Raw genomic sequence first — 56834 nt, forward strand, 5'->3', positions numbered from 1 at the left:
CCCACGCCGAGTACACCCCGGAAGCGATCGCCACCGCCGTCGAGGCGCTGCTGCCGACCGGCGCCGAGGTCGAGGTCGCGGGTCTCGGGGACAACGTGAACCGGCCGACCCCGTTCGACGCCACAGGATTCCAGGTCACGTTCCGGGGATCGATGGCGGGGACGAACACCACCGCGCTCGGCCTCGACGCGACCGGGGCGTCCGGATTCGTCGGCGAGACCGTCGAAGGGGGTCCGCAGAACAACCGCGGACACCGCGTCGAACGCACCCGCAACCACCCTCCGGTCGTGACCGCGCCCGCGCGCCGCACGATCCCCGCACGCACCCCGTTCGCGTTGACCGGCAGCGCTACCGATCCCGACGGCGACCCGGTGACCCACCTGTGGGAGCAGAACGACCGCGGTGGCGAGAGCGGCACGTCGCTGGTGGAGAACACCAAGACCGACGGCCCGCTGTTCCGCCTGTTCGGCACCGCTGCCGTCGTCAGCGACGAGGACGCGCTGACGTACCGCTCCCCCGGTCAGAACACCGTGACCACCGATCCGACGCGGGTCTTCCCGGACCTGGCGCAGATCGCGGCGAACGACACCAACGCCGTGACCGGCAGGTGCCCGGCCGCCCCGCCGCCTCCGGCGCCGGAGACCGGCGGCGGCACGAACGTGCCCGCCGACGTCGTCGACTGCTTCTCGGAGTTCCTGCCCACCGCCGACTGGGTCGGCGTGGACGGCGACCGCACCCTCCACTTCCGGCTCACGGTCCGCGACGGCAGGCAGGGCGGCGGTGGGATCGGCAGCGCCGACACCGAGCTCGAGGTCGCGCCGACGGCCGGCCCCTTCCTGGTGACCTCGCACGCTCTCCGCTCGTCCCACCGCGGCGGCTCCCGCCAGGTCGTCACCTGGAACGTGGCCGGAACGCGGGCGGCTCCGATCGGCACCACCTCGGTCCGGATCACCTTCTCCACCGACGGCGGGCTGACCTTCCCGCACGTGCTCGCCTCCCGGACCCGCAACGACGGCACCGAGTCCGTGACGCTGCCGACGGTCCGGACCACCGAGGGCCGCATCAGGATCGAGGCCCTCGGCAACGTGTTCTTCGACCTGAACGACGCCGACCTCACCGTCACCAGCTGAGGCCGAGCAGTTCCCGCAGGACGCGGGCCCGGTCGAGGATGTCGTGGCCCGGACCCGACCCGGTTGCACCTGCCCGTCTGCCGCGACACGCGTGCGCTCCTCCTCGCCCGACGACCTCTGCTGGTTCGCCCCCGACGCGGCACGCGCCCCCCACCGGCGCTGCGGCCTCGGCACCGGCGCGGGGTCGTTCGAGCACGCCGACGAGGCACCGTCACGGCGGTGACAGACCGCGGTGACGGGCCGCGCGGCTCGCACCGTCGCGCGACGGGTGGCCGAGCACGCCGGCCGCTTCTGAGGTGCCGACGCGACCGGGCGCCGACGGGCGACCGGTTCGCGATGTCACCTGGTCGGCTGATTCCGCTGGCACGAAGGGGCTGCACGGGTGGTGAGCGGCCGTGCACCGGCCCACGATGCCTGGGATGGAGCACACGACGGTGACCCACGACTGGCCGGTGGACGACCTCGACGGCATCCGCTTCGATCCGCTGCTGGCCAGGCTGCTGGCCGAGGAGCCGATCAGCAGGATCCGGCTGCGCTTCGGCGAGGGCGACGCCTGGCTGGTGACCCGCTACGAGGACGTGCGGGCGATCACGACGGACCCCCGGTTCAGCCGGGCGGCCACCGTGGACAACCCCATCACGAGCATGACGCCGCACGTGATCGGCCTGCCCGGCGGGATCGCGCGAACCGATCCGCCCGAGCACACCAGGCTGCGCGGCCTGGTGACGAGCCACCTCAGCTCGCGGCGGGTGCGGCGGTTGCGGCCCAGGGCCCAGGTGATCGCCGACGACCTGCTGACCCGCGTGCAGCAGCAAGGTCCTCCCGCCGACCTGGCGGAGTGCCTGACCACGCCGTTCACCATGCGCGTGATCAGCGAGCTCCTCGGCATCCCCGAGGCTCACTGGGACCGGGCCGCCCAGTGGCAGGCGGTGGTGCTGTCGAGCAGCCACTCCCGGACCGAGGCCGACGAGGTGAAGGCCGAGATCGGTCGCTACTTCGCGCAGCTGGCGCGTCGTCGTGCGGAGGAACCGGGAGAGGACCTGCTCAGCGCGCTGGTCTCGGGCAACGCGGACGGTGCGCTCAGCACCCGCGAACTCGTGTCCCTCGCGGCCATCCTCCTGCTCAACGGCATGGACATGGTGCGCAACGTGAGCACGTCCATGGTCTTCGTCCTGCTCAGCCGGCCAGAACTGATGGAACGGCTGCGCGCCGAACCGGAGGTGCTGCCGCAGGTGGTCGAGGAACTGTTCCGCTACCTCCCGCAGCGCAACGGGGTGGGCCTGCCCCGGGTCGCGATGGCGGACGTGGAGATCGGCGGCGTGACCATCAGGGCGGGTGAGGCGGTCTACGTCTCCTACCTCACCGCCAACCGGGATCCCGAGGTCTTCGACCAACCGGACCGGCTGGACGTGGACCGGGAGGACAACCCGCACATGGCGTTCGGGCACGGTCCGCACCACTGCATCGGCGCGGCTCTCACCCGGATGCAGCTCGACGTGCTCATCCCCAGCCTGCTGACCCGGCTGCCGGGACTGCGCCTGACCTGCGCGCCGGAGGAGGTGTCGTGGCGACGCGGCACGCTCAACCGCGGACCGGTGACGCTGCCCGCGACCTGGGACGTGCACCGGTGAAGGACGGACTGGTCGTGCCAGCGGGGCGGGGACGCCGGATGGTGACCGGCGCCCAGGAGGTCACGGTCAAGGTCAGCGGCGAGCACTCCCGGACCGCGTCGAGCTTCGAGGTGGTGGTGCCGCCGGGGTTCGACGTCGGCGCGCACGTGCACGCGCACGGGGAGGAGCTCTTCTACGTGCTGGAGGGTGAGCTGGAACTGCTGGCCTTCGAGCCGTGCGAGCGGACCTCGGCCAACTGGCGCGAGTGGGAGAGCCACACCGGGCAGCGGGCCTTCCGCGCCGGTCCCGGCAGCCTGATGTTCGTGCCGCCCGGCTGCCCGCACGCCTTCGCCAACCCCGGCGTCAGCCCGGCACGAGTGTTCTTCCAGTCCTCCCCGCCGTCCCGGCACGAGCGGTACTTCGAGGAGCTGCTCGACGTCCTGGCCGCGCCGGGTGCGGTGGACGCGCGGGCGGTCGAGCGGTTGCGACAGCGCTACGACATCGAGCAGCTCACACCGCTGACGTTCACCCCTCCCCCGCGGCCTACCACGTGACCGGCAGTTCGACCGGTCCGCGGATGAGGCACCCGGTCGGCCACGGCACCTGCTCCACGGGCACCGCGAGCCGCAGTTCCGGCAGTCGTCGTACGAGCGCGGTCAGCAGGACCTCGGACTCCATCCGGGCCAGCGCGGGCGCCATGCAGTAGTGCGGGCCGTACCCGAAGGCCAGGTGCGGCACGTCCGGCCGGTCGATGTCGATGCGCTCGGGATCGGGGAAGACCCGCTCGTCGCGGTTGGCGGTGAGGTACGAGACGTACACGGCTTCGCCCGCTCTGACGAGCACCCCGCCGACCTCGACGTCCTCGGTGGCTATCCGCGGCTGACCGAGACCGCTCTTGTGCGGGATGAAGCGGAGCAACTCCTCCACGACGCGCGGCGCCGCGGCCGGCTCGGCGCGGAGCCTGTCCCACAGGCGCGGGTGCGTCAACAGGGTGTAGACCATCATCGAGCTGTTGTTGCGGACCGCGTGCCACCCGTTGGACTGCAGGAGCACCGTCAGGGCGAGCATCTCCGCCTCGTTGATGATTCCCTCGTCCTGCGCGGAGACGAGCGTGGTGAGCAGGTCGTCACGCGGTTCCGCCCGGCGCTGTGCGGCCAGGTCGCGGAAGTACGCGCCCACCGCGGCCTTCGCCGCCACCGCGCGGTCGGCGGCCTGCTGGTCGCGCGCCACCGACAGCACGGTCTGCGCCCAGTCGACCGTCAGCGGCCAGTCCTCGGGCGGGACGCCCAGGACCGTGCCGATCATCGCGACCGGGAACGGGGAGGTCACCCGGCGCACCAGCTCGCCGGGTGCGCCGTCGCGGACCATCGCGTCGATCAGGTCGTGCACGCGCTGTTCCGCCTCCGGTCGCAGACCGTCCACGGTGGACTTGGCGAACGCCTTGCCGACCACGCCGCGGATCCGGGCGTGCTCGGGCGGGTCGGCGAAGCTGACGGCCTGGTCGAGCGGCACGGCGTGCCGGGTCATCTTGGAGAACGACGCGCCCGGCACGGCAGCGCGGCTGAACCGCGGATCGGAGGTGACGAACTTGACGTCGTGGTAGCGGGTGACCACCCAGGTGTCGCCGTCGCCGTGGGGCAGCCGCACCCTGGCCACGGGCTCGTCGTTCAGCAGGTCGGCCAGGAAGGGGTCGAACCGCAGACCTGTCAGGTCCTGGACCTCGTAGTGCCTGACCGGACAGGGGACGGTCACGACGACGCGCTCCGCGAGTCGGCGAGGGCCGCCCAGGTGCCCACCACCATCTCCGCGGTGATGCCGGGACCGAACCCGGCGATCATCCCCCGCGCGGAGTGCTGCTGCGAGTCCTCCTCGAACAACCGGTCCAGCGCGTCCAGCACGACCGCGCTGGCGATGTTGCCGTACTCGGTGAGGGTGGTGCGGCTGTGCCGGAACATCTCCGGCGGCACGTCGAGGTACTTGGACAGGTCGTCCAGGATGCGCGGGCCACCGGCGTGCACGATGTAGAAGTCGAGCGCGGAGGCGTCCCAGCGGTGGTCGTCCACCAGGTCCCGCACCGCCGGGGCGAGCATCTCCATGGTGCCGGGAACCCTCTTGTCCAACCGGAAGTGGAACCCCGTGGCCTTCACCGCGTAGGAGATCCAGTCCTCCGTGTCGGGCACCAGGTAGGAGGCGTTGCGCTCCAACCGCATTCCCGCGCACCCCTCGGCCCCGGCGTCGTCGCCACGCACGACCGCCGCCGCGACCGCGTCGCCGAACAACCCGTTGGACAGCAGCGAACCGATGCCGGTGTCCTCCGGCTGGTAGCACAGCGAGCAGAACTCGCAGGCGACGACGAGCGCGTTGGAGTCCGGGTACGCGGTGCAGAAGTCGTGCGCCCGGTTGATCGCCGCGCCACCGGCCGCGCACCCGAGCTGGGCGATGGGCAGCTGGCGGGTGTCCGGCCGGAAGCCCATGGTGTTGATCAGCCAGGCGGTCATCGACGGCATCGTGAACCCGGTGCACGAGACGTACACGATCAGACTCACGTCCTCGGCGGTCAGCCCGGAGTTGTCCAGTGCCCGGCCGACCACGTCGGGCAGGCGTCGCTTCGCCTGCTCCGCGTAGACGCGCGTGCGGGCCTCGAACCCGTCGTGCTCCAGCGTCTCGGCGACGGGTCGGATGAAGTGCCTCTTGCGCACTCCGGTGTTGCGGATCAGCCTGAGCACCAGCGGCAGTTCGGTGTGACGGGAGTGCATCCGGTTCGCGAGTTCGAGGGTCTCCTCCATCGTGAGCACGTGTTCCGGAACCGCGACAGCCGGTCGGCACAGCACGGGCATCATCCGCTCCTTCCGCTGGTCCGAACCCGCCCCCCTCGGGGGCGAGCAAGGACGGGCGACCACCCGCACCGAGCAGTCGGTCACTCCTCCGACTAGTGGGAGTATCACCGCCGACACGGCCTCCGTCGACGCCTTGACCAGGTACTACGCACGATCGCGTGAAAGCTGTTCAAAACGGCTCGATGCCCCGGAAGAGGGGCCAGAACGCGGCCGAGCGGGACGATCGACCACCTCGGCGGCATCGGCACCACCGCCCCGCAGGACCGTCCCCGCGAGGTCCGCCGACGAACGCGCCGATCGTCCACAGCGGACACCCCGACGTGACGGGCGGAGCGCGCGAGCAGCACACCGGCCGCGGAGCGGACGGGGGCGGCCGCCGCTCTCCGGACCGTCGGCACGTGGCGCTCCCGTGACCACCGCCGGGATCGCCGCGGTCCCGGTCGCAGCACCGGGACCGCGGCGTGTCGCGGACGTGTCCGAAATCGGATACGCCACCGCAACGTCCCCGCGTCTCTGATGGGGGGCGTGAACCACGACTCCTCGTCCGCACCACCTCACCGCACGCTCCGGATCGTGTTCGCCGGCCTGGCGGTCCTCGGCCTGGCGAGCGCGCTGTTCGCCGTGCGGCGACCGCTGCTGATGGCCGCTCCGGCGTGCGTGTCCGGGCGGTGGCGCGGCTGCTTCGGCACGGAGAACGGCGTGCTGCTCGTGATGCTCGCCGGTCTGCCGCTGGCCGCCGCGGTGGTGTGGGCTCTGGCACGCCGTCGACGTGCCGCCGGCGTCGCACCGGCGTGGCGGACGTCGCTGGCCGAGGTGGGCGTGGTCCACGCGACGGTGCCGATGGTGTGGCTGGCCCTGATGCCCGGCTCCGGAGCCGGCGTCGTCCCCGGCCGGGTGAGTCTGCTCCCGCTGCGCGACCTGGTCACGATGGGGCCGATCGGGATCGTCGGCAACCTGCTGCTCTTCGCGGCGCTGGGTTTCTTCGCGCCGATGCGGTTCGCGGCGCTGACCTCCGTGCCGCGGCTGCTGCTCCTCGGGGCGGGCTGCTCGGCCCTGGTGGAGACCGCGCAGTACGTCTTCCAGCTGGACCGGGTGTCCTCGGTGGACGACGTGCTGCTCAACACCACCGGAACCCTGCTGGCCGCGCTGGCCTCACGCCGCTGGTGGCGCACCCCGGCGGGCTGAGCCGCACCGGGAGCGCCCGCACGACCGTCCCGGTGACCTCCCCGAGGAACTGCTCACCACGCGGGGCGTCGGTGTGCGACGACCCGCGCTGGCTGCTCCGACCCCGCGCGCTATCCGACGGCGCCGAGGATGCCGTAGAGGGTTCCGGTGAGGATGCCGATGACTGAGTCGACGAGGCCCATGACAGGTGCTCCTTCGCACTGGTGTCGCGTCGGTGTGCCGCTCGCGGTGCCGACGCGACAACGATTCCGCGAGCGGGAACGGAAGAACCTCACACTAGAACGCCGACCGGGACCACGCCCGCTCGACGCCAGCGGTGACCGGACGTTTCACCGGTTCGAGGGTTCTCCCGCTCCGGGTGGGGCGGACCGGGCAACGCGCCCGCGTCTCCTCGGTCGAGCCAGAACTCGTCGCCCTCGACGTCCTGCATCACCGGGCACGACTCGTCGACGCCGTCGGCACGCAGCAGTCGCACCCGCACCGCGCCGAGCGCGATCAGTCGTGCGCACTCGGCCTCGAGCGCGGCGAGGCGCTCCTCGCCCACGAGCCCGGTGCCGACCCGCACGTCGAGGTGCAGCCGGTTCTTGACGACCTCGCCCTCGGGAACGCGCTGGAAGAACGGTCGCGGGTCCACACCCGACGGGTCGACGCAGGCGAACGCCGAACCCCGCCGCTCCGGCCGCATCGAGCGGCGGAACTCGTCCCACGCGGCGAATCCCTGCGGGGTGGAGGCACGACGTACCCCAGGACCTCGCACCAGAGACGAGCGACGCGCTCGGGTTCCGCGCAGTCGGAGGTGACCTGGAACTGCTTGACCGACGTCATCGCTCCACCGCAGTGACGGGCCGAGAGCCCGACGGACCGCGCGAGCCCCGTCAGGGAGCAGGCCTGTTCGGGTCGATCTCCAGCTCATCGCCGAGCGGATCGCGTCCCTCCGCTTCGCCGGGTCGGCGCAGGAACCAGCTCCGCAGCACCAGGCTCACGACGGCCGCGACCAGGAACAGGGCCGACGCGACGTGCAGCACGGTCGCCCGAGGGCTCTGCCCGAAGTTCTCGGTCACCGCGGGCGAGCGCGGGGTGCTGAGGACCACGTGGACGTACAGGAAGAGCGCGGGCACGTAGAGCAGCCACCACACGCGCTCGTCCCACTGCTTGAGGTCGTACCCGTCCAGCGGCCGAACCGGTACCAGGCCGAAGACGACCGCCTGAACGCCCAGCACGAGCACCACGCACACGGCCTGCCCGAGGGTGAAGGGCCCCGCTGCGGTGGCGTGACGAGCCTCCCGGATCACCGGTTCGGCGACGACCCACGTCCCCAGGCACACCACCAGGACGCTGACGGCGCCGCCCAGCGTCGCGCGTCCCCGGTGCGCTCCCCGGGGTTCGGCGACGAGCGCGATGTACACGATCACCAGGCCGTACACGTACGGCACGGGCAGCTCCAGCAGGCGTGAGGCCGTGGCCGTCGACGCGGCGACGGCGAAGCCGAGTCCGATCGCCCGTACTCTGGCCGGTCCGCGCACGCTCCTGAGCAGCAGGTCCTTGGGCGTCTCGTAGGCGAGCACCACCAGCAGCAGCGCCGCCGTGGCTGCGCCGACCTTGAGCAGCGTGCCGCCGTCGGCGAGGCTCTTGTTCTGCGGATCGGCCCACGCCAGCAGCACGCCTCCGGCCAGGGCGTACCCCGGGACGCGCAGCCAGCCGGGCAGGCGGGGCGCGACCGGTTCCCGGCGCCGCGCGGCCGGGGTCCGCACCAGCTCGACGATCTTGTTGACCAGGTCTGCGGGGAAGGCCGCCTCCAGCAGCAGCACCAGGACGAGGAACCACACGGTCAGCGCGGCACTGGTGGCCAGTTCCCCGATGTCGGTGGACACCTCGCGCCACGTGGGCACGCCCAGGACGGGTGAGGGTGAGAGCGTCCACGCGCCAGGGCCCTCGGTCGGCGGAGGTGGTGGAGCGTCCGGTGCGAGGACGCCCTCGGCGGGCACGTCCGCGGCCGGTTCGTCCGCGGTGGCCGACGGACTCTCCGGCTGCCGGGTCAGCTCGAACACGGTCAGCGGCTCCGTCGTCGGCAGGGCCGTCGTACCCGCGACGGAGGTCTCGCCGCCGCACCGGAACGCGACCTGGTGCACCCCGGCGGGCAACTCGGCCGAGATGATCGCGTGCAGGTCGATGAAGTCCCAGGGCCGGGAGGGGGCCCCACCGGCTCGCGACTCGTCCAGCCAGGTGTCCAACTCCGATCCGCCCACGACGATGACGCCCTCCAGGCACGTCGCCGGGTAGCCGTGCAGGTGGACGGTGATCTCCGGAGCGCCGGTCGACGGCCGGTCGCCGCCGGACAGCGGATCGGACGTGGACGTGGGCGTGGGCGTGAGACGTGCGCGCACCGTGAGGTGCACCGTCGCCTCGGCCGCAGCGCCGTCCGCGTCGACGGCCCGGTAGGGGAACGAGTCGTCGCCGGTGAACCCCAGCGGGGGCGAGTACTCGAACGCCCCGTCGGCGGCGAGGGAGTAGCGTCCTCCCCGAGCGGTGACCCCGTTCGGGGAGGACGCCTCGGCGACCATCGAAGCCCGGTTCGGGTGCGCGTCGTTGCCCAGCACACCCGGCGCGGGCACGCTCAGCAGGACCCCGTCGGTGGCCTCGTGCGCGTCGTCCCGCGGTTCCGGCCCCAGCCGCACCCCGACCTCCACCGCCGCCGTGTTGCTGTGGCCACCGGCCGCGTCGGTGATGCGATAGGTCCACCGGGCGGTGATCCCACCACCGGACCGCCAGCGGAAACCCGGTGGCGACGTGGTCGGCTCGACGACGCCGTCGGTCGGCCCCGACACCAGCTCCACGGAGACCCCTGCCGGGGCGGTGTCGTTGGCGAGCACGTCGACGGTGTACCAGCCGTCGACGGCCTGGTTGCTCGACCAGACGACGTGGTCGTCCACAGCGGACGCCTGGCGACCGGCCGCGAGCAGCACGGCCGCCGCCGACAGCAGGACCACCACGACGACGATCTCCCGCCACGGCCCGCGGACCCGCACGCGTCCGATCACCACCTCCCCCCTGCGCCGTTCGCCAGCGGCTGCCACCGCCACAGCGCCCCGGCGAGCTGCCGGTGGCACCCCCCGGGGTGCGTCGCCCCCGCGTCGAGCGGACGGAGCCGCTGCGGAGGACTCACGTCGATCGCGCCCGTCAGCCGGTGCAGATCCACCGGTCGGCGCACAGGAACGTCCACCACCCGCACCTCCGTTCGCAGCAGCCGGTTCTAGTCGGTACCACGAGGCCGCGCGGAGAGGAACGCCATCGTGCGGTCCGCGGCGAATCCGAGCGGCGGGCGCGGTTCCCGCTCGCGCTCGACGCCCGGCACCCGGCCCGCGTCAGAGGGCGTGCGGTCCGAACCGGCCCCAGGCCACCACCGCGGCCAGGAGCAGCAGCACCGCGTTCGGCGCCAGCCACGCGAATTCCGCGCGCCGCGTGTGCACCACCACCGCACCGGCCATCACGGCCACCAGACCGGTCGCGGCGAGCGGCACCAGGACCGGGGCGATGCCGGTCACCGCCGGGAGGACCAGCCCGATCGCGGCCAGCAGCTCGAGGACACCGACCGTCTTGATCGCCACCGGAGGCCAGTTCTCGTACCAGCCCATGCCGGAGGCGACCAGCTTCTCCCGCGACCGCAGCGCCTTCGTCGCCCCGGCGTGCAGGAACACGGCCGCGAGCAGCCCGGCAACGCCCCACAGAACGACGTTCATGATCCACCCTTGACACAGATTGAGTTAAACATTGAAGTGAACCGTAGATCCCCACGACGTCAGCGCGCAAGCGTTGATCACTTGCGCGTTGAAGTTATGCTCACCGGCGTGACCGACGAACCCCGCTGGTTGGACCCCGCCGAGGAGCAGACCTGGATCACCCTGGTCGCCGTGCTGTTCCGGCTGCCCGCCGCCCTCGACGCGCAGTTGCAGCGCGACGCCGGGATCAGCCACTTCGAGTACCTGATCCTCGTCGGCCTGTCCGAGGCCCCGGAGCGCACGCTGCGGATGAGCGCGCTGGCCCTGCTCTGCGAGGGCTCGCTCCCCCGCCTCTCGCAGGCCGTCGGCCGCCTGGAGAAGCGCGGCTGGGTGCGCCGCACGCCGGACCCGACCGACGGCCGCTACACGCTCGCGATCCTCACCGACGAGGGCCGGGACAAGATCGTCGCCACCGCGCCCGGCCACGTCGCCGAGGTCCGCCGCCTGGTCTTCGACCCGATGACCAGGGCGCAGCCCGGACAACTGCGCGAGATCGGCGCCCGCGTGCTGCGCGCCGTCGACCCGGACGGCCCGCGGCCCGGCACCCGCCCCTTCTGACCGGTCCTCCCGCGCCTCCGTCGTGCCCGGCGCTCACCACGAAACGGGTGCGGAAAGTTCCGCGGGCCGTGCAACCCGCCGTCCGCGGCGACTGTATCGGGGGTGACGGTGGGGAGGCTTGCTGGTGGATCGTCACGACTTCACGCGGGTGGTGCGTGAGCGAGCGGTGCCGTGGCGTCGCGTCGCGTTCCTGATCTGCGGGGACTGGACGCGTGCGGACGACCTGGTGCAGGTGGCGCTGATCCGCCTGTACCGGCACTGGCACCGCATCGAGCCCGACGGCTTGGAGGCCTACGCGCGCAGGGTGATCTCGCGCTTGGCCGTGGACGAGGCCGCACGCGCCGCCCGTCGCGGTGAGGTGTTCGGGGAGGTTCCCGACCGTCCGGGGAACGCGACCGCGGTGGACGAGGCGGTCGGCGGGACGCTGGACGTGCGCGCGGCGCTGCGGACGGTGCCGCCGCGGCAGCGCGCGGTGCTGGTGCTGCGCTTCTACGCCGGGCTGGACGTGGCCGAGACCGCGGCGGCGCTGCGCATCAGCCGGGGCACGGTCAAGTCGCAGTGCGCCCGCGGTCTGGCCACCCTGCGCACCGCACTGGGACCACACGCCGATCTCGGCGTCACCGCGACCGGTGACTCGACGGCCGCGGCCGTGCCGACGGGACCCGGCCGCGATCGCCGGACGCGGGCCGGCGACACCGGTCAGCCACACGCGCAGCGACTGAGGGGGTAGAGGGTGCACGAGCGGGACGACAGGGACCGCACCGTGTTCGACCGCGCGGTGGGTGCGGACGAGCCGCCGCTGCGGGTGGACTTCGACGCCGTCGAGCAGGCGGGGGCGCGATCGTTGCGCCGTCGCCGCGCCGCGGTGCCGCTGCTGACCGCGGCCGCCGTCGTCGCGGCCGTCAGCGGCGCGGTGGCCCTCACCGGCCCCCCCGGCGGTGGCACGTCGGCGCAGCTCGCCGCGCCCGGCGCCAGCACCTCCCCGGCGGGTGCGAGGCCGATCGGCACGGCGGTGCCCAGCACGCGCACCGCCGCGTACTGCTACCGCACCGCCGACATCACCAGCGACGAGCCGGATCAGCACGTGATGGTGGGCTTCGCCGGGGACGACCCCGACGGCCGGGGCGACGTCGCCTCGCGCCTGCTGAGAATCTGCGGCAGCGCGTGGACCGAGAACCACTACGGCTGGCGGGGCCCGATCGGCGACGGCAAGACCTACTCGGCACCCGACCTGGTGGCCTGCGTGCTCGACGACGCCGCCGCGGACGCGACCGACGTGGTGGAGGGCGCCGCCGCGGTGTTCCCCGGCACCGAGCAGACCTGCGCCGACCTGGGGTTGCCGGTGGCCGCGCTGAACGGGTGAACCCCGATCGTCGCAGTCGTCCCGATCGGCGCGGGCGGGCGATCGGAATTCACTCCAGGCCGAGAACCGTCACGAGCAGGCCGGGGAAGCGCTGCTCGAACTCCGGGCGCAGCGAGTGCCAGCAGCGGGTGCCCTCCGGCCTGATGAACACCACCCCGGCCTTGCGGAGCGTGGTGAAGTGGTGGCTCAAGGTCGACTGCGAGACCTCCACCTGCATCTCCGAGACCTGGTGCTCCCCGCCGTCGCTGAGCGTGCGCACGATCGCGAGGCGGACGGGGTCGCCCAGTGCTGACAGGGCTCTGGCCAGGGCGACTTCGTCGAGGTCCGGGTGGTCGAAGTGGCGCACGCCGAACAGAGTACCTTCATCGATGTTCGACGTTGATAGATGAAGGCGGTTGTCGATGATCTTGCTCACGGGTGCGACCGGGACGATCGGTGGCCTGCTGGCGCACCGCCTCGCGGCGGACGGAGTGCCCTTCCGCGCGCTGGTGCGCCGGGAGGGCGTGACGATCCCCGGAGCGGAGGTGGTCGTCGGGGACCTGGACGACCCGGCGACCCTGCCGGAGGCGTTCGCGGGTGTCGGGCAGCTGTTCCTGAACACCGCCGGGCCATACCCGGACGAGGAACCGGTGATCGCTCAGCAGTTCGCCGCGATCGACGCCGCAGTGGCGGCCGGGGTCGAGCACGTCGTCAAGATCTCCACCGCGGGGGCGAGGGCGGACGGGCCGATGCCGCTGGGGACCCACGCGAAGATCGAGGCCCGTCTCGCGGGCTCGGGGCTCGCCGGGACCGTGCTGCGGCCGAACACCGTCATGCAGAACCTCGTCCGCGGGATCGCGATCTTCACTCCCGACGGCGACCTCTTCGAGCCCTTCGGCGGGAAGGTCGCGCACGTCGACGCCCGGGACGTCGCGGACTGCGCCTTCGCGGTGCTCACCGGATCAGCGCCCCGAGGTGGGACGCACGACCTCACCGGCCCCCTGGCGCTGACCGCGGCGGAACTGACGACGGCTCTGTCGACTGCTCTGGACCGCAGGATCGGACTGGTGCAGCCCGGCCTCGACGAGCTCGAACCGATCCTCCTCGGCCGGGGGATGCCGGAGTCCTACGTGAAGCACTTCGTGGAGCTCGCCCGGCTCGTCGGCGCCGGTCTGCTCGCCGACGTCACCACGGCCGTCACCGACCTCACCGGGAACCCGCCGCGCTCCCTCGACGCGTTCATCGCCGAGCACCGCGACCGGCTGCGCGGCGTTCCGGCGCCGTCCTTCTGGGCCTGAGGACCGGGTGGACCCGGTCCGGCCGGTGCGCCGGAGGAGTCACGACGCGCGTGCCGCGAGCGCGTCGGCGCGCACCCGGTACCGGTACTCGCTCGGCGACTGGGCGCGGGCCCGCTGGAACGCGCGGCTGAACGCCTTCGGCGAGGCGTACCCGACGGCGGCCGCGATGGACTCCACGGGATCACCGGTGTCGCGCAGCCGGATGGCGCCGAGGTCCATCCGCAACCGGGTCAGGTAGGCGCCGGGCGACTGGCCGAGCACGGCGGCGAACCGCCGCGACAGCGTCGCGCGGGAGACGTGGAGCGCGGCGGCCAGGGACGCCGTGGTCCACGCGCGACCGGGTTCGTGGTGGATTCGCGTCAGCGCGTCCCGCACGACCGGGTCGCGCAGCGCGTCGAGCCACGACGCCGACCGCTCGGCCGGACGCCCGGCCAGCTGAGCTCGTGCGAACTGGACGAGCACCAGGTCGACGAGGCTGTTCACCGCTGCGGTCGTGCCGAACTGCGGAGCCGCCAGTTCCGCGGACAGCAGCTGCGCGGTGGCGACCAGTCGCGGCTGCTGCTCGGCCACGACGCGCACAGGTCGTGACAGCGCCGGGAACAGCGGGATGCTCGACTCCGAGTCCTGCTCGTGGTGCACGGTCAGCACGCGCGTGCGGACCGGCCCCGTCCCGAGGCGCATCGCGGTCCCCGTCTTCTCGGCGGCGGTGGCGGCGATCCGGTCGCACGGTCCGGTCCGCGCTCCGGGCACCCCGGCCAGTCCGTGCGGGGTGCCCGGCGGCACCAGCACGGCGTCCCCGCCACCGACGCGCAGCGACGGCTCACCGGGCACCTGCAACCACAGCTCGCCCTCGGTCACCAGGTGCAGGGCGGCTCCCGGATAGGTCTGCAACCACACGCCCCACACGCCCCCGGCCTCGATCCGCACTCCCAGGGAGCTTCGCGCGCCGTACACCTGCAACACGTCCGCCAGCACGTCCACGGCCACCATCATGACAGCGCCGACGTCCCCTCCCGCTCCGGTGAGACGAACGGCTACCTCGTCGAGGCACACGGCCGTGGCCCCGTCCGGACGGCGAGCCGATGATCGACCCGATGCCCGCACCACTCAGGAGGACACCACCATGCGCGCACTCGTGGTCGCTCGCGGGGACACCGGTCCCGTGCGGTTCGACGAGGTCGGGGAACCGTTGCCGACTCCGCACGAGGCCCTGGTCGAGATCCGGCACATCGGACTCAACCTCGGTGAGCTGAAGCACGCCGACCAGTGGCCGGTCGGTGCGATCCACGGTCACGACGCGTCGGGCGTGGTCCTGCGCGCGGCCGCGGACGGCACGGGGCCGGCGGAGGGCGCCCGGGTCGCCCTGGGGCACGCGCCCCACGCCTGGGCCGAGCGGATCGCCGTGGCTCCGGCGTGGCTGGGGGTGGTTCCCGACGGCGTCGACCTCGGTGACGCCGCCGCCGTCGGCGTCGCGGGCGTCACCGCCCTGCGCGCGCTGCGTTCCCGCTCCGTCCTCGCCCGCCGGGTGCTCGTCACCGGCGCGAGCGGCGGCGTGGGGCGCTTCGCCGTGCAGCTCGCGGGGGTCGCGGGCGCGCACGTGAGCGCGCTGGTGGGGTCCCCCGAACGGGCGGCCGGTCTGCGTGAACTCGGCGCCGACGAGGTCGCCACCGACATCTCCGGACTGCTGGGCGAGTTCGACCTCGTCGTCGACACCGTCGGCGGCCCGCAACTGGCCGCCGTGTGGGACCGGCTCGCCGTCGGCGGCGACGTCCAGCTCGTCGGCTTCGCCTCCGGCCTGCCCACGACGTTCCCCACCGGCTCGCTGTTCTCCTTCGGCACGCCCAGGACCCTGAGCACCTTCGGCGACACCGTCTCCGCCGTCGACGCCGAACTGGCGGACCTGCTGGAGCTGCTGGCCTCCGGTCGTCTCTCCGCGGAGGTCGGCCTCCGCGCCGGCTGGCACGACGTCGACCACGCGGTCCGGTCGCTGTTCGCGCGAGAGGTGCGCGGCAAGATCGTCCTCGACGTGACCTGACGGTCGGGAACCGGGCGCGAAGCGCGTGCGGGCGTCCGCGCGGAAGCGGCCGGTCAGCAGCCCGGAGGCCAGTGGACTGCGCACCAGCGCGCCCGGCCCGCAGCGCTGGCACACCGGCAGCACGCCGCGCTCGGCAGCGCGGCCGAGGATCGAGCAGCGGGGTTGTTCGGTGCGGAAGCGGGCCGGACCGCGCCGCCGGGGGCACGTGCGCACGAGAAGGCGTCCTCGTCTTCGGGGGACCGGCGGGCGAGCGCGGTGAGACCCCCGGTGCTGCCGCCGGGGCACGTCGGCGGTGGATCGCCGCCGACGTGCCCCTGGCCGTCGGCTCGTCAGCCGGGCCGGTCGGAGTGGCAGGCCGGGGGCAGTGCGCGATCAGGAGGGCTGGCGGAAGAAGCAGACGATGTCCCGGACCTGGAAGTCGTCGAACTGCCCCGGGTTCGGGTTCGGCGGCTGCAGGACGATCCCCAGATCGGCGCGCGTGATCTCCAGCGTGTTCCCGTTCGCGTTCACCGGGTCCAGCTTCGCAGTGGACGGGATCACGAGGTGCTGGGTGTACCAGGCCATGGACTCCTCGGTCAGCTCACCGGTGGACGAGCCGGGGTACGGCGAGATCCTGCCGATGTCGACACCGTTGACCTTCACCTGAGGCGCCGTGGCGGGGTCCACGATCGTCAACCCGCTGACGGCGAACAGGAGAATCGCCGGAAGCGTGTTGTTCACGCCGCCCGTGCTGAACTTGACCACCAGCGGCCCGGTGCCTTCGCCAATGACAACGGCATTCTTCCGAATTACCTCGAAATCACTCAGCAGGGTCACAGGACACTCCTTTCGGAACCGTCACGACGCTGGACACACGATCTCACCGACACTATCAGTAGAACAGAGAAGACACCCGATCAGGTGATCTACCAGTGCGTTCGCGTCGTCGCCCCACGAAATGTCCAGAAAACGACCCGACGAGTTCCCCGGAGACCCGTCACGTTCCGACACCGTCGCGCGAACGCTTCACCACCGTCCCGGAGACTTCCTGATCACGCCCGCGCACCCGACACGTCCACGCCGGTCGCGGGTTCACTCCTCGAAAAGTCGCGGATCGCGCGACCCGATCTCTCCCGAAATTCGGGTCGCGCGCACCGAGCGACATTCCAGCACCACTGGTGTCAATTCGACGAAGCCTCGTCCGCACCACCGTCCGCCGGTGGACGTCACGGGATCAGCAGCAGCTTCCCCGTGGTCGTGCGCGACTCGATGTCGGTGTGGGCCCTGGCCGCCTCGGCCAGCGGGTAGCGGCCTCCGATCCGGACGACCAGCTCGCCCTTCTCCACGAGTGCGAACAGTTCGGCCGCGTGTGCCGCGAACGCCCCCGGAGCGCGGACGTGGTCCTCGGTCGTGGGGTAGGTGAGGCGGACGCTGCGGGGAAGCTGGTCCATCCGGATGGTCGGCACCTCTCCGATCAGCGGCCCGTAGAACACCAGCGTGCCGTGCGTGCGCAGCACCGTCAGCGACGCGTCGAACGTGGTCGCGCCCGCACCGTCGAACACCGCGTGCACGCCCTCGCCACCGGTCAGCTCCCGAACCGGCTCGACGAACGCGTCACCGGTGGAGACCAGGACGTGATCGGCACCCGCACCGGTGGCGATCTCGACCTTCTCCGGCCGCGACACCAGGCCGATCACGGTGCCACCGCGCGCCTTGACCAGCTGGGTGAGGATCGCCCCGACCCCGCCGGCGGCGGCGTGCACGAGCACGACGTCCCCCGGTCGCACCGGGTGGGAGACGGTGGCGAAGTGGTGCGCGGACACGCCCTGCACGAGCAGGGCCGCGGCCGTTTCGTCGTCGACGGCGTCGGGCACCGGGACGACCCAGGCCGCGGGGAGCACGACCTGCTCCGCGTAGCCGCCGTGCCCCATGAACATCCACGCGACACGATCACCGGGGGCGAACCCGTGCACGTCCTCGCCCGCCTCCACCACCACACCGGCGCCCTCCACGCCCGGCACCTCGGCCGCGCCCTGCCTGCGGACCGCGGTGTCGAAGAAGTTCACGCCCGCAGCGCGGACGTCCACCAGGATCTCGCCGGGGCCCGGACGGAGATCCGGCCGCTCGCGCAACCGCAGCACGTCCGGCCCACCTGCTTCGTCGATCACGACTGCTCTCATGCGGCCAACGTATTTTCGCAAAAATGGACCCGCAAGTACAGTTCGATCGTGACCACTCCGAAGGGCATCGCCACCCGCCGGCGCATCGTCGAGGCCGCCGCAGCCGAGATCCGGGAACGCGGCACGATCGTCACCACGCTCGACGACGTGTGCCGGCGCAGCGGCACCGGGAAGAGCCAGCTGTTCCACTACTTCCCCGAGGGCCGGGAACAGCTCCTGCTCGCGGTCACCGAGTTCGAAGCCGAGCGCGTGCTCGACGACCAGCATCCCTACCTGCACGAACTCACCTCGCGCACGGCGTGGGAGGCGTGGCGCGACGTCATCGTCGAGCGCTGTCGCAACCAGGGACCGCACTGCCCGCTCGGAGTGCTGATCGCCGACGTGGGCCGGTACGGCCCGGCGGCCAGGGCCGTCACGACGCAGTTGATCCGGCGGTGGCAGGACGCCGTCCGGGACGGCATCGAGGCCACGCAGGCGGCCGGCGAGGCCGACCCCTCCCTCGACGCCGACCGCATGGCCGCAGCCGTGGTCACCACCATTCAGGGCGGTGTCAGCGTCCTGCTCTCCACCGGCTCCGCGGACCACCTGGAGGTCGCGCTGAACCTCTGCCTCGACCACCTGCTGGTCGCGGACGTGCGCCACGGGCAGCGATGAGCACGTGACGCCGCAGTCCGAACAGGACGGTCTACGCGTCCTTGCTGGACGCCCCGTCGGCGGAGCCGGCCCGCGTCGCCGGGATCTCCCCCTCCCGCCGGGTGAGCACCAGGGGGGCGTCCTCCGTGACGGCGATCGTGTGCTCGGAGTGGGCCGTGCGCGAGCCGTCGGCCGACCTGATGGTCCAGCCGTCGGGGTCGTAGACGATCCGGTCGGTCGTGCGGGCGAACCAGGGTTCGAGCGCGAGGGTCAGACCGGGCCGGAGCTTCAGGCCGCGTCCGGCGCGACCCTTGTTGGACACGTGGAGATCCTCGTGCATGGTGCGGCCGATGCCGTGACCGCCGAACTCGGTGTTGACCGGGTAGCCGTAGTCGCGGGCCACCGCCCAGATGGCCGCCGAGATGTCGCCCAGGCGGTTGCCCGGACGCGCGACCTCGATCGCCGCCTCCAGCGCTTCCTCGGTGGCGCGGATGATCCGCAGGTCCTCCTCCGCCGGGGTGCCGACGACGATCGTGCGCGCCGAGTCGGCCACCCAGCCGTCGATGCCGACCGCGAGGTCCGCGCTGAGCACGTCGCCGTCGCGCAGGACGTAGTCGTGCGGCAGGCCGTGCAGGACGGCGTCGTTCACCGACAGGCAGATGACGTTGCGGAACGGGCCCTCGCCGAAGGACGGCGCGTAGTCCCAGTAGCACGACTGCGCGCCGCGCCGTTCGATCATGCCGCGCACGTGGTGCTCCAGGTCCAGCAGGTTGACACCGACGTCGGCGAGCCCGCCGACCTCGGTGAGCACCTCGGCGACGAAGCGGCCCGCCACGTGCATCCGCTGGATCTCCGCAGGTGTCTTCAGTTCGATCACGAGTACCTCGCGTCACGGGGGGTTGGTATTACTATCCCGGTACGCTAGCACTTGCCGGGATAGTAATACCAACCCTATCCTGGGACGATGGTCCGCCAACCGCTCACACCCGAGCAGATCGAAGCAGGCAGGCGTCTCGGCGCACTGCTGCGCCGCGCGCGAGCGGGGCGCGACCTCACCGAGGTCGCGCACGCGGCGGGCATCTCACCGGAGACCCTGCGCAAGATCGAGACCGGACGACTGCCCTCCCCGGGGTTCGGCACGATCGTCTGCCTCGGCAGGGCACTTGACCTGCCGCTCGAGGAGTTGGCGGCCTGCTGGCGCGGCAACGACCAACCACTCGAAGCCGTCTCCTAGCCACCGCCGCGCACCGCCCGGCCCCCCACCCCGCGCGGAGGACGCTCAGCCGATCCCGGCGGGCCCGGACCGCTCGCGGGATCGGCGCGGCGCGTGATCGAGCAGGGTCTCGGCGGCCGCTCTGGCGTGACGGCCGTAGTGCGGGTCGTCGAGCACCATCGCACGGCTCGCGGCGCCGTCGGCGAGGGTGACGAGCTGCTCGGCCAGCAGTTCCGGAGCGTCGACGCCGAGTTCGTCCACCAGAGCGGTCACCAGCGCGAGCATCACGAGCTTCTGCTCGCGCGCGAAGGCGTGCACGCGACCGGAGGGGTCGGGGTGCTCGGCCGCCGCGTTGACGAACGGACACCCCCCGACGACTCCGTCCGGCCTCGACCGCACGGCGAACATCGCCAACAGCCGGTCGCGAGGCGGGAGGTCGGCGCGCGCCAGGGTCTCCAGCAGCGTGTACCCGGACCCCAGGAGGTGGTCCAACTGCGCCAGGACGAGGTCCTCCTTGGTCGGGAAGTGCGCGTAGAGGGTCCGCTTCGAGACCGGAGCCTCGGCGGCGACGTCCTCCATCGTGGTCGCCGTGATGCCCCGCCTCGCGAAGAGACTGCTCGCGGCGACGAGCACGCGCTCCCGGCCACCCCTCCCGGCTCGACGCACCGGCTCACCGCCCATGCCCCGACTGTACGGCAGCGTTTACACGATGCGGACGCTCCGCCGCGGTCACCGATGTAAACGAAAACGTGTACTTAAGGGGTGGCATGACAGCGGTGACGAGTGACCTCGCCGGGACGGCGGAGCGGCTCATCCGAGGTCGGCGCGCGACCAGGGCGTTCCTGCCCGACCCCGTGCCCGAGGCGACGCTGCGGGTGGTCTTCGACCTGGCCGGTGCCGCGCCGTCGAACTCCAACGCGCAGCCCTGGCAGGTCGAGGTGGTCAGCGGAACCGCGCGCGACGAGCTCGCCGAGGCTCTCGTCGCCGCGCACCGCGCCGGTCGGCGGACGGTCGACTTCCCCTACAGCGAGGACATCTACTCACCGGCGCACCAACGCCGGCGCGAGGCGGCGGGCAGCGCGCTCTACGGCGCGCTCGGCATCGGCCGCGACGCCCACGACCTGCGCGACGCCCACGACGTCACGAGCCTCGGCTTCTACGGCGCACCGCACGTCGCGCTGCTGTTCGCACCGGAGTCGGGTGATCCGCGACTGACCGCCGACGTCGGCATGTACGCGCAGACGCTGCTGCTGGCCATGACCGCTCACGGGGTGGCCAGCTGCCCCCAGGGGCTGCTGAGCTTCTACGCCGACACCGTGCGCGACACGCTCGGCGTCACCGGCGGCAAGCTGCTGCTCGGAATCTCGTTCGGCCAGGCCGATCCCGCGGCCGCGGTCAACACCGTCACCGTCGGCCGCGAACCCCTGGCCGAGACCACGCGGTTCCACGGCTGACCGGACCACCGAGCCCGCCTCCCGGACCGTCGACCGCCCTCGGGCCGACGCCGGGCCGCGGTGGTCCAGCCGCGCCCCGGTACCGCTCCCGCACGGGCGCTCAGTGCGGGGAGCGGTTCACCACGCTCGCGCGGGAGCGGGAGAGCGGCGCGGGTGCGCCGACGCGGTCACGCCGGTGCGCCCCGGTCACGAGCGACGCCTCGTCGCCCGGTTCCCGCTCTTCCCGTTCAGCGAGACCCGCGCGGTGGTCCAGGAGGTCGCCGTACGTCGGAGGAGCGCCCCGCCAGCCCAGTTCGCGGTGCCGCACGGTCATGCGGTTGAGCAGCCACACGTCGGCCATCTCCGGGGTCTGCGGAGTCATGCGGGCCTGGAGGCGGATCAGCGGGTTCTCGTGCTCGCGAGCCTGCTCGTCGGTCATGGCGTGCGTGCCCAGCAGCAGGACCAGTTGCGCACGGCGGCCGGTGGAGGTGTCGGTCATGACGGCCATGATCCGGGCGGGGTCCTCGCACGATCGAGACACCGTGCTCCGCCGGAGACCGTCACCGGCAGCGACGGCCCGGCGAGGTCCTCTCCTCCGGAAACCCGTCGCACCGGGACGGTCAGTCCTGGACGGTCGGCCGGATGGTGATCTCGCCGATCTCGACGTCGTCGGGCTGTTCGACGGCGAAGGCGATGGCGCGGGCGACGGCCTCCGGCCGGATCGCGAACTCGGCCATGTTCTCCCGGACGGCGCCACGCAGCACGGGATCGTCGATCGAGTCCGCCAGTTCGGTGCTGACGTAGCCGGGCGAGATCGAGGTCGTGCGCAGCACGCCGTCGGTGGACTCCTGCCGCAGACCCTCGACGACGGTGCGCACGGCGTTCTTGGTCCCGGCGTAGACCGCCATGGTGGGCGTGATCTTCAGCCCCGCCGTGGACAGCGTCGTCACCAGGTGGCCGCGTCCCTGACGGCGGAACACCGGCAGTGCCGCAGCGACGCCGTGCAGCACGCCGCGCACGTTGACGTCGATCATCGCCGACCAGCCGTCGACGTCCAGGTCCGCCACGGGTCCGATCTTGCTGATGCCGGCGTTGCCCACCAGCACGTCGAGCCGGCCGAACTCGGCCACGGCCCGATCGACGAGCCGGTGCAGGTCCTCGCGGCGGGTGACGTCCACCGCGCAGGCGACGGCACGGCCGCCCCGATCGCGGATGTCGCGCGCGAGCGCGTCGAGGCGGTCCTCGCGGCGCGCGCCGAGGACGACGGCCGCGCCGCGTTCGGCCAGCAGTCGTGCCGTCGCCTCGCCGATGCCGCTGCTGGCCCCCGTGATGGCGACGACCTTGTGGGTGATGCCCGTCATCGTGCTCCCCCTCCACTAGTGTGGACACGTGTCCGCTTCTTCACGTTAGTGGACACGTGTCCGCTTGTCCACGCCGCACCGAAGAGGGCAGATGAACGCACCCCGCCTGCGCGCCGACGCCGCCGACAACCGGGCCAGGATCGTCGAGGCCGCACGGGACGCCGTCGCCGGTTCCGACGAGTTCAAGCTCAACGCCGTCGCCAAGCGGGCGGGGGTCGGCCAGGGCACGCTCTACCGCCACTTCCCCACGCGGGAGGCCCTGCTCGCCGAGGTCTACCGGTTCGACGTCGAGGAACTCGTGGCGGCCGCGCCGGCCCTGCTCGCCGAGCACGACCCGATCACCGCACTGGCCCGCTGGTTCGACCGCCTGGTCGACTACGCGCGGGTCAAACGCGGGGTGCTCGCCGCTGTCGAGGCGGGGGTGTGGCAGGAGCTCTCCGCCCACGGCCTCGGCCCGATCGGAGACGCGATCACCGCGCTGCTGGACGCCGGCAGGGCCGCCGGGGCCGTCCGGTCCGACGTGGACGCGCGCGACGTCGTCCTGCTCCTGGGCTACCTGACCCGGCTCGACGAACAGGAGTGGGACACCCGTGCCCGGCACCTGCTGCACGTCGTCCTGGACGGTCTGCGCGCGCGGGAGTAGGCGACCGCGTCGCGGCGGCCGGCCCCGTTCCCGCGTCCTCCAGCCCGCACGACGACGACCGGGTGGGCGGCGGACGTGCCGCCACCCACCCGGCCACCGCCATCGCGCCCCGGCTCTCCCGTCCGCGGTCCTGCCGGGGCGGGTCGTCAGCCGCCGAGGCCGGGCAGGCCACCGCCGCCGAGGAGCGGGAGGTTGCTCAGGAGATCGTTGAGGAGCGGCAGATCCCCGACGAGCGGGAGCGCGCGCTCCGTGCTCGCCGTGTCCGTGCCGAGCTGCTGCGCGTTCGCGGCACCCGTGCCCGCAGCGATCCCACCGACGGTCGCGACGAGCAGAGCCGTCGCGGTGAACGTCTTTCGCATGACGATCCTTCCAGTTCGGGAGCCGCCCACGCTAAGGAGATCCACCCGCGCCGCGCCGCGCCGACACGACGGCCCGCCTCGTACTTCACCGTCTCGACGGTCCCCCGACCGTGAGAGTCGGTCCACGGCCGACACCGCTCGCGGGTGCGGGCCGCGGTTTTCTACGGTCCTGGGGTGAACGTGACATCACTGGGCCACCGCACCGACCTGGCGCTGCTGCGGCTCGGCGGCACCCTCGTCCAGGACCGGGGCGACCACCTCGTCGTGCGCAGTCCCCACAACCCGGCGCACTGGTGGGGAAACTTCCTGCTCCTGCCCGCGGTACCGGCACCACGCGACACCGCCGCGTGGCTCGACCGGTTCGCCGCGGAGTTCCCCGACGCCGAGCACGTCGCCCTGGGCTTCGACGGGGTCGACGACCGTCCCGACGCGCTCACCGCGCTCACCGGGCACGGGCTGCACGCCGCGGCGACCACCGTGATGACCGCGACCGCGGTGCACCTCCCGCGCCACTGCGACCGGAGGGCCACCTGCCGTCCGCTGACCTCCGACGCCGACTGGGAGCAGGCCGTCGAGCTGCAGGTGCTCTGCCACCAGCACGACGACGGCGGCGACCCGGCGGACCACCGCGTCTTCGCCACGGCCAAGGCCCTGACGGACCGGCGGCTGGTCGAAGCCGGGCACGGCGCCCGGTTCGGCGCGTTCACCGACGGGCTGCTGGTCGCGCAGGCGGGTCTGTTCACCGCGGAGCCCGGCCTGGTCCGGTTCCAGTCGGTCCAGACGCACCCGGGGTTCCGCGGCCGCGGTCTGGCCGCGACCCTGGTGCACCGGCTCGGCCACCACGGCTTCGACGCGCTGGGCGCGGTCACCCTGGTGATGGTCGTCGACCCCGGTCACCCGGCGATCCGGCTCTACCGCTCGCTCGGCTTCACCGGCTCTCAGGCGCAGTTGCAGGCGCACCGCCCACCCGCGCACGGGCCCGCGTGATCGGCCCCGGGTGCTCGGGAGCGTCACGGACATCCCCGGATCGGCCGGGTGCTGCGGCTGGTGGTGAACCGCGTCCACCGGTCCGGGCTGCGGAGGGAGGACTACGACGACGTCGAGGTCGGCGTGCGGCCGAGCCCGCGGCGGCACGGCCGACGTCCCGCTCGTGCGCGGTCGGCAACTGCGCGGTCGGCAACTGCGGGGACTGCGGGGACTGCGGTCGCCCGGTGACCGCGGTGTGCGGCGGCGGACGGCCGCCGCTACGACGCGGGCCCCGGGTCCAGTCGCGGCCAGAGCTCCTGGTCCAGGGTGAGCCGGACGAGCTGGCGCTCCAGCAGACGGGCCTCGGCGGGGAGCAGGGCACCGCCCCACAGCGGGGCGGTGCTCGCGCCGTCCGCAGCGGCGACGACCAGGGTCAGCACGTGCTCGGGCAGACCGTCGGCACACAGCTCGGCGGTCCAGCGACGGGTGTCGGCGCGAGCGAGCGCGGCGATCTCGGGCAGGGTGCTGAGCTGGGTCACCAGCGCGATGCTCTCCCGCACCTCGACCTCGTCGTGGGAGGAGGCCAGGCACGCTCTGACGTAGGCGCGGACCAGACCGCCGGGTGCCTGGTCGGCGGGATCGACAGCGGCGGCCACCTGCGCCCGGAACGTCTCCAGCAGATCGTGCGCCAGAGCGCGGACGAGGTCGTCCTTGGCGGCGAAGTGGTAGAGCAGACCGCCCTTGGACACCTCGGCCTCGCGGGCGATCTCGTCCAGGCTGGCGGCGATGCCGCGGGTGCGGATCACGGTGGCGGCCGCGTCGAGCAGCGCCCGGCGGGTCTCCTCCGGCGTGCGCCCGGCCTTGCGTGCCATGCTCACCCTCCTTCCGACGCGCTCCCGGTGCCCGCCGCGCTCCCGTTCATACCGGAGGGGATGGTGCGCCAGGCGACCAGGGCCGCGCCGGCGGTGATCACGGCGGCGATCACCGACGTGGTCTGCACGGCCGTGGTGAACGCCTCCCGCACGGTCTCCGCCAGTGCGGAGGCGGGGTCGAGCGCGACCAGCGCCGAGGCCGCCGAGTCCTCGACGGAGGGGCGTGCCGCGTCGGGCACGTCCAGGTTCGCCCGGTAGACCAGGTTCACCACGGACCCGAGCACGGCGATGCCGAGCACGACGCCGAGTTCGTAGGCGGTCTCGGAGATGGCCGACGCTGCGCCGGCCCGGTGCGGCGGCACCGCCGAGACGACCGCGTCCACGGTCAGCGTCATCGCCAGTCCCACGCCCATCCCGACCGGCAGGAGGGCCAGTCCCAGCCACAGGTAGCTCTCCGCGCCTTCGGCGACCGCGACCAGCAGCAACCCGACCGCGGCGACGGCCAGCCCGGCGGCCACGGCGCGACCGGTGCCCCACCGCGCGGCGGCCGCGCCGACCACGCCGACGACCAGGACCGCGGCGATCGTGGTGGGCATCTCCGCCAACCCGGCCACCAGCGGACCGAAGCCGCGCACCAGTTGCAGGTACTGGGAGAAGAAGAACAGCAGCCCGGTGAGCGCGAAGATCGCGATGACGTTGGCCAGGACCGCGCCGCTGAACGCCCTGTTCCGGAACAGGGCGACGTCGATCATCGGCGAGTCCGTGCGGCGCTGCCGCCGGACGAACAGGGCCCCGGCCGTCAGACCGGCCAGCGCGCAGCCCGCGGTCCACACGTCCGGGCCGGAGCCGACGGCGTGCTTGATCGCGTACACCAGCGGGGTGACGGCGGCGAAGGACAGGACGGCCGAGAGCGGGTCGAACCGGCCGGGGTCCGGATCGCGGGACTCCGGCAGCAGCAGTGCTCCCGCGACGAGGAGGACGAGCACGACGGGCACGTTGATCAGGAACACCGAGCCCCACCAGAAGCGCTCCAGCAGCGCGCCGCCCACGAGCGGTCCCAGTGCCAGGCCGCCTCCCGAGCCCGCCGACCAGATCGCGATGGCCCTGGTGCGCTCGCGCGCGTCGGGGAACAGGCCGCGGATGATCGACAGCGTCGAGGGCATGATCGTGGCACCGGCGACGCCCAGCAGCAGGCGGGCGCCGACGAGCATCTCCGCGCTGGTGGAGAACGCCGCCAGCAGGGAGGCTGCTCCGAACGCGGCCGTGCCCGCCAGCAGCACCCTGCGGCGACCGACGCGGTCGGCGAGCGTGCCGCTGGTGACCAGCAGGCCCGCCAGTGCCAGCGAGTAGACGTCGCCGATCCACAGGATTTCGGTGGCGGTCGGAGCCAGGTCGCGGGACAGCGACGGCACGGCCAGGTAGAGCACCGTGCCGTCGACGGCCAGCAGCAGCACCGAACCCACCAGCACCGCCAGAGCGGCCCAGCGACGCCGGGAACCCGGAACGACCCGGTTGTTCGTCATGCTTGAACTATACCGTCCAGACGGTACAGTTTTGTGCGCGTCGTGACCGGAGCCACGACGAACAGGCCGACCTCCCGGCGCTCGACGGCGCGCACACGCCTCGGTGTCGCCGATGTCGTCGCAGCGGACGGTGAGCACCACCCCCGGCTGGGCGACGCCGTCGTCGGGCGCGACCGGAGCGTCAGCGCAGCACCCGCCCGAGGAAGCCGCGCAGGTGGCCCGCGACGACGTCGAGGTGGCTCTCCAGCAGGAAGTGACCGCCGTCGACCAGGTGCACCTCCGCGTCCGCGGCGTCGCGGGCGAAGGCCCGCGCGCCCTCCGGCCCGAAGATCTCGTCGTTGCGGCCCCACACGGCGAGCACCGGAACTCCGCTGGTGCGCAGGAACTCGTGCAGCAGCGGGTAGAGCGGGCGGTTGTTCTGGTAGTCGCGGAACAGCGCCAGCTGGATCTCGTCGTTGCCCTCGCGGGAGATCAGGGCCGCGTCGTGCTCCCAGGTGTCGGGGCTGACCAGGCTCGGGTCGGGCACGCCGTGCACGTACTGCCAGCGGATCGCGTCGACGCTCAGCGCGGCGCGGACGGCGGGTTCGGTGTCGGGGCCGGGATTCGCCCCGTAGGCCCAGACGTCGGCCCAGAACGACTCGACGAAACCGTCCTCGTAGCCGTTGCCGTTCTGGGTGACCACGGCGGAGATCCGCTCGGGGTGCTTCAGCGCGAGCCGCCAGCCGACGGGGGCGCCGTAGTCCTGGACGTAGAGGGCGTAGCGCTTCAGGCCCAGCTGGTCGAGCAGTCCGGAGGTGAGTTCGGCGAGGGCGTCGAAGGTGTAGGTGAACCGCGCCGCGGACGGGGCGGCGGAGTGGCCGAAGCCGAGGTGGTCCGGCGCGATGACGCGGTGGTCCCCGGCCAGCAGCGGGATGAGCGCGCGGAACATGAACGAGCTGGTCGGGTAGCCGTGCAGCAGGACGATCGCGGGAGCGTCGGCGGGGCCCGCCTCGCGGTAGAAGATCTCGTGGCCGTCGACGGTGGCGGTCCGGTGGTGCACCGAGTTCATGTCTAACCTCTTCAAAGATTTGATCCGGTTAGTTCCTCACCAGGCAAGCACGGGGTGGGCTAACCTGTCAAAGGATGTGATCCGGTTAGAAGGGGGCGGGGCCCGATGGACGTGCTGCTGGACCTGCTCAACAGCAGGCCGCTGGTCAACGGTGAGGAGCAGGACGCGCTGGGCGACCCGGCCGCTGGCAGGCGCTGGGCGCGGGAGCACGGCGGCGACGGCAGCCTCGCGGAACTGGCGCTGCTGCGCGAGGCGCGGGACCTCCTGCGGGACGTGGTGAGCGGTCACAGCCCTCCCGCCGCGCTGAGCCCGCTGCTCGACGGGGTCCGCCGGGTCCCGGAGTTCACCTCGGACGGGCTGCGGTGGACGGTCGAGACTCCCCCGCACGCCCGGCTGGCCGTCGAGGTGGTCCTGGCCTGGGCCGCCGCCGAGGAGCAGCTGCCCGGCCGGTTGCGCCCCTGCGCCAACGACGAGTGCCAGCTCTTCCTGCTCGACCGCAGCCGCGCCAACCGCGCCCGCTGGTGCTCGATGGCCGTCTGCGGCAACCGCGAGAAGGCACGCCGCCACTACGAACGCACCCGCTGATCCGCCGGGGAACGCGGCGACACGGAGCTCTCGCGACACCGCTGTGGACGGTCGTCGGCGAGCTCGTGCGGCCGGTCAGGTCCGCGCGGTGACGCGGAGCGCGAGCCGGGGACGCAGCGCGGCGGACGGCACGGTGCGCACCGGGCGGTAGGACACCGGGTCCAGGCGCCAGCGACCGGCGACGGAGGCCAGGACGAGCACCGCCTCGGTGAGCGCGAACCGGTCGCCGATGCACTTGCGCGCCCCGACCGCGAACGGGATGTAGCCGGTGCGCGGGGGCGGCGGGCGGGACGGGCCCCACCGGTCGAGGTCGAACACGGTGGCGTCGGGGAACACGTCGTCGCGGTTCTGGACGGTCACCGCGCTGTAGGCGATGGTGCTGCCCCTCGGGAAGCGGTGCCCGCCGAGCGTGGTGTCGACGCTGGTCTCCCGCGTCAGCAACCACCCCGGCGGCCACAGCCGCAGGGTCTCGTCGAAGATCGCGGCGGTCACGGGCAGAGCGGGCAGGTCGCCGTGGGCCGGTGCGCGACCGGCGAGGACGGCGTCGACCTCCTCGTGCAGCCTGCGTTGCACGTCGGGCCGGGTGGCCAGCACGTGCAGCGCCCAGGACAGCGTGCTGGAGACGGTCTCCACCCCGGCGATGGCGAAGGTCACGACCTGGTCGACGACCTCGGTGTCCGACAACCCCCGACCGGCGTCGGCGGACTCGGCGTCCCGCGCGGCCAGCAGACCGGAGAGCAGATCGCCGCGGTCGACGCCGCTCGCCCTGCGCTCGGCCACGACACCCGCCGCGGTGGCGCGCAACCGGCGCAGAGCGCGGTCGAAGCGGCGGTTCATCGGCAACGGCAGGCGATCGGCCCACGCCGGGAGGAACATCCGCACGCTCAGCGCCTCGGCCAGGTGGACGATGTCCTCCCGCGCGTCGCGCAGCGCCCGCGGCGGGATCGTGTCCGAGAAGACGGTGGCGACCAGCATCCGCGAGGTCAGCGCCGACAGCTCCCCGAACACGTCGAGCGTCGCGCCGTCGCGCCAGCCGCGCAGCACCTCGTCGATCTCCCCGGCCATGATCGCGGCGTAGCCGGGCATCCGGTCGGTCCGGAACGCCGGTTGCAGCAACCGCCGCAGTCGGCGGTGATCGCGGTGGGGGCATCCGGCCAGGCCGTTGCCCATGATCTCCACGACCCGCTCGAAGAACGGTCCGCCCTTGTCGAACGTGCGGTCGTCGAGCAGCAACTGCCGGGTCAGCGCGGGATCGCACACCACCACCGCGTCGACCGGCCCCATCCGCACCCGTACCAGATCACCGTGCTCGGGCAGTGACCACAGGAACCCGATCGGATCGCGCAGCAGCGCCACCGCGTGCCCGAGCACCGGCAGCGCGCCCGGCGCCATCGCGATCACACCGCCCGCCCGGTCCGCGCCGTCCGGCTGAGCCCGGGACGTCGACACGGCGGACCTCCTGCGCGGCCGGAGCTGACCCTGCCCGGCCAGTCTCCCGATCCTCCGGGACCGGCGCCAGCACCCCGCCACCTCTGGGCGACGGGATCACCCGCACGCGCGAACGCGCCCCGCGCGGGTACCGCCGCACCGCCCCGCCGGTTCTGGCCGCACCTGCCCCCGGAGACCCGCGACCAGCGCCGAGGCCCCCGGTCATCCCGCGGGGAAACGGTCCGGCAGCGCTTGCAGCAGGTGCGGCGACGGGGCGAAGCCGTGCCGCCGGTAGAGCGGCACGGCGCGTCCCGACGAGTGCACGGTCACCCGTTCCAGCCCGAGTTCCGCGGCCAGGCTCAGGAGCGCCTCGACCAGCACGCCGCCGAGACCGCCGTCGCGAGCCTCCGGCACCACGTACACGCACTGCACGTCACCGCACACTCGCGACAGCGCCCCCGGCGCGGGCACGCGAGCGGTGACCGCGAGGAACCCCATCCCGATCACCCCCTCCCCGTCCACCAGGACCAGGCACGGGTGCGTGGTCGCGTTCTCCCGCGCCCACCGTGCGAACTCCCGCACGAACTCCTCGCGACCAGCGCCGGGCGCACCGTCGTGCTCGGCCACCCAGCGCCACCGCAACCCGGCCACGGCGGCGAACTCGGCAGCTCGCGCGGGACGGACCTCGATCCTCGTCATGCCCCCGATCCTGGACCGCCGCACCGCCCCGCGGCGCACAACGGCGGCCGCTCGCCGGGATGAACCCGTTCGGTTGTCCGGCACCCGTGCCGATCCGGCTCGGCGCAGCCCACGCCGTGTCCCGTCCGCGCCGCGGGCCGCCCCGCCGCTGCCGCGGACGACCTCCCGCACCCGGTCGAGGGCGGTGCGCACGGAGGGGTCGGAAGCGACCCGGTCGACGGCGGCGCGCAGTTCCTCCGCGGTGACGGTGCCGGGGTCCAGCCGCTCCCCCAGCCCGAGTTCGACGACCCGGTCGGCGTTGACCACCTGTTCGGGCGTCCGGGGGCAGGACGACCAGCGGGACGCCGCGGCGCAACGCCCCCACGACCGGGTTCATCCCGGCGCGGGAGACAAAGGCGGCGGCGTGCCGGAGCACGGCGAGCCGGGGGAACCGAGATCGTACGTCCACAGTGGAGGGAAGTGGGCCCGGTGCGCGATGTCGGTGTCGCCCACGGACGTCGCCACCCGCCGCGCGCCAGCACCGGCGACGGCGTCGGCGTGCTCCGGAGCCGTGGCGCACTCCACCCGGTGGCCACGCCGGAGCAGTTCCTCGACCGGGGCAGGATCGGCGTGACGTGACCGCGGCCGGTCAGGACGGCGAACAGCACGCGCGAGGACGCACCTCCGCAGCGCAGGAGCGGTCACCGTCCGCACCAGCGGACCACCGCCCCGGCAGGGCGTGCTCGGTGAACCGGCCGGCGGCGGTGAAACCGAGGCGCCGGTAGACGGGTTCGCCGTCGCTCGACGCCTGGAGGACCGCGGTCGTGGCACCGGCCGCGCGCGCGGCGCGCAGGACCGCCGAGGTGATCGCGCCGCCGTGGCCGCGACGGCGGTCGGCGGCCAGGGTGGCGATGTTGTAGATGCCAGCCACGCCCGCGTGCAGGAACGCCTCCGCCGTGCACACCGGGCGTCCGTCGACCCGGCCGATCAGGTAGCGGGCCGGGTGGGCGGGGGCGAGCGCGCGGTCGGCGACGTCGGCGTAGAAGCGGCGAACGGTGGCCGCGGGCGGGTCCCAGTTGGCGGCGAGGACGGCGGCGAAGTCGGCCAGGTCCTCCGGCGTGGTCACCTGGCTGATGTCGAGGCCGTTCGTCGGCGTCGGCGGCGGCAGGTCCGTCAGATCGCGCCACATGCCGCTCTCGGAGTCCGCCGCGGGCAGACCGGCCGCCGCGAGCAGGTGTCCGAGGCCGTGCGGACGGGAGGCGGGGCCGACCCACCAGGCGAACGGGCGACCGGTGGCGCGCACGTGCTCGACGGTCTGTTCGACGCGCCGGACCGCGTCCCGCGGGGCGAAGCGGGCGTTCGCGACGAGGTTGAACGTGTCGTCGTCCAGGCCGCTGTCGGCGACCAGCAGGTCACCGGTCTCGACGACGGTGGCGCTCGGCGAGTTCCGGTGCAGGTGGGCGGCGTGCTCGGCGAGGTTGTGCTCCATCGCCTCCTCGATCGTCACGGCTGAGCACGGTACCCGCCGGACGAAACGTGATCACCGGGGTTTCCCGCCCTCCGGCTACCCGCGATCCGCGCTCGGCTCCGGTCTGGCGTGCAGGATCTCGCGCCCCTGCTCCGCGGCGCGGGTGATGCTCTCGGAGACGAAGTCCACGAAACGGGCGATGTTCTCCAGGCGCGCGGCGGCCGGGGTGCCCGGTCCGAGGACTCCGACGCCCCGCCGGGCGATCCCGACGAGGTGAGCGGTGGAGCGGGCGCTGGTCATCATCGACCGGTACCAGACGTCGTCGTCGACGACGTAGCGCTCGCGGCGGCGCTCGTCGCGTTCCCGGCGGACCAGGCCGTGCTCTTCGAGGTACGTGATCGCCTTGGAGATCGACGCCGGGCTGACCCGGAGGCGCTGGACGAGCTCGGCCGCGGTGAGGCTGCCCGCGTCGGTGGTGGACAGGCACGCCAGCACCTTCGCCATCATCTTCGGCGTGCCCGTGCGCATCAGGACGGTCGTGAACGTCTCCTGGTAGTCGCGCACGGCCTCGGCGTCGCGTCCGTGGGCCTGCGGGAGCACCTGCGGATCTCGGGACGCGACGCGCCTGCGCCGGTGGGCGCGGTGCTCGGTGGCGCGGTGGGCGAGGTCGGCGCGGTAGGCGGCGGGACCGCCGTTGCGCCCGACCTCGCGCGTGACCGTCGAGGTCGGGCGGTCGAGACCTCGGGCGATCTCCGCGTAGGCCAGGCCGTCGGCCAGTCCCAGCGCGATCTGCTGTCGGTCCTGCTGGGTGAGCCTGCCTCCCGGCACCGCGACCTCCTCCGTGCGTCCTCCCCCTCAGCGTACGACCGCCGCCACGACGAGGACGGGAACGGCGGCCGACGCGGGAAGCCCGGTCGCGCCTCAGGCCGCGACCGTCGCCGGGGCCGCCGCGACGTTGGAGCTGAACCCGCGCTCCGCCGGTGTGGCGGGGCTGGTCTGGGTGCGGTTGAACATGCCGATGACGACCGCCACCAGACCGATCAGGGTGCCGGTCTGCTCGGAGGTCAGGGTCAGGCCGAAGCCGATCAGCAGTGCCAGCACGGCATCGGACAGGGCCAGCACGACGCTGGCGAGCGTGTCCTTGGTGGCCCGCGCGACGTAGACGCCCAGCAGGGCAGCCACCGCCGCGTTGACCAGGCTGATCTGCTCGGCCGACCAGCTCAGGCCGAGCGAGACGACGAGGGCGATGGCGGCCTTGATGAGCCCGGCCACCAGGGCCGGTTCACGTCCGAAGATCATGGCTTCCCCTCGGTGCGAGCGGTTCGCGCTGGTGCGCGCATCATGGCAACGCGACCGTCACCGACCCGCGTCGCCACCGTCGCGCGGCAGTCACGGGAGCGTCACCGGCGCACGCGGCGGCTCGCCGATCACGCCGCCCGCGCCAGGCGTCCACGACGCATCGCCCGGTAGACGGCCAGCATCGCGCGGATGCCGCCGGGCATCGAGCAGCAGCGCACGTACTCCTCGATCGCGTCCGGTGTGGCGCTGTCCGGGTGGCCGCGCTCGTTACGCCCGGCTGGCCGTCGAGGTGGTCCTGGCCTGGGCCACCGCCGAGGAGCAGCTGCCCGGTCGGCTGCGTCCCTGCGCCAACGACGAGTGCCAGCTGTTCCTGCTCGACCGCAGCCGCGCCAACCGCGCCCGCTGGTGCTCGATGGCCGTCTGCGGCAACCGCGAGAAGGCGCGCCGCCACTACGAACGCACCCGCTGATCCCCCCCGACGACCCTCACGCCGCTCCGGGTGTCCGACCGGACGAGCGCGTTGCACCACCGGCGTGATCACGACGCGCCGCGGCGTTGTCGGTGGTCCGCTCTAGGGTTCGCGCTGTGGTGGAGAGACCGAGCACGTACTGGCGGCGGACGGTGTCGGAGGAAGCGGAACAGGTCGCCGCCGGTGTCCTGGCCCGGGGCGAGGCCCACGCCGCGCAGCTGTGGCCGCCGCGGTTCACCGCGGAGGTCGACGAGGTCCTGCTCGCCTACGAGCGCGAGATCGCCGCGCTGGACGAGCCGTCCGACGAGGCGGTCTGGGCGGCGGTGGAGCGGGCCGTCCTCGCTCTCAACGACGTCAACGTCGAGCACGGCCGCATCGAGACCGAGGAGCGGGAGGACCTGTGCGAGCACCTCGACGCCGTCCTGACCCGCGCGGGGGTCGACGTCGATGCGCTCACCGGCCGACGCGACGCCGACCGCAGCGAACTGACCGACGAGTGGCGCGAGTGGTGAGACCGCTCCCGCCCACGGGTGGCCCGACCGGCCGGAGGCGGCCGTGACCACGACCCACCGGCAGGTCGGCGTCGTCGAAGCCTCGCGCGGGTGCTTCCTGTTCGAGGCCGAGGAGCTGCCGCAGACCGGGCCCCGCGCCGAGTACGGCGCGATCCTCGTCGACCCCGGCAGCGGTCAGCTCGAACTGCTCACCGATCGCGACTACGGCCCCGTGCACCTCACCGTCGAAGTCCACGACGGCCCCGTCCCGCCGACGACGCGCACCTGGAAGGAGGCCGTCACCGCGACGGTGCGCTGGCAGGGCACGAACACGGCCCGCATCTGCGCACTCGAAGTCGACCTGTGCGACTGGTGGGAGGTTCCGCTGCCCGCACCGCACTTCGTGCTCGACGTCCGCTACCGGGAGCTCGGCGAGCAGGAGCACTGGCTGCTGCGCCTGTGGCCCGCGACCGCGCCGCAGGCGACGGTGCCGCGACCCGCCCGCGCCCGGACGGCGATCCTCCCCGCGATCCGGTGCGACCTGTGATCCACTGCTGAGCCGGGAGGGGACCGGTTCTCCTCGCACCGGACGAGGTGAGGAAGTGCCGATGACGGATCGTGCGCACTCGATCGAGTCGATGCAGCAGCTCGCCGCGGTGTGGCGCGTCGTGGTGCTCGACCGGGATCCCGGCGCCGACGTGCGGGACCTCCCCGGCGTCGCCGTCCGCTGGGCCGACAGCGAGTTCGTCTTCTGGAACTGCGTCACGCTGACCGACGTCGGCCCGGACGCGGAGCTGCTCGGGCGACGGCTGGGCGTGGCGGCGGACGTCATGCGCTCGAAGCAGCGGGCCGGTTTCCTGTGGCTCTTCGAGGGTCTCCTCGACGACGACGCCCGCGCCGCGCTGGACGCGGCGGCCGGGCGCGCGGGCCTGCGGCACGCCTTTCCCGGCACCGGCATGGCCGCAGACCTGCTCCCCGTGCCCGACCCCGTCCACCCCGACCTGACGTTCGCGCGCGTGCGCACGAACGAGGACCTGCGGGCCTACGCGGACCTCAACTCGCGCGCCTACGGCTTCCCCCTCGAAGCCGGCCGCGACGGCCTCCTCGGCTCCTCGCTGTGGACGAACGAGGTGCACGCCTACCTGGGCCTGCGGGACGGCGTGCCGGTGACGTGCGCCTCGGCGGTGGAGGCGGAGGGCCGCCTGTTCGTCGCGCTCGTCGCCACCGATCCGCGGTGGCAGCGCAGGGGCTACGGCGAAGCGGTGACGCGGAAGGCGCTGCACGAGGGTGGCCGGGCCACCGGACTGACCCGTGCCACCCTCCACGCCACCGTCGCGGGAGCACCCGTGTACCCGAGGATCGGGTTCGAGCCGAACTCGCCGATCCGCTTCTACGGCCTGGACGGCTGAGCGGTCACAGCCTGGGGTCGACCGGCTCCGACTCCAGGGCCAGCACCGCGAAGGCGCACTCGTGCACCCGCCACAGCGGTTCACCGCGCGCCGCGCGCTCCAGTCCCTCCAGCCCCAGCGCGTACTCGCGCAGCGCCAGGGAGCGCTTGGCGCCCACCGCGCGCTGCCGCAGCCGCGCCAGGTTCGCGGGTTCGGTGTAGTCGGGGCCGTAGACGATGCGCAGGTACTCCCGGCCCCGCACCTTCAGCCCCGGCTGCACCGGGCCGCGCTTGCCGCGCAGCAGGTTCGCCATCGGCTTGACGACCATCCCCTCGCCACCGGCGGCGGTCAGCTCCTCCCACCACGCCACCCCCGCACCGGTCGACGCCTCGTCTCCGGTGGTCACCAGCAGCCGCCGCGTGGTCGCGAACAGCTCCTCGTCGGCCTCGCGCAACCGGTCGGCCAGGGCGAGGTGCCAGCCGTGGTCCCGCCGGGAGAACGTCGCCCCGGACGCGGCCAGCAGCTGGAACGGCGCGAGCCGCACGCCGGTGAGACCGTCGGTGTCCCAGCGGTAGCGGCCGTACGCCCGGTCGAACGCCGCGGCGTTGGCGAGCCTCGACGTGGTGCGGGCCAGCAGGTCGGCCACGTCCGCGCCGCGCTCGCTCGCCGCGGTCAGCGCGCGCACGGCAGCGGGCAGCGCCGCCCCGGCGGCCGCCCCGACCGCGGCGTAGCGCTCGCGGAGGAGGCCGTCCGCCTTGGCGCTCCACGGCAGCAGTTCCGCGTCCAGCAGCAGCCAGTCGCTGTCCAGCTCCTCCCACAGACCCGCCGCGGTCACGGCGTCGCGCACCCGCCCCAGCAGCTGCGCCGTCAGCTCCGGGCCGAAGAACGGACGGCCGGTGCGGGTGTGCACCGCGCCGACGCCCTCCGCGCCGAAGCGCGCCGCCGCGGCGGCCTCGTCCCGGCACACCAGCACGATCGCGCGGGAGCCCATGTGCTTCTCCTCGCACAGCACCTCCCCCACCCCGGCGGAGCGGTAGGCCTCGAACGCCTCGTCGGGGTGCTCCAGGACGTCCTCGCGCCGCGACGTCGCCACGGGAGACATCGTCGGCGGCAGGTGCAGCAGCCAGCGCGGGTCCACCGCGAACCGGCTCATCACCTCCAGCGCCGCTGCGGCGTGCTCCGCGCCCACGGTGATCCGGCCGTGCTCGGCGGTGGCCACGACCCGCTTGCCCGCCACGTCGGTCAGGCTCAGCACGCCCGGCTCGCGCGCCACCGGCGCCTGCGGCGCGACCAGCGGCCTGACCGGCGCGTACCAGACCTCGTGGGCGGCGACGGAGACCACCTCGCGCTCCGGGTAGCGCAGGGCGGTCAGCTTCCCGCCGAACACCGCACCGGTGTCCAGGCACATCGTGCCGTTGACCCACTCCGCCTCGGGCACGGGCGTGTGTCCGTAGAGGACGGTCGCCGAACCCCGGTACTCGTTCGCCCACGGGTAGCGCACCGGCAGGCCGTACTCGTCGGTCTCGCCGGTGGTGTCGCCGTAGAGCGCGAAGCTGCGCACCCGTCCCGACGCGCGCCCGTGGTACCGCTCGGGCAGACCGGCGTGCGCCAGCACGAGGTCACCACCGTCGAGGACGAGGTGCGACACCAGGTCGTAGCAGAAGCGCTCCACCCGCGCGCGGAACTCGGCCGGCTCCGCCGACAGCTGCGCCAGCGACTCGGCCAGGCCGTGCGCGACGGTCACCTTCTTGCCGCGCAGGGCGCGCACGAGCTTCTGCTCGTGGTTCCCGCAGACGGCGAGCGCGTGTCCCGCCTCGACCATGCCCATGACCAGACGCAGCACCCCCGGCGTGTCCGGGCCCCGGTCGACCAGGTCGCCCACGAACGCCGCGCGCCTGCCGCCGGGGTGCGCGGCGTCCACCGCGCGCCCCTCGGCGTCGCGCACCAGCGCGTAGCCCAGTTCCGTCAGCAGCTCCTCCAGCTCGGCGCGGCAGCCGTGCACGTCGCCGATCACGTCGAACGGCCCGGTGTCCTGCCTGCGGTCGTTGAGCAGCGGTTCGACCACGATCTTCGCGGCGTCCACGTCGGACTGCGCGGACAGCACGTGCACCCGCCGGAAGCCCTCCTTCTGCAGGTGGCGCAACGACTTGCGCAGATCGGCGTGCTGGCGCCGCACGACGTGCGGGCCGAAGTCGCGGTCGGGGCGGGAGGCGTTGCGCTCCAGGCACACCGCCTCGGGCAGGTCCAGCACGATCGCCACGGGCAGCACGTCGTGCGCGCGGGCCAGCGCCACCAGGCCCGCGCGGGCCTCGCGCTGCACGTTGGTGGCGTCCACGACCGTGATGCGGCCGGCCGCCAGGCGCTTGCCCGCCACGAAGTGCAGCACCTCGAAGGCGTCCTTCGTCGCGGCCTGGTCGTTCTCGTCGTCGGAGACCACACCGCGGTAGTGGTCGCTGGAGAGGACCTGCGTGGGGGCGAAGTGCCGGTGCGCGAAGGTGGACTTGCCGGAGCCGGAGGTGCCCACGAGCACGACCAGCGACATGTCGGGGACGACGAGCTTCACCGGGTCTCCTCGGGGGTGAACACGGCCATCTGGGTGGGCGGACCGTGCACGGGGTCCTCGGGGCCGATCGGCAGGTACCGCACGCGCAGGCCGTGCCGGGCGGCGACGCCGTCGGCCCACCGCGCGAACTGCGCCCTGGTCCACTCGAAGCGGTGGTCGGTGTGCCTCATCTGCCCCGCGGGCAGCGTCTCGAACAGCACGTTGTGCTCGGCGTTCGGCGTGGTCACCACCACCGCGCCCGGCGCGGCCACCTCGAACACCGCTCGCTCCAGCGCCGGCAGGCGGTCGGGCTCGACGTGCTCCACCACCTCCATCAGCACCGCCGCGTCGTGACCGGCGAGCGACGGGTCGGTGTAGGTCAACGCCGACTGCCGCAGCGAGATCCGCTCCCGGACCCGGTCGGGCGCGCGGTCGAGCCCGAGCCGGGCGTGCGCCGCGGCCAGCGCGCCGGCCGACACGTCCACGCCCAGCACGTGCGTGAACGACGGATCGGCCAGCAGGTCCCGCAGCAGCGCCCCGGCGCCGCAGCCGAGGTCGAGCACCCGGCGCGCGCCCAGTTCCCGCAGCACGGTCAGCACGGCCTGCCGCCGCTGCTCGGCCAGCGAGATCCGCGGCGGGACGAGGGCGTCGTCCAGCTCGCCCTCCGCCGGGTCGTCGCCCTCGGCGAGCCTGCTCAGCGCCGACCTCACCAGGACGGAGGTGCGCTTGAGGTAGCGGCTGGTGATCAGCTCCCGCTCCGGGTGCGCGGCCAGCCAGCCCTCACCGGCGCGCAGCAGCTTGTCCACCTCCTGCTGCTCCACCCAGTAGTGCTTGGCGTCGTCGGCGACGGGCAGCAGCACGTACAGGTGCCGCAGCGCGTCGGACAGCCGCAGCTCACCGGTCAGCTCGACGTCGCAGCAGCGCGAGTCGCCCCACTCGGGCACCGCGGCCGACAGCGGGACCGGCCGTGCCGCGACGTGCCACCCCAGCGGTGCGAACAGCCGCCGCAGCAGTTCCGGACCGCCGCCGCAGGGCAGCGCGGGCAGGTGCACCCGCAGCGGGATCGCCGAGTCCGCCAGCTCCTGGTGTCCGTCGCAGCGCCCGTTCATCGCGGTGCGGAACACCGCCCCCAGCGCGACGGCCAGCAGCGAACCCGCCGTGTAGGGACGGTCGTTGACGTACTGCCCCAGCGTGAACGCGTCGTCCCGGCGCCCCCGGACCAGACCGATCGGGTCGACCTCCAGCAGCAGCGCCGCGGTGCACTCCCGCTCGTCGGCGCGCGGGTAGAACACGTGGGCGGTGCCGGAGGCGACGCGGAAGGGCTGCACCTTCGCGGGGTGCTTGTGCAGCAGGAAGCCGAGGTCCGTCGCGGGTCGGTGGGTCGTGGTGATGGTCAGCAGCACACCGGGAGTCTGCCCCGGGGCACGGCCCGCGCACCTGCGGATCAGCGCGACCGGTCCGACGTGGGACGAAACACACCGACTATGAAAACGGTTATCACTGTGCTTATGGTGCTGCCGTGCGCTTCTCCCTCCCCCTCGCCCTCCTGTCGATCCCGGTGCTGCTGCTGCCGGGCTGCTTCGCCGGCACGCCCGAGACGGACACCGCGTCGTCCGGTGGCCGCATCAGGGTGGCCATGCTCCAACCGCCGCGATCCGGCCTCTCCCCGCTCAGCGACGACGCGTTCAAGCTGTCCCGCTGGTCCACGGCGGAAACCCTGGTGACCCTCGACGCCGACAGCAACGCGCTGCCCGGCCTGGCCACCGGGTGGACCAGGACGTCGGAGCTGAGCTGGGAGTTCACCGTCCGGACCGGCGTGTCCTTCCACGACGGCAGCGCCCTCACCCCGGCCGCGGTCGCCGCCGCGCTGAACCGGGCCACCACCGCCTCGCCCAAGCCGCGCATCCTCGACGGCGTCGTGCTGACCGCCGAGGCGCGACAGGACGCCGTCGTCGTGACGACCGCCGAGCCGGACCCCCTGGTGCCGCAGCGCTTGTCGTCACCGCAGCTCGCGATCCTGGCCGAGAGCGCCTACACCGCCGACGGCCGCGTGAACCCGGTCGGCACCGGCACGGGGCCGTTCCGGCTCGTCGCCGTCAACGGCACCACCACCGCCACCCTCGACCGGTTCGACGGCTACTGGGGCGAGCGGGCGAGGGCCGACGGGATCGACGTGTCGTTCGTGCCGGACGGCACCGCCCGCGCGGCGGCGATCCGCAGCGGCGAGGCGCACGTCGCGGAGGCCGTGCCCGTGTCGCAGGCGGCGCTGCTCGATCCGGCGACGATCACCGAGGTGCCCATGCCGCGCACCAACACCCTCTACCTCAACACCCGCTCCGGTCCGTTCACCGACGCGCGACTGCGCGCCGCGGTCCGCGAGGCCGTCGACGCCGACGAGATCGTGCGCGGCGTCTACGAGGGCCGCGCCGACGCCGCCGAGGGCCTGCTCGGCCCGGCGCTGCCGTGGGCCGCCGCCGGGCGCGCGCCGATCACCGACCCGACCCCGGCCGCCGACGCCGGTGGCACCGCGATCACCCTCGCCACGTTCTCCGACCGCGCCGAGCTGCCCGAGGTCGCCTCGGTCGTGCAGCAGCGGCTGGAGGACGCCGGGTTCACCGTGACGCAGGTCGTGCGGGAGTACGCGCACATCGAGCAGGACGCGCTGGCCGGGAAGTTCGACGTGTTCATCCTGTCGCGGGCCACCGTGCTGGACTCCGGCGACCCCGTCGCCTACCTGCGCTCCGACTTCACCTGCGACGGGTCGTTCAACCTGTCCGGGCTGTGCGACCCGGCGGTGGACGAGCTGGTCCGGACGGCGGCGGGCACCGAGGCCGGTGACGCCCGCCGCGCGGCGGTCCTGGCAGCCGAGGCCGCCGTGCTGCGCACCGACGCCGCGATCCCGATGCTGCACGAGCGCGTCGTGCAGGGCGACGCGACGTCCGTCGCCGACTCGGCCAAGGACCCGCGCGAGCGGCAGCTGATCACCAGCGCCACCCACCTGCGGTGAGCGCGGCCCTCCCCCGCGTCGGGCCGCTCGCCGCGCGGGCCGCGTCGATCGCGGTCGTCGTCGCGGCGGTGGGGCTGCTGCCGTGGCTGGCCGGGCGCGACCCGGCGCTGTCGGTGCTGCGGGCCCGCGCGGGCGAGCAGGACCCGACGCGGGAGGCGCTGGACGCCGTGCGCCGGGAACTGGGCCTCGACGCCCACCCGCTCGCGCTGTTCGGCGACTGGCTGGCCGGGGCCGCGCGCGGCGACCTGGGCCGGTCCTGGGTCACCGGGAACGTCGTGCTGCCCTCGGTCCTGTCCGGTCTCGGCGCGTCGGTGACGCTCATGGCCGCGGCGCTCGTCGTCGCGCTGGCGGTGGCCTGCGGGCTGTGCGCGCCGACCGTGCTGCGCGGCGCGCGGGGGCTGCCGCGGCGCGGCAGCGGGGCGACGGCCGCCGTGCTCGCCGCGGCACCGGAGTTCCTGATCGCCGCCGTGCTGCTGGTGCTCGGCGCGGTGTGGCTGGGCTGGTTCCCGCCCTACGGCTGGCAGGGACCGCAGCACCTCGTGCTGCCCGCGCTCGCGCTGGGCCTGCCCGCCGGGGCCGTGCTGGGACGACTGGCCGACGACGCCGTGGCACCGGTGTTCGCGGAGCGCTGGGTGGAGCTGTGGCGGTCGTGGGGCTGCCCACCCCGGACGGTCGCCCGCGCCGCGGTCCGCCGCGCGCTGCCGCCGGTGCTCCCGCAACTCGGCCTCGTCGTGGCCGGGCTGACCGGCGGCGCGGTCGCGGTCGAGGTGGTGTTCGCGGTGCCGGGCCTGGGCCGCACGGCGCTGGGTGCCGCGGAGTCGCAGGACCTCCCGCTGCTCCAGGGGGCCGTGATCGCGCTGGTGCTGCTGGGCGCCGGGGCCGGGGCCGTGACGGCGCTGCTGCGCCACCGGCTGCTGGGTCCGGCGCTGCGCGCCGCAGCCCTGCCGGTGCCGCCACCGGTCGCGACCGGTGGCGGTCGCGCTCCGCTGGTCGTGACCGCAGCGTCCGCCACCGCGCTCGCGGTCGTCGTGGGCTGGGGGCTGCTGCGGGAACCGCTGCGCCTGGACACGACCGTCCGGCTGACCGCGCCGAGCGCGTCGCACCCGCTGGGCACCGACGGCCTCGGCCGGGACGTGCTCGCCCGCGTCGGTCACGGCGCGCTCGCCACGATCGGCACGGCCGCGCTGGTCTGCCTGTGCTCGTTGCTGGTCGCGGTGGCGCTCGGGTTCCTGCCCGGCGTCGCCCGCGCCGTCGCGGAGACCGCCAACGCCGTGCCGCCGGTCGTCGCCGGTCTGCTGGTGGCCGCGGTGACCGGGCCCGGCGCGGCCGGCGCCGCGCTCGCCGTGGGACTGGTGTCCTGGCCGCCGCTGGCGTCGCACGCGGCCGCTCTGGTGGAGGAGAGCCGGGGCGCGAGCCACACCGAGGCGCAGCGCGCGATCGGCGCGTCACCGCTGTGGACGCTGCGGCGGCACGTGCTGCCCGCCGTGGCCGGTCCGCTCGCCCGGCACGCCGTGCTGCGGTTGCCCGGCGTCGCGCTCGCCCTGGCCTCCCTCGGCTTCCTCGGGCTCGGCGCGGCGCCGCCCGCGCCGGAGTGGGGCGTGCTGCTGGCCGAGTCGCTGCCCCACGTCGAGCGCGCCCCGTGGGCGGTGCTCGCCCCGGCGAGCGCGCTGGCGCTGCTCGCGGTGCTGGCGGTGGCCTCGGCGACGGCGCTCGGCGGGCGGACCCGGTGACGACCGATCCGCTCGCCCGGCTGCTGATCGGCACGCAGTGCGCGTTCAACCTCGGCTTCTACGCCGTGCTGCCGCACCTGGCGGTCCACCTCGGCGGCACCCTCGGTCTGAGCGGCTGGCTCGTGGGGTTCGTGCTGGGGCTGCGCACGTTCAGCCAGCAGGGGCTGTTCGTGGTGGGCGGTGCGCTGACCGACCGGTTCGGGCCGCGTCCGGTGGTCCTCGCGGGCTGCGCGCTGCGGGTCGCCGGGTTCGTCTGGCTGGCCCTCGCCCGCGACACCGGGTCGGTCGTCGGCGCGGTGCTGCTCGTCGGGTTCGCCGCGGCCCTGTTCTCCCCCGCCGTGGAGACGGAGGTGCTGCGGCTGGCCGTCGAGCGGGAGCGCCGCACCGGCGAGCCGCGCACCCGCCTGCTGGGCCTGTTCAACGCCGCGGGGCAGGCCGGTGCGCTGGTGGGGCCGGTGCTCGGCACGCTGCTGCTGGGCTCGGGTTTTCCCGCGGCGTGCCTGGCCGGTGCCGGTGTGTTCGTGCTCGTGCTGGCCGGGCACCTGCGGCTGGTGCCGCGCCGGGCCGTCGCACCGCGACCGCGTCTCGTCCGCACGGGGATCGGCGGTGTGCTGCGCAACCGGCGCTTCGGGCTGCTGTGCCTGGCCTACGGCGGTTACCTGGTGCTGTACAACCAGATGTACCTCGCGCTGCCCGCCGAGCTGGAGCGCGCCACGGGCGGCCAGGAGGCGCTGGGGTGGCTGTTCGCCCTGTCGTCGGGGCTCGTCGTGCTGGGGCAGGTGCCGCTGTCGCGCTGGTCGGCGCGGGTGCTGGGCACGACCGCGGCGCTGCGCGCGGGACTGCTGGTGATCGCCGCCGGGTGCGTCGCGACGGCACTGCTGCTGCCGGTGCGCGCGGTCGGCGGGCTGCTGCCCGCGGTCGTGTTCGTCGTGACGCTCACGGCGGGGCAGGTGCTCGCCGCTCCGGCCGCGCGAGCGCTGGTGCCCGACCTCGCCGACGAGCGCGACCTCGGCGTCAGCACCGGTGCGATGTCGTCGCTGGCCGGGCTGCTGGTGCTGCTGGCCTCGGCGCCGCTGGGCGCCCTGCTGGAGGTGGGCGGAGCGTGGCCGTGGCTGGTCCTCGCCGCGGTGCCGCTGGCGGGCGCGGTGTGCGTGCCGCGCCCGCCAACTGCCGACGCCCCCGGCCCGGTCCAGCGGCACCGCAGCACCACCGCGGCCCGCTGACCGCCGACCGCCGACCTCTGAGCTCCGACCGGACGTCAGTAGCGGACGTCGCTCAGGAGCGGCGGGTACACCTCGGACGGCTCACCGTCGACGGTGGCCCCCGCGAACTGGAGCATCGCCCGCTGCGCGCCGTGCATCGGGGCCGGGTAGTCCAGGGTCGGGGCCGACACCTCGTCCAGCGCCCGCAGGTGCTCGGCGGTGAGGGTCACGTCGAGGGCGGCGAGGTTGGCCTCCAGGTGTTCCACGCGCCGCGCACCCACGATGGGCACGACGGTGCCCGGCCTGCCGCGCAGCCAGGCCAGCGACACGGCCGCGGAGGTGGTGCCGAGGTCGTCGGCGACCGCGGCGACGGCGTCGATGACCGCGTGCTGGTGCTCGTCGGGTCCGCCGACGAAGGCGGCGCGGGCGGAGTCGGCGACGTCGCCGCCGCGCCGGTACTTGCCGGACAGGAAGCCGTTCTTCAACGGGCTCCACGGAAGCAGTGCCAGGCCCTGGTCGAGGGCGAGGGGCGCCAGTTCGCCCTCGACGGTGCGCGCCAGCAGCGAGTACTCGACCTGGAGCGCGATCAGCGGCGTCCAGCCCCGCAGCAGTGCCGTGGTCTGCGCCTGCGCGGTGACCCAGGCCGGGGTGTTGGAGAACCCGACGTAGCGGATCTTCCCCGCCCGGACCAGGTCGTCGAGGGCGCGCATCGTCTCCTCGATCGGCGTGTGGCGGTCCCAGTTGTGCAACCAGTACAGGTCGAGGTGGTCGACGCGCATCCTGCGCAGGCTCTCCTCCAGCTGCGCGACGATCGAGGAGCGGCCCGCGCCGCCACCGTTGGGGTCACCGGGGAACATGTTGCCGAAGAACTTCGACGCCAGCACCACGTGCTCGCGGCGGCCGGGACGGGCGGCGAACCAGTCGCCGAGGATCTTCTCCGAGTGGCCGTTGGTGTAGAAGTTCGCGGTGTCGACGAAGTTCCCGCCCCGGTCCAGGTAGGTCTCCAGGATCTTCTCCGACTCCTCGACGCCGCACCCGGCACCGCCCCGGTCGTCTCCGAAGGTCATCGCGCCGAGGGCGAACGGGCTGACCCGCAGCCCGGACCGGCCGAGGGTGACGTAGTGGTCGAGAGGCACGAGCACGCTCCAGGGGTGTCGAAGTGGGACACCTCCATGCAAGCGGCCGCGGCCGGCCGGGGGTAGACCGATCCGCGCCCGGTCCTGCACGATCCTCCCGACCTCGCCCGGATCGGTCCTGCGCGGTCCCGTCGCGGACGCTCGCCGCGGCCCGCTGCTCCCCGCGTCCCGAGGAGCGCAGCGGGCGAGCGAGGACGGACCGCCCTCCGGCCACGCGGGGACGCTGTCGACTTCCGGACAGGAAGCGGAGAGCGATCTTGACGGCCGTGGCGGAGGCCGAGAGGGTCGGTGTGCCGATCGTCCGGCGCAGGACGCGGGAGTCCACTCGCGACGGTGCCGGTCACCCGCGAGGCGCGCTTCGCGGTCTTCTCAGGTGGAGGTTGCGTGAGCAGCACGAGGACTGCCGGACCGCTCCTGCTCGTCCCGGCGGTGGTGGCGGCGCTGGCGCTCGCCGCCTCCCCCGCCGCCGCGGCCGACGCCGGGCTCGGCTACGTGTCGCTGGGCAGCTCCTTCGCCGCCGGGCCCGGCATCCCGTCCGCGCAGCCGGGGAGCCCGGCGGCGTGCGCCAGGTCGACCGGCAACTACCCCAGCGTCGTGGCGCGCGACCTGGGCGCGGACCACACCGACGTCAGTTGCAGCGGCGCGACCACCGCGCACGTGCTCGACGGCGGCCAGGCGGGGCTGGGTCCGCAGGTGGACGCGGTCAGCGCCGGCACGCGGGTCGTGACCGTCACCATCGGCGGCAACGACGTGAACTACCTGGGCAGCGTCGGCGTCTACTCGTGCCAGAACACCGGGGGCGTCAACTGCGGCACGGTCGACCGGGAGGCCGTCGACCGGGCGTTCGGCGCGCTGACCGCGCGGCTGGAGAACGTGGGGAACGCGGTGCGGAGCCGTGCGCCGGGCGCGCGGGTGTTCTTCGTCAGCTACTTCACGCTGCTGCCCGACTCCGGGACCTGCGAGGGCGTGCCGCTGACGGCCGACCAGCTCGCGTTCGAGCGGTCGGTGGCGTCCCGGCTGGTCGACGCGACGAACGCGGCGGCGCGGGCGACCGGTGCGACCGTGGTGGACCTGGCGGGGGCCAGCCGCGGGCACGACGCGTGCTCGGCCGTCCCGTGGGTGGAGGACTTCACGCCCGCTCCCGGTCGCGCCACGTACCACCCGAACGAGGCGGGGATGGCCGGGGCCGCACGGCTGGTGGAGGCGGCGCTGGACGCGGCGGGGGTGACGGCGACCGGTCCGGTGCGCTCGGCGCTCGCGGGCGCGAAGTGCGTGGACGTGGCCGGGGCCGGCACCGCGAACGGCACCGCCGTGCAGCTGTTCGGCTGCAACGGCACCGGCGCGCAGAGCTGGACGGTCGTGCCCGACGCCGGGGGCGCGCTGCGGGCGCTGGGCGGCTGCCTGGACGCGACCGGTGGCGGCACCGCGAACGGCACGCGCGTGCAGCTGTGGGAGTGCAACGGCACCGGTGCGCAGCGGTGGCTGGCCGGTGCGGACGGCTCGCTGGTGAACCCGCGGTCGGGTCGCTGCCTGGACGTGCCGAACGCCTCGACCGCGGACCGGACGCGCTTGCAGCTGTTCGACTGCAACGGCACGGCGGCGCAGCGCTGGACCCCGGCCGGCTGAGCGCCCGTCGGTCGCGCAGACGCGTCCTCGCAGCTACGACACGTGACCGGCCGGTCACCAGACCTCGGCGGGATCGGGGTCCAGATCACAGTGGACAGATCTTTTGACTTCGCCGGGCAGCGATTAGGTTAGGCAAGGCTAAACACACTCGGAGTCGGTAGCTGCCGCGCAGCCCGTGGCCGACGAGGCACTCCCGTGTGGCACCGACACCCGGTGCTCAGCCTCGATGAAAGGGGTTCGTCCCGTGCGCTCACGTCGCCTGCGGGTCGGGGCCGTTGCCGCCGCCGTCGCCGCGCTGACCCTCAGCGCCTGTTCCTCCGCGAGCGAGAACGGCAGCACCGGCGCCAGCGCCGGTCAGACCGCTGCCGCCGGAGACTCGTTCCCGGTCACGATCGAGCACGCGCTCGGGTCGACCACGATCTCCGCGAAGCCCGAGCGGGTCGCCACCGTCAACTGGGCCAACCAGGAGGTGCCGCTGTCCCTGGGCATCGTGCCCGTGGGCATGGCCAGGGCCGACTTCGGCGACGACAACGGCGACGGCGTGCTGCCGTGGGTCACGGCGAAGCTGGAGGAGCTGAACGCCGAGACGCCGGTCCTGTTCGACGAGACCGACGGCATCGACTTCGAGGCCGTGGCCGACACCCGGCCGGACGTGATCCTGGCCCCGTACTCCGGGCTCACCCAGGAGGACTACACGACCCTGAGCGACATCGCCCCGGTCGTCGCCTACCCCGAGTCGGCGTGGGCCACCCCGTGGCGCGAGAGCATCACGCTGAGCAGCAAGGCCCTCGGCCGGTCCGCCGACGGCGAGAAGGTGATCTCCGACATCGAGCAGCAGATCTCCGCCGTCACGGCGAAGTACCCGCAGCTCAAGGGCAAGTCGACGATGTTCATGACGCACTTCGACACCACGGACCTGAGCCAGGTCGGCTTCTACACCACGCACGACACCCGCGCGCTGTTCTTCGAGGACCTCGGCCTGACCACGCCGGGCAGCATCGCCGCGGCCTCGGCGAGCACCGACAAGTTCTCGCTCCAGCAGAGCACGGAGCAGATCGACGCGTTCAACGACGTGGACATCGTCGTCGGGTACGGCGACGAGGAGGTGGGCCGCACCCTGGCCGCCGACCCGCTGCTGTCCAAGATGCGCGCCGTGGCCAACGGCTCGGTCGTCATGCTGTCGGGCGCCTCGCCCTCCGGCACCGCGGCCAACCCGACGCCGATGTCGGTGTCGTGGGTGCTGGACGAGTACGCCGGCAAGCTCGCGGCGGCCGCCGACAAGGTCAAGTGATCACGACGATCGACCGGACGACCGCCCGGGGTGCCGCCAGCGCGCGGCACCCCGGGCGCGTTCGGTCCGTCTGGCTGCTCGTCGTGCTCGCCGCCCTGCTGGTCGCGATGATCGCGTCGGTCGTGGCCGGTGCGCGCGACGTCACCGCGGACGACGTCCTCGCCGGGCTGAGCGGCACGCGGGACACGCTGGCGCAGGCCGCGGTCTCCCAGCGCCTCCCCCGCACCGTGCTGGCCGTGCTGGTCGGCGCGGCGCTGGGCCTGGCCGGAGCCGTCATGCAGGGCGTGACCCGCAACCCGCTGGCCGACCCCGGCATCCTCGGCGTGAACACCGGGGCCTCGCTGGCCGTGGTGACCGGCATGTCCTCCTTCGGCCTGGTCAGCGCCACCTCCCACGTCTGGGTCGCGATCGTCGGCGCGGCGGCCACCGCGGTGTTCGTCTACGCCGTCGGCTCTCTCGGCCGCGGCGGCCCCACCCCGCTCAAGCTCGCCCTCGCGGGCGCGGTCAGCTCGGCCGCCCTGTCCTCGCTGATCAGCGCGGTCCTCCTGACCCGCGGCGACATCGCGTCCACCTTCCGGTCCTGGCAGATCGGCGGCGTCGGCGGCGCGTCGTTCGACCGGATCTCGCTGGTGCTGCCGTTCCTCGCGGTCGGCGCGGTCGTGTGCCTGCTGGCGGCGCGCGGGCTGAACTCGCTGGCGCTGGGCGACGACCTGGCCGCCGGGCTCGGCGAGCGGGTCGCGCTCATCCGGCTCGGCGCCTCGTTCGGCGCGGTCGTGCTGTGCGGCGCGGCCACGGCGGTGGCGGGCCCCATCGGGTTCGTCGGCCTGGTCGTCCCGCACCTGTGCCGGCTGCTGATCGGCGTCGACCACCGCTGGCTGCTCCCCCTCTCCGCCCTGGGCGGGGCGGTGCTGCTGACGTCCGCCGACGTCGTCGGCCGCCTGGTGACCCGGCCGGAGGAGATCGACGTCGGCATCATCACCGCGCTCGTCGGGGCGCCGTTCTTCATCTGGATCGTCCGCCGGCAGAAGGTCCGCGCCCTGTGAACGCCACCGTCACCACCAGCGAACTCGTCGTCCGCACCAGGGCTCGCCGCTCCCGGCGCCGCCGCACCGTGATCGCGGTGCTGACCGCGCTGATCCTCGTGGCGTTCGCGGTGTCGCTCATGGTCGGCCAGCGGTTCTACCCGCCGGGCGACGTGCTCGCCGTGGTCCTCGGGGAGCAGGTGCCGGGCGCGTCGTTCGCCGTCGGGCGGCTGCGGCTGCCCAGGGCCGTGCTGGCGACGCTCGTCGGGCTCAGCTTCGGCCTGGGCGGCGTGACCTTCCAGACCATGCTGCGCAACCCGCTGGCCAGCCCGGACCTCATCGGCGTCAGCGCCGGCGCCAGCGCCGCCGCCGCGTTCGCGATCGTCACGCTCTCGCTGTCCGGTGCCGCCGTCGAGGCGTTCGCCATCGTCGCGGGGCTCGGCGTCGCGCTGCTCATCTACCTGCTGTCCTACCGGGGCGGGGTCGTGGGCACCCGGCTGATCCTGATCGGCATCGGCATCGCGGCGATGCTGGAGAGCGCGATCAACTGGGTGCTCAGCGGCGCGGGTCAGTGGGACCTCCAGCAGGCGCTGCGGTGGCTCACCGGCAGCCTCAACGGCGTGGCCTGGACCGACGTCGTGCCGGTCCTGTGCGCCGTGGTCGTCCTCGGCCCGCTGCTGCTGGCCCAGACCCGCCGTCTCGCCACCATGCAGCTCGGCGACGACGCCGCCGCGGCGCTGGGCGTGCGCATCGACCTGACCAGGGTGGTCGTGATCGTCTGCGCGGTCGGGCTGATCTCGTTCGCGACGGCGGCCACCGGGCCGATCGCCTTCGTCTCGTTCCTGTCCGGGCCGATCGCCGCCAGGCTGGTCGGGCCGAGCGGGTCGCTGATGGTCCCGGCGGCGCTGGTCGGCGCGCTGCTGGTGCTCGTGGCCGACTTCAGCGGTCAGTTCCTGCTGGGCGCGCGGTACCCCGTCGGCGTCATCACCGGTGTGCTCGGCGCGCCCTACCTGATCTACCTCATCGTCCGCTCCAACCGCGCCGGAGGCTCGCTGTGACCACCACCCACACCCTCGCGGTGGAGGAGCTGACGATCGGCTACGGCGATCGCGCGGTCATCACCTCGCTGGACCTGGTGATCCCGCCCGGTGAGATCACCGTGATCGTCGGTGCGAACGCCTGCGGCAAGTCGACCCTGCTGCGCTCGATGACCCGGCTGCTCGCGCCCAGGTCCGGCCGGGTGCTGCTGGACGGCAAGCTCGTCCACCGCACCCCCGCCAAGGACCTGGCGCGCACGATGGGCCTGCTCCCCCAGTCCCCGCTCGCCCCCGAGGGCATCACGGTGACCGAGCTGGTCGGCCGGGGCCGCCACCCGCACCAGGGCATCCTGTCGCGGTGGAGCCGGGAGGACGACGCCGCCGTGGCCGCCGCGCTGGAGGCCACGGCGACGGTGGACCTGGCCGACCGCGCCGTCGACGAGCTGTCCGGCGGTCAGCGCCAGCGCGTGTGGATCGCGATGGTGCTCGCCCAGCAGACCGACCTGCTCCTGCTGGACGAGCCCACCACGTTCCTGGACGTGAGTCACCAGATCGAGGTCCTGGACCTGCTGACCGACCTCAACCGGACCCGCGGCACGACGATCGTCATGGTGCTGCACGACCTCAACCTGGCCGCGCGCTACGCGGACCACCTCATCGCGCTGGCCGACGGCGGCCTGCACGCGGCGGGGACGGCCGAGGAGGTGCTCACCGCCGAGTGCGTGCGCGCCACCTTCGGGCTCGACTGCCAGATCATCGCCGACCCCGTCTCGGGCAAACCGCTCATGCTCCCGATGGGCAAGCACCACACCCGCACGCGCGACGCCGTCGGCTGAGGAGCAGCGGGGTGCCGTCCCGCTCCGGCGCCGCGCGGTGAGTACCGTCGCCCCGAGGACGATCACACGGTTCTCGGGAGGGCTCGTGACACGCACCACCGCTGGTGACGGCACGGCCGTCGACCACCGGGAGCACGGCGATCCGCGGGGACGGCCCGTCGTGCTGCTGGCCGGGTTCAAGGCCGCCGCGGCCTCGTGGCGCTACCAGGTGCCCGCTCTCGTGGAGAGCGGGCACCGCGTGCTGGCCGTCGACCTGCCCGGTCACGGGACCGCGGCCCCGCTGCCCTCCGGCGTCACGATGGACCGCCGGGCGCTCCACCTGCACGCGGTCCTCGAAGAACTGGACCTGCGCGACGCCGTGCTCGTCGGCGGTTCCCTGGGCGGCAACACGATCTGGGCGTACGCCTCGCAGTTCGGCACCGACCGGGTGGGGTCCGTCGTCGTGGTCGACCAGACGCCGAAGATGCTCAACACCGCGGACTGGCCCCACGGCTTCTACGGCTACGACGAGAGCAACGCCGACACGTACTTCGCCGCGGACGTGCCGGCGACCGGGCACGGCACTCCGCTCCGGCGGCGCGGGAAGCGGCTCGTGCGGCTGCTGCGGGCGATGCGCGGCGGTGGCGGCGGCCGCGCGCTCACCCCGGCGGAACTCGCGCTGCTCCGCGACCACGCCGGGCGCGACTGGCGCACGACGATCGCCGGGATCGACGTGCCCGTGCTGTTCGTCGCCGGGGCCGAGAGCGAGCTGTGGCCGTCGAGCCACGCCGCCGCCGCGGCCGCGCTCGCTCCGCGCGGGACGGCGGCGGTGGTCGAGCGGGCCGGGCACGCGACGAACGTGGAGCAGCCGAACGCGTTCAACCACGGCCTGCTGCGCTTCCTGACCGCTGCGTCCGGCCGGTAGCGCGGGCGGGGCGGCGACCGGTCGCACTCCGGGCGCGGCGCCTCGTCCGCCTCCGCTCCGACGTTCCGCGCCGCGCCGCCCGACAGGCCCGGTCCGGGAACCCGATCTCCCCGTCCTCCGCCGCTGATGCTGGCCGGGGCTCTGCTGCGGTTGCACGTCTCCTTCTTCTTCCCCGCGCACGACCAGCGGCCCGGCCCGAGCGCTCGGCGCGTGGCGCACGCGGCTCCTCGGACCGCCGCGCGCCGTCGCCCTCGCGCTCACGGCGGCCCTGCCCCCTGGCGTGTTCGAGGGCACCGCCCCGCTGACGCTGCTCGCCCTGACCGGACTCGCGGTCGCCCTGCCGCCGCTGGGGTTCGGCCTGCTGCGCCAGCACCCGCGTCCCCGGCGCGCCACCGTGCCGCGCTGGACCCTCGCCGAGCAGGCCGCGCCACGTCTCCCGGTTGCCCTTGCGCAGCTCGGTGCGGCGCAGGGTGCGTCGCGCGATCCGCAGGAGGATCAGCGGCAGCGGAGGTCCAGCCACACGATCGTGTCCGCCCGTGGCCACGCGGAGCCACCGACCGCGGCGATGCAGGTGCCGTCGACCACCCACGACGGACCGCCCGTCCGGGCGGCCGCGCGCTCGCGGAGGGCCTCCCGCGGAACCGGCCGCCAGGTCGGGCCGTGGTGCGGCGCGTCCAGTTCGACGTGCTCCGCTCCGCTGCGCGTGGAGAGCTTCCGCGCCAGCGCCGACCTGCCAGGCCCGCACGTCCCGAGGACCACCCGGTCGAGCCGTCCGGCACCGACGTGGCCGTTCAGCGTCGAGAACCTCCTTCTCCCAGCTCGGACCTGCGAGAACGTCCACTGCCGACGAGCGGGGGTCGCGGCCGCGGGTGCCGCACGTCACACCGTGCTCGTTCCACGGCGCGGCCGGGTCGCGGCGTCGCGAATGCTCAGGTCAGCCGCCGACGTCCGGGGGCCTTTGTCGGGTCCCCACAAAGAGGGGAGCGCGGCGTGCTCCACTCACGACATTCCCCTACCAGCCGGTAGAGGGAAGTCTGCACCCTGCAGGGAACCGGGAGAGCAGCTCCCGGTGTGTGTCAGCTACAAGAAGGGCTCGCCTCGGTGTTCAGCCGCATTGCCATCGTCAACCGAGGTGAGGCCGCGATGCGCCTCATCAACGCCGTGCGGGACCTCGCCGCGGAGACCGGGGAGCGGATCGAGACGGTCGCGCTGTACACGGACGTCGACCGGACGGCCACGTTCGTGCGCGAGGCCGACCTCGCCCACGACCTCGGCCCGGCCTCCGCCCGTCCCTACCTCGACCTGGCCGTGCTGGAGCGCGCGCTGGTGGAGACCGGCGCCGACGCGGCGTGGGTCGGCTGGGGCTTCGTCGCGGAGGACCCGGCGTTCGCCGAGCTGTGCGAGAGGATCGGCGTCACGTTCGTCGGCCCCAGCGCCGAGGCGATGCGCAAGCTCGGCGACAAGATCGGCGCGAAGCTGATCGCCGAGGAGGTCGGCGTGCCGGTGGCCCCGTGGAGCCGGGGCGCGGTCGAGGACCTGGACGCGGCGATCCGCGCGGCCGGCGAGGTCGGCTACCCGCTGATGCTGAAGGCGACCGCGGGCGGCGGCGGGCGCGGCATCCGGGTGATCACGAACGAGGCCGAGCTGGTCGACGCCTACGAGCGCACCAGCCAGGAGGCCGCGCGGGCGTTCGGCAGCGGCGTGGTGTTCCTGGAGCGCCTGGTCACCGGTGCGCGGCACGTCGAGGTCCAGGTGATCGCCGACGGCCACGGCACCGCGTGGGCGCTCGGCGTCCGCGACTGCTCCGTGCAGCGGCGCAACCAGAAGGTGATCGAGGAGTCGGCGTCGCCGGTGCTGCGCCCCGAGCAGGCGCAGGAGCTGAAGACCTCCGCCGAGCGGCTCGCCGTCGCGGTCGGCTACTGCGGCGCGGCGACCGTCGAGTTCCTCTACCACCCCGGCGACGAGCTGTTCGCGTTCCTGGAGGTCAACACCCGGCTCCAGGTGGAGCACCCGATCACCGAGTCGACCACCGGCGTCGACCTGGTCAAGCTCCAGCTGCACGTCGCGTCCGGCGGAGCCCTGACCGGCGAGCAGCCCGCCGAGCGCGGGCACGCCGTCGAGGCGCGGCTCAACGCCGAGGACCCCGACCGCGACTTCGCGCCGTCCCCCGGCCGCATCGTGCGGCTGGACCTGCCCGCCGGGCCGGGCGTCCGCGTGGACACCGGGGTCAGCGAGGGCGACACCATCCCGGCCGACTTCGACTCGATGATCGCGAAGATCATCGCCTACGGCCGCGACCGCGACGAGGCGCTGGGCAGGCTGCGCCGGGCGATGGCGCAGACCACGGTGATCATCGAGGGTGGCGCGACCAACAAGAGCTTCGTGCTCGACCTGCTCGACCAGCCAGCCGTGATCGACGGCAGCGCCGACACCGGCTGGATCGACCGCGTCCGCGGGCAGGGCGGGCTCGTCCTGCACCGGCACTCCGCGGTCGCGCTGGCCGCCGCCGGCATCGAGGCGTACGAGGAGGAGGAGCGCGCCGAGCGGGAGCGGCTGCTGTCTACCGCGTTCGGCGGGCGCCCGCAGGTGCAGCACGAGAGCGGCCGGTCGCAGGACCTGACGCTGCGCGGGGCCCGCTACCGGGTCAGGGTCGCGCGCGTCGGCGCGCACCGCTTCCGCGTCGGCGTCGACTCCGGCGCCGAGTCCCTCGCCGCGAACGTCGAGCTGGACCGGTTCGACCGGCACACCGGCCAGATCACCGTCAACGGCACCCGGCTGCGCCTGGTCACCGCCACGCACGGGCCGATCCACCTGGTCGAGGTCGACGGCGTCGCGCACCGGGTCAGCCGCGACGAGGGCGGCGTCGTCCGCTCCCCCGCGCCCGCGCTGGTCGTCGCGACGCCGCTGGCGGTGGGCGCCGAGGTCGAGGCGGGCGCGCCGCTGCTGGTGCTGGAGAGCATGAAGATGGAGACGGTGCTGCGTGCGCCGTTCCGCGCGCGGCTCAAGGAGTGCACGGTCTCGGTCGGCAGCCAGGTCAAGACGGGCGCGCCGCTGCTGCGGCTGGAACCGCTGGCCGAGGAGGGCGACGAGAGCGCAGCGGAGGCGGTCGAGGCCGTCGCGCTGGACCTGCCCGCCGAGGTCTCCGGCGTCCCGAGCGCGCGGACCGCTCGCGGGTTGCAGGACCTGCGCAGCCTGCTGCTGGGCTTCGACGTCGACCCGCACGACGAACGCCGCGTGCTCGCCGACTACCTCGCCGCGCGCGACGAACTCGCGGCCACCGAGCAGCGCCCGCTGGCCGACGAGGTCGAGCTGCTGTCGCTGTTCGCCGACCTGGTCGAGCTGAGCCGCGACAAGCAGACGGGCGAGGATTCCGCTGACGACGACCGGGTGCACAGCGCCCGCGAGTACTTCCACACCTACCTGCAGAGCCTGGACGTCGACCGCGCCGGGCTGTCGGCGGCCTTCCAGGACCGGCTCGCGAAGGCGCTCGGGCACTACGGCGTCACCGAGCTCACGCGCACGCCGGAGCTGGAGGACGCCGTGTTCCGGCTGTTCCTCGCGCAGCAGCGCACGGCGTCCGACACCGCCGTGGTCATCGCACTGCTGCGCGAGTGGCTGCGCGAGGCGCCCCCGGCCGAGGCGATGCGGGAGCTGACCGGTCTGGCGCTGGAACGCCTGGTCACCGCGACGCAGGTGCGGTTCCCGGCCGTGGCCGACCTGGCCCGCGGTGTCGTGTTCGCGTGGTTCGGACAGCCGTTGCTGCGCCGCCACCGCGCCCGCGTCTACGCCGACGTCCGCAAGCACCTGCGTCACCTCGACGCGAACCCCGCCGCGCCGGACCGCGCCGAGCGGATCGCCGCGATGGTCGGCAGCACCGAGCCGCTGGTGCGGCTGCTGGGCCAGCGGCTCGGCCGCGGCGGCCTGGACCACGCGCCGATGCTGGAGGTGCTGACCAGGCGCTACTACGGCAACAAGGGCTTGATCAACGTCCGCACGAGCGACGCGGAGGGCTGCACGTTCGTGGTGGCCGAGCGCGCCGGTTCCCTGCTGGTCTCGACCGCGGTGGGCTTCGACGCGCTCGGCGACGCCCTGCGCGGGCTGGCCGCCGTGGCGCACTCCGCCGAGGGCGACGTCGACGCGGACGTCTACCTGGCGTGGGAGAAGCAGCCGCTGGACGCCGAGTCGATGGCGGCCGAGCTGGACGAGGTCGTCAGCGCGCACGCGCTGCCCGACCGGGTCCGCAGGCTCACCACCACCGTCGCCGGCAGCGGCGGCGCGGTGATGCACCACCACGTCACGTTCCGCCGGTCGGCGGACGGGATGAGCGAGGACCGGCTGATCCGCGGCCTGCACCCCCACATCGCGCAGCGCATGCAGCTGGAGCGGCTGCGGAAGTTCGACCTCACCCGGCTGCCGTCGTCGGACGAGGAGGTCTACCTCTTCCAGTGCGTCGCCCGCGAGAACCAGGGCGACGACCGGCTCATCGCGTTCGCTCAGGTCCGCGACCTGACCGAGCTGCGCGAGCAGGACGGCAGGCTGGTCGCGCTGCCCACGACCGAGGACACCGTCGCGGCCTGTCTCGACTCGATCCGCCGCGCGCAGTCGCAGCGACCGGCGAAGAACCGCTTCCCCACCAACCGGATCGTCCTCTACGTCTGGCCGCCGAGCGAGCTCACCCGCGCGGAGCTGGAGACGATCGCCGCGCGCGTGCTGC

At 73.7% G+C, this 56834-nt stretch carries 53 protein-coding genes and 2 pseudogenes (2 of these 55 running past the window's edge); 29 read left to right on the plus strand and 26 right to left on the minus strand.

The genetic code is table 11. From position 1 onward, the window contains the following. The 3 genes from IMZ35_RS22130 to IMZ35_RS22140 form a co-directional block, all read left to right on the plus strand. A protein-coding gene (locus IMZ35_RS22130) for a reprolysin-like metallopeptidase (RefSeq protein ID WP_199443070.1) crosses the window boundary here: on the plus strand, positions 1 to 1130 show its 3' end. 1369 nt of this gene lie to the left of the window's left edge; 1130 of the gene's 2499 nt are visible here — the last part of the coding sequence; its start codon lies beyond the left edge, outside the window; its stop codon occupies positions 1128 to 1130. 419 nt (positions 1131 to 1549) lie between these two features. Then, positions 1550 to 2761: a cytochrome P450 gene (locus IMZ35_RS22135; protein ID WP_199443071.1), complete on the plus strand. Its 1212-nt coding sequence runs from the start codon at positions 1550 to 1552 to the stop codon at positions 2759 to 2761. After that, complete coding sequence (locus IMZ35_RS22140; RefSeq protein WP_307868571.1) at positions 2758 to 3294, plus strand: cupin domain-containing protein; 537 nt, start codon at positions 2758 to 2760, stop codon at positions 3292 to 3294. The genes IMZ35_RS22135 and IMZ35_RS22140 overlap by 4 nt, the downstream gene beginning before the upstream one ends. Here the strand turns inward: IMZ35_RS22140 and IMZ35_RS22145 are convergent. Together IMZ35_RS22145 and IMZ35_RS22150 are read right to left on the minus strand one after the other, a co-directional pair. Beyond that, positions 3284 to 4492 (minus strand): cytochrome P450, encoded by a 1209-nt coding sequence (locus IMZ35_RS22145; protein WP_199443072.1) that lies wholly within the window; start codon positions 4490 to 4492, stop codon positions 3284 to 3286. The genes IMZ35_RS22140 and IMZ35_RS22145 overlap by 11 nt on opposite strands. Further along, positions 4489 to 5580, minus strand: coding sequence for a type III polyketide synthase (locus IMZ35_RS22150; protein ID WP_307868573.1), 1092 nt, complete (start codon positions 5578 to 5580; stop codon positions 4489 to 4491). The genes IMZ35_RS22145 and IMZ35_RS22150 overlap by 4 nt, the downstream gene beginning before the upstream one ends. A 570-nt stretch (positions 5581 to 6150) precedes the next feature. On the opposite strand from IMZ35_RS22150, the gene IMZ35_RS22155 reads away from it, so the two are divergent. Continuing rightward, positions 6151 to 6762 (plus strand): VanZ family protein, encoded by a 612-nt coding sequence (locus tag IMZ35_RS22155; RefSeq protein ID WP_307868576.1) that lies wholly within the window; start codon positions 6151 to 6153, stop codon positions 6760 to 6762. A 271-nt stretch (positions 6763 to 7033) separates the two neighbouring features. Here IMZ35_RS22155 and IMZ35_RS32130 read toward each other — a convergent pair whose 3' ends face one another. The 4 genes and pseudogenes from IMZ35_RS32130 to IMZ35_RS22170 all read right to left on the minus strand — a co-directional run bounded on the left by IMZ35_RS32130 (position 7034) and on the right by IMZ35_RS22170 (position 10499). After that, a complete protein-coding gene (locus IMZ35_RS32130) occupies positions 7034 to 7447 on the minus strand; it encodes a VOC family protein (protein WP_368857021.1) in 414 nt (137 codons plus the stop codon). A 23-nt stretch (positions 7448 to 7470) separates the two neighbouring features. Then, positions 7471 to 7587 (minus strand): annotated as a pseudogene (locus IMZ35_RS32135) (VOC family protein); the annotation flags it as partial. Between the two features lie 50 nt (positions 7588 to 7637). Then, the gene (locus IMZ35_RS22165; RefSeq protein WP_199443074.1) at positions 7638 to 9800 is read right to left on the minus strand and encodes an Ig-like domain-containing protein; all 2163 of its coding nucleotides are present in this window, start codon (positions 9798 to 9800) and stop codon (positions 7638 to 7640) included. A 324-nt stretch (positions 9801 to 10124) separates the two neighbouring features. Then, positions 10125 to 10499 carry a DoxX family protein gene (locus tag IMZ35_RS22170; protein WP_199443075.1) on the minus strand — a complete coding sequence of 125 codons (375 nt, stop codon included), beginning with the start codon at positions 10497 to 10499 and terminating at the stop codon, positions 10125 to 10127. A 108-nt stretch (positions 10500 to 10607) separates the two neighbouring features. Here IMZ35_RS22170 and IMZ35_RS22175 point away from each other — a divergent pair, with 108 nt between their 5' ends. The 3 genes from IMZ35_RS22175 to IMZ35_RS22185 all read left to right on the plus strand — a co-directional run bounded on the left by IMZ35_RS22175 (position 10608) and on the right by IMZ35_RS22185 (position 12459). After that, positions 10608 to 11096, plus strand: a complete 489-nt coding sequence (locus IMZ35_RS22175; RefSeq protein ID WP_307868579.1) for a MarR family winged helix-turn-helix transcriptional regulator — start codon at positions 10608 to 10610, stop codon at positions 11094 to 11096. 124 nt (positions 11097 to 11220) lie between these two features. Beyond that, positions 11221 to 11826: an RNA polymerase sigma factor gene (locus tag IMZ35_RS22180; protein ID WP_307868580.1), complete on the plus strand. Its 606-nt coding sequence runs from the start codon at positions 11221 to 11223 to the stop codon at positions 11824 to 11826. Positions 11827 to 11859: 33 nt separating this feature from the next. Next, complete coding sequence (locus tag IMZ35_RS22185; protein WP_199443077.1) at positions 11860 to 12459, plus strand: hypothetical protein; 600 nt, start codon at positions 11860 to 11862, stop codon at positions 12457 to 12459. A 49-nt stretch (positions 12460 to 12508) separates the two neighbouring features. Here the strand turns inward: IMZ35_RS22185 and IMZ35_RS22190 are convergent, their stop codons facing one another. Then, positions 12509 to 12874, minus strand: a complete 366-nt coding sequence (locus IMZ35_RS22190; RefSeq protein ID WP_307868582.1) for an ArsR/SmtB family transcription factor — start codon at positions 12872 to 12874, stop codon at positions 12509 to 12511. On the opposite strand from IMZ35_RS22190, the gene IMZ35_RS22195 reads away from it, so the two are divergent. After that, entirely contained in the window at positions 12861 to 13736 is an 876-nt protein-coding gene (locus tag IMZ35_RS22195) for an NmrA family NAD(P)-binding protein (protein ID WP_199443078.1), read from the plus strand. The genes IMZ35_RS22190 and IMZ35_RS22195 overlap by 14 nt on opposite strands. A gap of 39 nt (positions 13737 to 13775) precedes the next feature. Here the strand turns inward: IMZ35_RS22195 and IMZ35_RS22200 are convergent, their stop codons facing one another. Further along, the gene (locus IMZ35_RS22200) at positions 13776 to 14729 is read right to left on the minus strand and encodes an AraC family transcriptional regulator (RefSeq protein WP_199443079.1); all 954 of its coding nucleotides are present in this window, start codon (positions 14727 to 14729) and stop codon (positions 13776 to 13778) included. 130 nt (positions 14730 to 14859) lie between these two features. Between IMZ35_RS22200 and IMZ35_RS22205 the strand changes: the two genes are divergently transcribed. Further along, complete coding sequence (locus tag IMZ35_RS22205) at positions 14860 to 15771, plus strand: zinc-binding dehydrogenase (protein WP_199443080.1); 912 nt, start codon at positions 14860 to 14862, stop codon at positions 15769 to 15771. A gap of 372 nt (positions 15772 to 16143) precedes the next feature. On the opposite strand, the gene IMZ35_RS22210 is transcribed toward IMZ35_RS22205, so the two are convergent. Together IMZ35_RS22210 and IMZ35_RS22215 are read right to left on the minus strand one after the other, a co-directional pair. After that, a complete protein-coding gene (locus tag IMZ35_RS22210; protein WP_199443081.1) occupies positions 16144 to 16587 on the minus strand; it encodes a hypothetical protein in 444 nt (147 codons plus the stop codon). 389 nt (positions 16588 to 16976) lie between these two features. After that, positions 16977 to 17930 carry a quinone oxidoreductase family protein gene (locus IMZ35_RS22215; protein ID WP_199443082.1) on the minus strand — a complete coding sequence of 318 codons (954 nt, stop codon included), beginning with the start codon at positions 17928 to 17930 and terminating at the stop codon, positions 16977 to 16979. A 48-nt stretch (positions 17931 to 17978) separates the two neighbouring features. Here IMZ35_RS22215 and IMZ35_RS22220 point away from each other — a divergent pair, with 48 nt between their 5' ends. Next, a complete protein-coding gene (locus IMZ35_RS22220) occupies positions 17979 to 18584 on the plus strand; it encodes a TetR/AcrR family transcriptional regulator (protein WP_199443083.1) in 606 nt (201 codons plus the stop codon). 31 nt (positions 18585 to 18615) lie between these two features. Here IMZ35_RS22220 and map read toward each other — a convergent pair whose 3' ends face one another. Continuing rightward, entirely contained in the window at positions 18616 to 19440 is an 825-nt protein-coding gene (gene map, locus IMZ35_RS22225; protein ID WP_199443084.1) for a type I methionyl aminopeptidase, read from the minus strand. 87 nt (positions 19441 to 19527) lie between these two features. Between map and IMZ35_RS22230 the strand changes: the two genes are divergently transcribed. Continuing rightward, on the plus strand, positions 19528 to 19797 hold the full coding sequence (locus IMZ35_RS22230; RefSeq protein ID WP_199443085.1) for a helix-turn-helix domain-containing protein: 270 nt from the start codon (positions 19528 to 19530) through the stop codon (positions 19795 to 19797). 45 nt (positions 19798 to 19842) lie between these two features. Here IMZ35_RS22230 and IMZ35_RS22235 read toward each other — a convergent pair whose 3' ends face one another. After that, positions 19843 to 20457 carry a TetR/AcrR family transcriptional regulator gene (locus tag IMZ35_RS22235; RefSeq protein WP_199443086.1) on the minus strand — a complete coding sequence of 205 codons (615 nt, stop codon included), beginning with the start codon at positions 20455 to 20457 and terminating at the stop codon, positions 19843 to 19845. Positions 20458 to 20552: 95 nt separating this feature from the next. Between IMZ35_RS22235 and IMZ35_RS22240 the strand changes: the two genes are divergently transcribed. Beyond that, positions 20553 to 21230: a nitroreductase gene (locus IMZ35_RS22240; RefSeq protein ID WP_307868585.1), complete on the plus strand. Its 678-nt coding sequence runs from the start codon at positions 20553 to 20555 to the stop codon at positions 21228 to 21230. Positions 21231 to 21330: 100 nt separating this feature from the next. On the opposite strand, the gene IMZ35_RS22245 is transcribed toward IMZ35_RS22240, so the two are convergent. Together IMZ35_RS22245 and IMZ35_RS22250 are read right to left on the minus strand one after the other, a co-directional pair. Continuing rightward, the gene (locus IMZ35_RS22245) at positions 21331 to 21708 is read right to left on the minus strand and encodes a hypothetical protein (protein ID WP_199443088.1); all 378 of its coding nucleotides are present in this window, start codon (positions 21706 to 21708) and stop codon (positions 21331 to 21333) included. 121 nt (positions 21709 to 21829) lie between these two features. After that, entirely contained in the window at positions 21830 to 22570 is a 741-nt protein-coding gene (locus tag IMZ35_RS22250; protein WP_199443089.1) for an SDR family oxidoreductase, read from the minus strand. A 91-nt stretch (positions 22571 to 22661) separates the two neighbouring features. Between IMZ35_RS22250 and IMZ35_RS22255 the strand changes: the two genes are divergently transcribed. After that, positions 22662 to 23213 (plus strand): TetR/AcrR family transcriptional regulator, encoded by a 552-nt coding sequence (locus tag IMZ35_RS22255; protein ID WP_199443090.1) that lies wholly within the window; start codon positions 22662 to 22664, stop codon positions 23211 to 23213. A 146-nt stretch (positions 23214 to 23359) separates the two neighbouring features. On the opposite strand, the gene IMZ35_RS22260 is transcribed toward IMZ35_RS22255, so the two are convergent. Then, positions 23360 to 23572, minus strand: coding sequence for a hypothetical protein (locus IMZ35_RS22260; RefSeq protein WP_199443091.1), 213 nt, complete (start codon positions 23570 to 23572; stop codon positions 23360 to 23362). 174 nt (positions 23573 to 23746) lie between these two features. Here IMZ35_RS22260 and IMZ35_RS31865 point away from each other — a divergent pair, with 174 nt between their 5' ends. Further along, positions 23747 to 24559 carry a GNAT family N-acetyltransferase gene (locus tag IMZ35_RS31865; protein WP_199443092.1) on the plus strand — a complete coding sequence of 271 codons (813 nt, stop codon included), beginning with the start codon at positions 23747 to 23749 and terminating at the stop codon, positions 24557 to 24559. A 257-nt stretch (positions 24560 to 24816) separates the two neighbouring features. Here IMZ35_RS31865 and IMZ35_RS22270 read toward each other — a convergent pair whose 3' ends face one another. From IMZ35_RS22270 to IMZ35_RS22280, 3 genes are all read right to left on the minus strand, one after another. After that, complete coding sequence (locus tag IMZ35_RS22270) at positions 24817 to 25410, minus strand: TetR/AcrR family transcriptional regulator (protein ID WP_199443093.1); 594 nt, start codon at positions 25408 to 25410, stop codon at positions 24817 to 24819. A 2-nt stretch (positions 25411 to 25412) separates the two neighbouring features. Next, a complete protein-coding gene (locus tag IMZ35_RS22275; RefSeq protein ID WP_199443094.1) occupies positions 25413 to 26933 on the minus strand; it encodes an MFS transporter in 1521 nt (506 codons plus the stop codon). Between the two features lie 181 nt (positions 26934 to 27114). Beyond that, positions 27115 to 27981 carry an alpha/beta fold hydrolase gene (locus IMZ35_RS22280; protein WP_199443095.1) on the minus strand — a complete coding sequence of 289 codons (867 nt, stop codon included), beginning with the start codon at positions 27979 to 27981 and terminating at the stop codon, positions 27115 to 27117. A 105-nt stretch (positions 27982 to 28086) separates the two neighbouring features. Here IMZ35_RS22280 and IMZ35_RS22285 point away from each other — a divergent pair, with 105 nt between their 5' ends. Then, positions 28087 to 28566 (plus strand): CGNR zinc finger domain-containing protein, encoded by a 480-nt coding sequence (locus IMZ35_RS22285; protein ID WP_199443096.1) that lies wholly within the window; start codon positions 28087 to 28089, stop codon positions 28564 to 28566. Between the two features lie 75 nt (positions 28567 to 28641). Here the strand turns inward: IMZ35_RS22285 and IMZ35_RS22290 are convergent, their stop codons facing one another. The 5 genes from IMZ35_RS22290 to IMZ35_RS22310 form a co-directional block, all read right to left on the minus strand. After that, the gene (locus IMZ35_RS22290) at positions 28642 to 30015 is read right to left on the minus strand and encodes a cytochrome P450 (RefSeq protein ID WP_307868588.1); all 1374 of its coding nucleotides are present in this window, start codon (positions 30013 to 30015) and stop codon (positions 28642 to 28644) included. Between the two features lie 201 nt (positions 30016 to 30216). Further along, entirely contained in the window at positions 30217 to 30999 is a 783-nt protein-coding gene (locus tag IMZ35_RS31870) for a GNAT family N-acetyltransferase (protein WP_307868589.1), read from the minus strand. Between the two features lie 322 nt (positions 31000 to 31321). Continuing rightward, positions 31322 to 32179: a GNAT family N-acetyltransferase gene (locus IMZ35_RS22300; protein ID WP_307868591.1), complete on the minus strand. Its 858-nt coding sequence runs from the start codon at positions 32177 to 32179 to the stop codon at positions 31322 to 31324. A 57-nt stretch (positions 32180 to 32236) separates the two neighbouring features. Beyond that, complete coding sequence (locus tag IMZ35_RS31875; protein WP_199443097.1) at positions 32237 to 32968, minus strand: helix-turn-helix domain-containing protein; 732 nt, start codon at positions 32966 to 32968, stop codon at positions 32237 to 32239. A 93-nt stretch (positions 32969 to 33061) separates the two neighbouring features. Next, positions 33062 to 33439 (minus strand): hypothetical protein, encoded by a 378-nt coding sequence (locus IMZ35_RS22310; RefSeq protein WP_199443098.1) that lies wholly within the window; start codon positions 33437 to 33439, stop codon positions 33062 to 33064. Between the two features lie 265 nt (positions 33440 to 33704). Here IMZ35_RS22310 and IMZ35_RS22315 point away from each other — a divergent pair. The 4 genes and pseudogenes from IMZ35_RS22315 to IMZ35_RS22330 all read left to right on the plus strand — a co-directional run. Continuing rightward, a pseudogene (locus IMZ35_RS22315) lies at positions 33705 to 33908 on the plus strand (CGNR zinc finger domain-containing protein); the annotation flags it as partial. Between the two features lie 116 nt (positions 33909 to 34024). Beyond that, positions 34025 to 34420: a hypothetical protein gene (locus IMZ35_RS22320; RefSeq protein WP_199443099.1), complete on the plus strand. Its 396-nt coding sequence runs from the start codon at positions 34025 to 34027 to the stop codon at positions 34418 to 34420. A 43-nt stretch (positions 34421 to 34463) separates the two neighbouring features. Continuing rightward, positions 34464 to 34946, plus strand: a complete 483-nt coding sequence (locus IMZ35_RS22325) for a hypothetical protein (protein ID WP_199443100.1) — start codon at positions 34464 to 34466, stop codon at positions 34944 to 34946. A 61-nt stretch (positions 34947 to 35007) separates the two neighbouring features. After that, the gene (locus tag IMZ35_RS22330) at positions 35008 to 35808 is read left to right on the plus strand and encodes a GNAT family N-acetyltransferase (RefSeq protein ID WP_199443101.1); all 801 of its coding nucleotides are present in this window, start codon (positions 35008 to 35010) and stop codon (positions 35806 to 35808) included. A gap of 4 nt (positions 35809 to 35812) precedes the next feature. Here the strand turns inward: IMZ35_RS22330 and IMZ35_RS22335 are convergent, their stop codons facing one another. After that, positions 35813 to 38350, minus strand: coding sequence for a polynucleotide kinase-phosphatase (locus IMZ35_RS22335; RefSeq protein ID WP_199443102.1), 2538 nt, complete (start codon positions 38348 to 38350; stop codon positions 35813 to 35815). Continuing rightward, positions 38347 to 39732, minus strand: a complete 1386-nt coding sequence (locus IMZ35_RS22340) for a 3' terminal RNA ribose 2'-O-methyltransferase Hen1 (RefSeq protein ID WP_199443103.1) — start codon at positions 39730 to 39732, stop codon at positions 38347 to 38349. The genes IMZ35_RS22335 and IMZ35_RS22340 overlap by 4 nt, the downstream gene beginning before the upstream one ends. Before the next feature lie 116 nt (positions 39733 to 39848). Between IMZ35_RS22340 and IMZ35_RS22345 the strand changes: the two genes are divergently transcribed. Genes IMZ35_RS22345 through IMZ35_RS22355 form a run of 3 tightly spaced genes read left to right on the plus strand, consistent with a single transcriptional unit; the run spans position 39849 to position 44289 of the window. Beyond that, entirely contained in the window at positions 39849 to 41336 is a 1488-nt protein-coding gene (locus tag IMZ35_RS22345) for an ABC transporter substrate-binding protein (RefSeq protein ID WP_199443104.1), read from the plus strand. Beyond that, on the plus strand, positions 41333 to 43066 hold the full coding sequence (locus IMZ35_RS22350; protein ID WP_199443105.1) for an ABC transporter permease subunit: 1734 nt from the start codon (positions 41333 to 41335) through the stop codon (positions 43064 to 43066). Before IMZ35_RS22345 ends, IMZ35_RS22350 begins: the two co-directional genes overlap by 4 nt. Continuing rightward, complete coding sequence (locus IMZ35_RS22355; protein ID WP_199443106.1) at positions 43063 to 44289, plus strand: MDR family MFS transporter; 1227 nt, start codon at positions 43063 to 43065, stop codon at positions 44287 to 44289. Before IMZ35_RS22350 ends, IMZ35_RS22355 begins: the two co-directional genes overlap by 4 nt. 35 nt (positions 44290 to 44324) lie before the next feature. On the opposite strand, the gene IMZ35_RS22360 is transcribed toward IMZ35_RS22355, so the two are convergent. Continuing rightward, positions 44325 to 45404 carry an aldo/keto reductase gene (locus IMZ35_RS22360; RefSeq protein WP_199443107.1) on the minus strand — a complete coding sequence of 360 codons (1080 nt, stop codon included), beginning with the start codon at positions 45402 to 45404 and terminating at the stop codon, positions 44325 to 44327. Positions 45405 to 45788: 384 nt separating this feature from the next. On the opposite strand from IMZ35_RS22360, the gene IMZ35_RS30920 reads away from it, so the two are divergent. From IMZ35_RS30920 to IMZ35_RS22400, 7 genes are all read left to right on the plus strand, one after another. Continuing rightward, on the plus strand, positions 45789 to 47030 hold the full coding sequence (locus IMZ35_RS30920; RefSeq protein WP_307868594.1) for a ricin-type beta-trefoil lectin domain protein: 1242 nt from the start codon (positions 45789 to 45791) through the stop codon (positions 47028 to 47030). 244 nt (positions 47031 to 47274) lie between these two features. After that, the gene (locus tag IMZ35_RS22375) at positions 47275 to 48321 is read left to right on the plus strand and encodes an iron-siderophore ABC transporter substrate-binding protein (protein WP_199443108.1); all 1047 of its coding nucleotides are present in this window, start codon (positions 47275 to 47277) and stop codon (positions 48319 to 48321) included. Next, entirely contained in the window at positions 48318 to 49364 is a 1047-nt protein-coding gene (locus tag IMZ35_RS22380; RefSeq protein WP_307868596.1) for a FecCD family ABC transporter permease, read from the plus strand. Before IMZ35_RS22375 ends, IMZ35_RS22380 begins: the two co-directional genes overlap by 4 nt. Beyond that, the gene (locus IMZ35_RS22385) at positions 49361 to 50401 is read left to right on the plus strand and encodes a FecCD family ABC transporter permease (RefSeq protein ID WP_307868597.1); all 1041 of its coding nucleotides are present in this window, start codon (positions 49361 to 49363) and stop codon (positions 50399 to 50401) included. Before IMZ35_RS22380 ends, IMZ35_RS22385 begins: the two co-directional genes overlap by 4 nt. After that, a complete protein-coding gene (locus tag IMZ35_RS22390; protein ID WP_199443109.1) occupies positions 50398 to 51216 on the plus strand; it encodes an ABC transporter ATP-binding protein in 819 nt (272 codons plus the stop codon). Before IMZ35_RS22385 ends, IMZ35_RS22390 begins: the two co-directional genes overlap by 4 nt. Before the next feature lie 85 nt (positions 51217 to 51301). Continuing rightward, positions 51302 to 52120: an alpha/beta fold hydrolase gene (locus IMZ35_RS22395; RefSeq protein WP_199443110.1), complete on the plus strand. Its 819-nt coding sequence runs from the start codon at positions 51302 to 51304 to the stop codon at positions 52118 to 52120. 1101 nt (positions 52121 to 53221) lie between these two features. After that, positions 53222 to 56834, plus strand: partial view of an ATP-binding protein gene (locus IMZ35_RS22400; RefSeq protein ID WP_199443111.1) — the 5' portion only. It continues 1850 nt past the right edge of the window; 3613 of the gene's 5463 nt are visible here — the first part of the coding sequence; its start codon is at positions 53222 to 53224; its stop codon lies off the right edge, out of view.

The organism is Umezawaea beigongshangensis, from assembly GCF_016464305.1.
Classification (GTDB): Bacteria; Actinomycetota; Actinomycetes; order Mycobacteriales; family Pseudonocardiaceae; genus Umezawaea_A; species Umezawaea_A beigongshangensis.

What these genes read in the sequence shown, in the direction of transcription:
- IMZ35_RS22135 (WP_199443071.1), top strand. Translation starts at nt 1,550, where the DNA reads ATGGAGCACACGACGGTGACCCACGACTGGCCGGTGGACGACCTCGAC.
- IMZ35_RS22150 (WP_307868573.1), bottom strand. Translation starts at nt 5,580, where the DNA reads ATGATGCCCGTGCTGTGCCGACCGGCTGTCGCGGTTCCGGAACACGTG.
- IMZ35_RS32130 (WP_368857021.1), bottom strand. Translation starts at nt 7,447, where the DNA reads ATGCGGCCGGAGCGGCGGGGTTCGGCGTTCGCCTGCGTCGACCCGTCG.
- IMZ35_RS22170 (WP_199443075.1), bottom strand. Translation starts at nt 10,499, where the DNA reads ATGAACGTCGTTCTGTGGGGCGTTGCCGGGCTGCTCGCGGCCGTGTTC.
- IMZ35_RS22195 (WP_199443078.1), top strand. Translation starts at nt 12,861, where the DNA reads ATGATCTTGCTCACGGGTGCGACCGGGACGATCGGTGGCCTGCTGGCG.
- IMZ35_RS22200 (WP_199443079.1), bottom strand. Translation starts at nt 14,729, where the DNA reads ATGATGGTGGCCGTGGACGTGCTGGCGGACGTGTTGCAGGTGTACGGC.
- IMZ35_RS22205 (WP_199443080.1), top strand. Translation starts at nt 14,860, where the DNA reads ATGCGCGCACTCGTGGTCGCTCGCGGGGACACCGGTCCCGTGCGGTTC.
- IMZ35_RS22215 (WP_199443082.1), bottom strand. Translation starts at nt 17,930, where the DNA reads ATGAGAGCAGTCGTGATCGACGAAGCAGGTGGGCCGGACGTGCTGCGG.
- IMZ35_RS22230 (WP_199443085.1), top strand. Translation starts at nt 19,528, where the DNA reads ATGGTCCGCCAACCGCTCACACCCGAGCAGATCGAAGCAGGCAGGCGT.
- IMZ35_RS22235 (WP_199443086.1), bottom strand. Translation starts at nt 20,457, where the DNA reads ATGGGCGGTGAGCCGGTGCGTCGAGCCGGGAGGGGTGGCCGGGAGCGC.
- IMZ35_RS22245 (WP_199443088.1), bottom strand. Translation starts at nt 21,708, where the DNA reads ATGACCGACACCTCCACCGGCCGCCGTGCGCAACTGGTCCTGCTGCTG.
- IMZ35_RS22250 (WP_199443089.1), bottom strand. Translation starts at nt 22,570, where the DNA reads ATGACGGGCATCACCCACAAGGTCGTCGCCATCACGGGGGCCAGCAGC.
- IMZ35_RS22255 (WP_199443090.1), top strand. Translation starts at nt 22,662, where the DNA reads ATGAACGCACCCCGCCTGCGCGCCGACGCCGCCGACAACCGGGCCAGG.
- IMZ35_RS22260 (WP_199443091.1), bottom strand. Translation starts at nt 23,572, where the DNA reads ATGCGAAAGACGTTCACCGCGACGGCTCTGCTCGTCGCGACCGTCGGT.
- IMZ35_RS22270 (WP_199443093.1), bottom strand. Translation starts at nt 25,410, where the DNA reads ATGGCACGCAAGGCCGGGCGCACGCCGGAGGAGACCCGCCGGGCGCTG.
- IMZ35_RS22275 (WP_199443094.1), bottom strand. Translation starts at nt 26,933, where the DNA reads ATGACGAACAACCGGGTCGTTCCGGGTTCCCGGCGTCGCTGGGCCGCT.
- IMZ35_RS22280 (WP_199443095.1), bottom strand. Translation starts at nt 27,981, where the DNA reads ATGAACTCGGTGCACCACCGGACCGCCACCGTCGACGGCCACGAGATC.
- IMZ35_RS22285 (WP_199443096.1), top strand. Translation starts at nt 28,087, where the DNA reads ATGGACGTGCTGCTGGACCTGCTCAACAGCAGGCCGCTGGTCAACGGT.
- IMZ35_RS22310 (WP_199443098.1), bottom strand. Translation starts at nt 33,439, where the DNA reads ATGATCTTCGGACGTGAACCGGCCCTGGTGGCCGGGCTCATCAAGGCC.
- IMZ35_RS22330 (WP_199443101.1), top strand. Translation starts at nt 35,008, where the DNA reads ATGACGGATCGTGCGCACTCGATCGAGTCGATGCAGCAGCTCGCCGCG.